The sequence below is a fragment of the Paenibacillus sp. FSL E2-0178 genome, assembly GCF_038593005.1.
Lineage (GTDB): Bacteria > Bacillota > Bacilli > Paenibacillales > Paenibacillaceae > Paenibacillus_AQ > Paenibacillus_AQ phytohabitans.
This window is the reverse complement of record NZ_CP151953.1, coordinates 4,321,251-4,378,921: the sequence shown is the minus strand read 5'-3', so window position 1 is coordinate 4,378,921 and position 57,671 is coordinate 4,321,251. Positions and strand designations below refer to the sequence as shown.

Below are 57,671 nucleotides of genomic sequence, written 5' to 3'. Positions count from 1 at the left end.
GCAGGATGATTACCGGAACTCTTCAACCGGGACCTCCGGGGAGCGGGGGGTTGGCCTGGGTTTAACCCTGTGCAGGGAGTTTGTACAGTTGAACGGAGGTGAGCTGTGGTTCGACAGTATCCCCTCGAAGGGAAGCACCTTCTATTTCTCGCTCCCGCTTCCTCCTGAAGCTCCAATAATTCCTGCCGGCAACAGTATAGGAAGGGAATGATTCTATGAAAGTTATCATCATCGATGATGAGAAGGCCATGCATCTCATATTAAAGCGGATGCTCGGCAAGCTGGAAGAGGTTGAAATAATGGGCAGCTTCACGGATACTGCTGCTGCTTTTACCTATTTGAGCAGTCATGAGGTGGACCTGATCTTCGTAGATATCAGCATGCCCAGAGAAAGCGGCCTGGAGTTTGCAGCGAGGCTTAGGGGGAGCGGCCAGGGAACCAAAATTGTGTTCATCACTTCCCATAAGGAATATGCGCTGTCCGCTTTTGAAGTGTATGCCTTCGATTATATTCTGAAACCGGTGGTACAGGAGAGGCTGCATGAGACGGTACACAGAGCCGCGATGCAAATTCATTTGGAGCGTGCGGCAGCAGAAGCCAACCGCGAGCCCGCTTTGAGCGCAGAAGCAAGGATCAGCCTCCTGGGCGGAATTGAAATCGGGGGTGCTCACGGAATCAAGACCAAATGGAAGTCGCGGAAAAGCGCCGAGCTCCTCGGCTACCTGCTCATACATAAAGGCAGGCTTGTATCCCGCGCACGGCTCATTGAGGATATCTTTGGCGATATGCCGCAGAAGAATGCAGAAATGTATTTGAATACAACGGTCTATCAGCTGCGCAAGCTGCTCCATACGCATGGGCTGAAGACGCATCTGCATTCGGAGAGCAACCATTATGCCTTTAACTGTAAAGGGCTTAGCGTGGATATTCTCAGCTTTGAGGATGGCTGCAGAAGCTTGGCTGTTATAAATGAGGCGAATCTGGAACAGGCTATAGAGCTTGAACAGCTATATATGGGTGATTTATTCGGAGACCACGTGTATCCTTGGGCCTGGAATGAGATTGAACGGCTGTCACTCATGTACTCCGCGTTCACCCGGCGACTGTGCGCTGCTCTGCTGGACAAGGGTGAGACGAATACGGCAAAGCGGCTGCTGATCAAGCTGCTGAATCGCAACGAGCTGGATGAAGAAGCCCATATGCTGCTTATGAAAACCTCGGCTCTCCAGAATAACAAAGATGCCCTGAACCGGCAGTACCTGCAGTTTGCCGACATTCTGAACCGGGAAATCGGAATTCCCCCTTCGCTTGAAGTTAAATCCTTTTATGCACAGCTGCTTTCCGGGCTTGGCTGATTTAATATATAGTTTACCGGAGGATAGTGGGGCATATATAATTTAAGGCAACTATGCCATTTGATAGGATTATCTCATAGAGTTGGGGGCTGACCGAAGTGACCAGACATTCAGAGCTTTTAACAGGAAAAAAGGTATATCTACGCCCGCTTAACGGGGAAGACGCCGAATTGTATTACCATATGTTCTACGGCACGGAAGTCCGCAGGCTTACAGGAACGAAGAAGCATATCACCAAAGAGCAGATAGAGAATTATATCGCGCGCAAATCAGGGGACGACAGTACGGTGCTGCTGCTGATTGCCTTGAGGGAGAACGATGAGGTCATCGGTGATATCGCCATTCAGGATATGGAGCCTGACAACCGCAGTGCAAATCTGCGGATTGCTATTGGGGATGAGCGGCATCAGGGACAAGGGTATGGACGGGAAGCGCTGCTGCTGATACTGGACTACGGCTTCGGCATTCTGAATCTGCACCGGATTGAGCTGGAGGTCTATAGCTATAATGCCCGCGCTGCGCATGTGTATGAATCAATCGGTTTTGTCCGTGAGGGTGTACGGCGCCAGACGCTCTATTATAACCATGAGTACCATGATGTGATTATGATGGGGATGCTGGATAGCGAATACCGTGAGCGGTATGTGAAAAAGGGAGGGTAGACCGGACCTGCAAAAGCTGATTCAACAATAACGCAGGTCCGGAAGAATTGTAGAGACTATGTACAAAAATGTTAATAAATAAACGTATTCTTGACTCTCTTTGACCGCAGGAAATAGGGGATCCAGATCACAGCATAAATGAAGGACCGGAAGATATCCGTATAAGAGTTATCATCCGGTATGAGACCGGAAAGAGTAGTCTGTACCTGGCTGAACATGAAGGTATCTATGGTATTAAGTAAGATGTTATATACGATGAAAGATATAGATATGTATTTGAATAACTTTTTATGTTTGAGACCCAGGTACAGAATGAACAGGATCATTACGACCTGAATACATACTAATACCGTTTCTATCACAAGACTAGGAAGCATTGAAGCGACGTAGTAGCTGCTGTCTGGGTCGGTAAGAAGCTTAAGGCCTTCAGAGCCGAATAATGAGAAATTACCATAAAGCATTCGCACACCCGCGAAGAGTGAGAGAACAATGCCTATTGCGAAAAGTCCTAACCAGCCTCCGGAGCCGGAAGGCTCTGATTCATCTGCGGGCTGGTCTGAGGATTCCAGGACCACTTCGGAAGCAGCGGCGGCCTCATCATCAGCTGGTCTAGCTTTCTTGACGTGCAATGGCCTAATTAATCCGCCGGTCGCCCACCCGATAATTCCTCCAAGCCCTCCAATCACAATAGAAATAATAACGTTAGGATCTGCTGCATAAGTTCTATGTAGAATAAAACCTATGACGAAGAAGATAATGCCCAGTCCTGCTTTTGCCACTTCATCACCTCATCATATCCGCATTGGCTGCGGGATTTTCACTATGACGTTTATATCGACAATTCCCACTAATTACTTTAATTTACTTGTTATATTTTAGGCGTTAGTTCTTTATATTTACTATGTCCGTGAGGGCGCGGATAGAAATCATGTGAAATAAAGTTTTAAGGTCAAATAAGGTCAAATTATTAATAATGTTAAAATTTATACTAAAAAATAAGCCGAAACGCCGGATTTTACCGGATTTTCGGCTTATATGAGTTTTGTCATCCGGGCGGCCGGCGACTATAATAAAGCCATAGATCAAATAAAGTCAAAGTCAAACCAACAACAAATTCAAAGTCAAATGAGAGGAGAATGGATAATGTTTGATTTGGTTCCTTTTGGTAAACGCAGAGATGATGCTTTTGGTGTGCTGGCTAAGTCGCTTAACGAAGTGTTTAATGATGATTTCTTTGCACCGCTGACAAGCTCCACGCTGTCCTTCCGGACAGACATCCGCGAGAGTGAAGGGGCGTATCTGATTGAGGCCGAGCTTCCGGGCTTCAAAAAAGAAGAAATCGACATCGATTATACCAGCCCTTATTTGACGATCAAGGCAGTACGCAAAGAAGAGAACAGCGAGGAGAACAAGGAACATCAGACCGTGCGCCGGGAACGGCGGTATGGTGAATATGTGCGCCGCTTCTATGTTCAGGATATTGCGGAGGAAGGTATCCGCGCTTCACTCAAAGACGGGATGCTGAGCCTGGAAGTGCCGAAACGGCAGAAGTCGCAGGGCAAACGGATTGAAATTCAGGATGGCGGAAATTCTTCAGATGAGCAGCTTCAGTAAGCGGCAGGCGCAGCTTCCAGCGTGAGCGGTTCTCCGGGGGAAGCGGAGAGCGGGAACACTGGGGATGATTGGGAGGAAGCCTGAGAATGAAGGACTTCCAAGTCTGGCTGAAGCAGCCGGGTTCAGCGGGGTTCCCGGGCTAAGCGGCTTCTGCCGCCGGCCTATCCGGTTCCCTGCGGCAGAGTGGTTTCGCCGGGCTTTTCATATAGCATGATCATACAGGGCGCATTGTAGTGGGGATACCGGCTATAATGCGTCTTTTCCCGGAGAAACGGACTTGGTGAATAATCATCGCCACCGGGAATAGGCTTGTTACAGGGCGGAATGCTATAACCTATAGAATAAGGTTCCCAATATACGAAAGGAGGAGGTACCAGTGGCGGCAAATTATTACGAGACTCTGGGCGTCGGCAGGCAGGCCTCGAAGCAGGAGATCAAAAAAGCTTATCAGAAGCTGGCTAAGAAGTGGCATCCCGATGTCAACAAAGCCCCGGAGGCAGAAGCCAGATTCAAGGAAGCGGCCGAAGCGTACGAGGTGCTGGGTGATGAAGAGAAGCGGAAAATCTATGATGAGGAGCTGCGCTACGGGGCCGGCTACGCTGGGGCAAGGGGTCCGCGGAGCGGCGGGGCAGCCTCCTCCACGTCTTGGGAATCGCCTTTTGGCGCAGGCTGGAGCAGCGGCACTGCTTCCGGCAGCAGTATTCCCGAAGAGGATCTGTTCGGAATGTTCTTCGGCAGCCGGGGGGCAGCAGACCGCGCCGGCTTCGATTTCTTCTCCGGCAGCGGCGGTGTCCGCCAAGGGGGAAGCCCTTGGCCGGATGAGTTCAGCACGATGCAGGCCCAGCTTGAGATTACGCTGGAGCAGGCCTACAAAGGCGGGAATATCAGCGTTCAGGCTGCAGGCAAAGACCTGAGTGTGCAGATTCCGGCACGCTCGTCCGAAGGGACGGTGATCCGGGTTCCCGGCGGCGGAAGCGGGGCGGGACAGGGAGGCGACCTGCTGGTCTCGCTGCATCTCCTGCCCCATGACATCTATGAACCGGACGGCGGCGGGGATTTACTCGGCACGGTAGAGATTGCCCCCTGGCAGGCTGTACTTGGCGGGGAAGCCAAGGTGGCCCTGCCGGATGGCAGCCAGGTGAAATTGAAAATTCCCGCAGGTATGGCGTCCGGCAGAACGCTGCGCCTCTCCGGCAAGGGGCTTAAGCGTCCTAACGGTACGAATGGTGATATCCTGTTCCGGATGGAGATCGTCATTCCGCCGGAAACCTCAGAAGCGGAGAAGAAGCTGTACCGCCAATTGGCCGATTCCGGCAGCTTCCAGGCCGGAGCCAAACGGCAGACTCCCGGCGGTGCACAGCGGCGCAGAGCGACAACGGGGTAATGATGAATATAACGCCGGTTATCCGGCTGACTGACATATGGAATGCTGCGGCTGGGGCTGCAGCGGCATAATTTTACGGAAAGGCGATGATCTTATGGATTTCAACAAGCTTACACAGAAGCTGCAGGAAGCCGTCGCAGAGGCCCAGTCCCTGGCTGCGGCCAGCGGACATCAGGAGATTGATAACCTTCATCTGCTGAAGGCACTGCTTCAGCAGCATGAGGGCCTGCTGCCGCGGCTGCTGCAGAAGATGAATATTCCTGCAGCCGAGCTGCTGCAGGGTACGGAGGTGCTGCTTCAGCGGAAGCCCAGCGTAAGCGGAAGCGGAGCGGGCACGATGCGGCGGTATGCCTCGCCTGCGCTGATCGCCATGCTGGAGCAGGCCGAGAAGGAAGCGGCCAAGATGCAGGACGAGTTCGTGGCCGTGGAGCATGCCGTGCTGGCGATGGTCTCGGATTCGGGCAGCGGGAACCGCGAGCTGCGCGGGCTGTTCACGGGCCGGGGCGTTACCCGGGAGAAGCTGCTTGGGGTGCTGGCCGAGATCCGCGGACACCAGCGGGTGACGAGCCGGGAGCCGGAGGCCACCTATGAGGTGCTGGAGAAATACGGCCGTGATCTGGTGGCCGAGGTGCGGGCGGGCAAGGTTGATCCCGTGATCGGACGGGATGCGGAGATCCGCCGGGTCATCCGTATCCTCTCCCGCAAAACCAAAAACAACCCCGTACTGATCGGGGAACCCGGTGTAGGGAAAACAGCGATTGTGGAAGGGCTGGCCCACCGGATTGTCCGCCGGGATGTGCCGGAGGGGCTGAAGGACAAGACGATTTTCTCATTGGATATGAGCGCACTGATTGCCGGAGCCAAATACCGCGGGGAATTCGAAGAGCGGCTGCAGGCCGTATTGAAGGAAATCCGCGAGAGTGACGGCCGGATCATTCTGTTCATTGATGAATTGCATACGATTGTCGGTGCCGGTAAGACTGAAGGGGCCATGGACGCGGGCAACATGCTGAAGCCGATGCTGGCCCGGGGTGAGCTGCATTGTATCGGGGCGACGACGCTGGATGAGTACCGCAAATATATCGAGAAGGACCCGGCGCTGGAACGCCGCTTCCAGCAGGTGCTGGTCAGCGAGCCGGATGTTGAGGATACCATCTCCATTCTGCGCGGTCTTAAGGAACGCTTCGAGGTGCATCACGGAGTCAAGATCCATGACAGCGCGCTCGTCGCGGCCGGTGTCCTGTCGAACCGCTATATTACGGACCGGTTCCTGCCGGATAAGGCGATTGACCTGGTGGATGAAGCCTGCGCGATGATCCGCACGGAGATTGATTCCATGCCCGGTGAGATGGATGAGGTGACCCGCCGCCTGATGCAGATGGAGATTGAAGAAGCTGCACTCAAAAAAGAAACCGACGATGCCAGTGGGCGCCGTCTGGAAATCCTGCAGCGGGAGCTGGCCGACCTCAAGGAGAAGCATCTGGGCATGACCGTCCGCTGGGAGAAGGAGAAGTCGGCGATCCGGGGCATCCGCGAGCTGAAGAAGCGGTTAGAGCAGGCGCGCAAGGATCTGGTCGATGCACAGGAGATCTATGATCTGAACAAGTCTGCCGAGCTGAGCTACGGCATAATTCCTGATCTGGAGCGGCAGCTGAAGGCCGCAGAGGAAGCCGCGCAGCAGGATCAGGAGACCCGGCTGCTGCGCGAAGCTGTGACGGAAGAGGAGATCGCCGACATTGTCTCGCGCTGGACCGGCGTTCCGGTCAGCCGTCTCGTGGAAGGCGAGCGGGATAAGCTGCTGCGGCTCGAAGATACGCTGCATGAACGGGTAGTCGGCCAGGATGAGGCCGTCCGGCTGGTGGCGGATGCTGTGCTCCGGGCAAGAGCAGGCATCAAGGACCCGAACCGCCCCATCGGTTCGTTCCTGTTCCTGGGGCCGACCGGGGTCGGCAAGACCGAGCTGGCCAAAGCGCTGGCCGTATCGCTGTTTGACCGCGAGGACGGCATGATCCGCATCGATATGTCGGAGTACATGGAGAAGCACAGTGTCTCCCGCCTCGTCGGTGCTCCCCCGGGATATGTCGGCTATGAAGAAGGCGGCCAGCTGACCGAAGCGGTGCGCCGCCAGCCGTACACTGTTGTGCTGCTGGACGAGGTGGAGAAGGCCCATCCCGATGTGTTCAACATTCTCCTGCAACTGCTGGATGACGGGCGGCTGACCGACTCACAGGGCCGGATGGTCGATTTCAAGAACACCATCATCATTATGACCTCCAATATCGGCTCGCCGCATCTGATTCAGGGCACCGATGACAACGGTGAGCTGACCGAAGCGGTTAAGGACCGGGTGATGAAGGAGCTGAGCGGCCATTTCCGCCCAGAGTTCCTTAACCGGGTGGACGATATCGTGATGTTCAAACCGCTGACACTGGGCGAAACCCAGCAGATCGTGGTTAAGCTGGTGGACGGTCTCCGTCTGCGCCTGGCAGAGCGGGGCATCGGCCTTACGCTGAGCGACAAGGCCGTTCGCTTCATTGCTGAGGAAGGCTTTGATTCCGTGTACGGCGCAAGACCGCTCAAGCGGTTCATCCAGCGCAGCCTGGAGACCCGGGTGGCGCGTGCGCTGATCGCCGGAGAAGCAGAGGAAGGCTCAGTGATGACGGTTGACGAAGCCGACGGTGAGCTGACTGTTACTATAGTGAAACCGGAATCTGCGAAGACGGTTGGCTCGCTCTAAAATGTGAACTGACCCGGCCGATGCCTCCGTAGGGCTGCAGCTGCAATCCGCAAAGAAAAAGCGTTCCGCCTTAAGGCTGGAGCGCTTTTCTTGTGACGTTCGACTTAAATCCTGCAGAAAATACAACATTTTCTTCAATAAATCGGCCCATATCGAGAATTGTTGCAGGAAATACAGCATTTCATCTTCTGCAAGCGGCTAACTCAAAGGATTATTGTATTTCATACAACAATCCTCCCGCATACCCGGTTATTTATGAATCTGAGTTGTAATATATACAACATTTATACCTGCCCCATACAGAATGAACTTCAAAGCCCAATTAGACGCTTGGCGGGAGCACTGCCTCAGCAGCGGTTAAGCGGTTATTGGTTACTTGTTTGGCCGAAATCCTAAGTGTGGTTTATATAGAAGCTCTACTCACTCCGCCGCTACTCGCTCCAGGGCATCAGATGGGGATGCTGGTCGAGGATAGACAGGTATTGTTCCTTCCAGCCATATTGGCCGTCCGGGTCCAGCAGCATATAGCGCAAATACTTCTCCAGCCGGTATTCCGGCCTCGACCAGCCGAGATGCTTCAGCCGGAGGTTGCTTAACTGGTGGGACAGCTCGAAGATATTCTCCGGCAGCCGCCCGCAGTGCTGCGGCAGATCGTTCCAGAGATACGTGAAGTCCTCCCGGTAGCGGAGCAGGAACGGCCTGTAGCTCTGATGGGACCGCCAGTACATATCCTCACGGTAATGAGTGTCGTCCCAGAAATCGTAGAGCCGGAAGCAGAATAAGTCGCAATTGTCCGCACGCAGCAAGGCATCCACTTCTTCCGGGAATCCGGCCTCAAAAATCTCATCCGCATCCAGACTGAGAATCCACTCCGGCTGAGTCTCAATTACTGCTTCCCACTGCTGCTTGCGCAGCTCCGATTCATTGCTGAACTTGGAGACACTGTTGTGTATCAGATGAAGCGGAATGCCCTGAAGCACCTCCCGGCAGATATCCGCCGTGTCATCCGTGCTGCCGTCATCGATAATGACGGCTTCATCGATATATTTGCGGTGCTCCTGCAGAACCTGCCGCAGAAACCGCGAGCCCTCATTCTTGACGACCATCGTGAGGGTCAGCTTGGGCCGCCGGACCGCTGCTGAATTAGCAGATGCTGCGGAAGAACCGGCTGCCGCTCCATGCGCGGCGCTCAGCCCTGCTGCATCTGCGCCCTCGGCCGCATCTGCAGCAGCGCCCGCCGCCGGCCCGGCGTGCGGCAACCGCACCTCGCCGCCGCCCTCGGGCGGCGGCTCCTTGGACAAGTGCCGCCGGGCCTCCGCCTCGGTCCACAGCGCATCCCATTCCGCGCTCGCGTCCAGCGCTCTTTTGTCCGCGGGCGATGCCTCTGCATCGCCCTGCACTGCCTCTTGGCGCGCAGCGGCTTCCTCGCCGCCAGCCGCGTCCGCGTCACTCCGCCTCGCATTCGTCTCTGCCTCCACCTCGCCCGGCGCATCTTGTGCATCTTGCGCCCCGCTCCGCCCCGCCTCCGGCGCAGTCCGCGCCGAGTCCGCCTCACTCCGCCCCGCATTCGTCTCTGCCTCCACCTCGCCCGGTGCATCTTGCGCCCCGCTCCGCCCCGCCTCCGGCGCAGTCCGCGCCGAGTCCGCGTCACTCCGCCTCGCATTCGTCTCTGCCTCCGCCTCGCCCGGCGCATCTTGCGCATCCTGCCACCCCGGCGCCGCTCCAGCCGCCGGCGATGTCTGCCGGATAAACTCCGGCACCTTCAGCAGGTCGCTGTCCCTGTAGAGATGCAGCGCCGGGTAGTGGGTGTCGACATACAGCGGAATGCCAAGCGCCGCTGCACGGATGCAGAAATGGCGGTCTTCTCCCCAGTAGGAGATGTTGTGAACCCGGTCGTAGCTGGCACCGGAAGCGATGGCCCGGCTGCTGATCAGGGTGCAGGCGCCGAGCCCGCCGACTTCATAGATTCCCGGCTGCTGCATCTTCATCAGGAAAGCGTGGAAGCGGAGGTTGATCTCTTCGTGTGAGAGCTGCTCTCCCGGGAGCACCTCCCACTGGTTGTATTCGTCATGCATCCAGACCTGCGGCTGCAGCAGAGTGCCCGGCTGCCACTGGGTCCAGAAAACCTCGGAGATAATGTCCTTGCCCGTACTAATCAAATGCAGCAGCGTATCCGGATGAAGAATCAGATCGGAGTCGATCAGGAACAGATAATCATAATCGAAGGCTTCGGCCCGCCGGATCATCAGGTTCTTGAACCCGGCCACCTTCCAGACCAGATTGGAATTCCAGAAATGGGTCGTATCATCGCGGATATAAGCATCATGAAACCCGGAGGATTGCAGGAAGACCGTTCTGCCGCTCTGGGTGAACTGCTGGAGCAGCTGACTCGAAGCTTCGTCCGGGTTGTCATCAATCAGATAGAAATGCAGCTCAATATTGGTTAGGTTCAGACGCAGCAGTGAGTTCAGAAACTGCTCGAGAATAGCCGGTTTTTGATGGATCGGGCTGCCCAGCAGAACCCGGGTTCGGGTCTCATTCATAGCAGGCCACTCCAGGATAAGGTCAACATTAATAGAACATCCCCTTGGATTCGCAAATAGATGATATGAATTATATGTATTCAATATATTTAGAGAAGTACGGGACTAATCCCGGTTTTTCAAAAAATAGAGACCCGAAAGGGAATATATGGATTGGTGTCTGCCTGAGAGCTGTTGTACAATACCGCATAGACAGGAATAGACATTCTGCAGACTGCAGGACAGGAGTGAGAGGATGGACAAGTCACCGTTAAAAGTACAGCAATTAATCAACCTGCTCCTGGCGATGAATCCGCGCGCCGAGGTTTTTGTGCATACTGCGGATGGAGAACTCCGGCCGTTGCTGGACGAGGATGTACAGGAGATCTATGCACCTGAGCAAGCGGCCAAGACCGTGGCTCATATCGGCGTTCCCGCAGGCACTGCAGCCGGAGAGGCGGAGGAGACCTTATGAAGCTGGCTCTAATAAGACTGGAACAAGGACAAGAGATCCGGCTCGAATTATTTGACCAGGAGGCCCCCGGAACCGTAGCCAATTTTGAAAAGCTCGCGAACAGCGGCTTTTACAATGGTCTGACTTTTCAGCGTGTCGTCCGCGGTTTTGTCGCCCAGGGTGGCTGTCCGGACGGCACTGGCAGAGGCGGCACGGACAAAATCCCCTGTGAAACGAAAGGCAATCCGCATAAGCATGTGCGCGGGGCGTTATCCATGGCCCATTTCGGGCCGGGCACCGGCTCCTGCCAGTTTTTTATCTGCTACGATACTTTTGATTACCTTGACGGCTGGCACACAGTGTTCGGCAGAGTAATAGAAGGAATGGAGCATGTGGATGCTTTGCGGCGCGGGGATGTCATGCAGGAGATCAGCGTATGGGATAACGGCAATCCTCAGGGGTAACAGCGGGCGGTTGTTCAAACTTTCACAGGTGGAAAATTAATACATTGTAATCCCGACTATTCCGATATATAATAACTTTCACAACGAGTGAGATTGCTCATAGACATGGAGGAGAGAGATAATGCGTAAAGGGATATCAGGGGTTGTCATTCTAGTTTTGTTAACACTAATGATTAGTGCATGCTCTAATGGAAATAACGCGGCATCGACAAATACGGGTGCCAGCCAGACACCGGCGGAAACGCAGCAGCCTGCTGCCAGTGAACCGAAGGATGGCGGAAGCTTGATTATAGGGGTCGCATCTGATCCGGTTGTACTTAATCCAAACTATGCAGGTGACCGTGTAAGCTTGACGATTGACCAGGCACTGTATGCTCCGCTGTTCCAGGTGAATAACGGGGAGAAGACCTTCTACCTGGCAGAGAGCCTGACACCTTCGGAGGATAATCTTACTTACACACTGAAGCTTAAGGATGGACTTACCTGGCATGATGGAGAGAAGCTGACGGCGGATGATATCGTGTTCACCATCGACAGCATTCTCGACGAGAAGCAGAACAGCTTCCTGAGAGCCAACTTCCTGATCGGCGACCAAGCCATCAAAGCGGTGAAAGTGGATGATCTGACCGTTGAATTCCAGCTTCCGCAGGTCAGCCCGGCTTTTGAAGCGACACTGGTACAGGTATTCCCGATTCCAAAGCATATTTTTGAGAATGAAACCGACATTGAGAAGAGCACCAAGAACGCTGCTCCGGTAGGTTCCGGTCCCTTCAAATTCAAAGAATACAAAGCCGGTGAGTATCTGACACTGGAACGCTTCGATAACTACTTCGGCGGCAAGCCGCATCTGGATTCGGTAACTTACCGGATTGCCAAGGATACCAATGCAGCGAACCTTGCCCTGCAGAACGGCGAGATCAACGTGCAGTATCTTGATCCTAAGGATGTAGCAACGATTCAGGCAACGAACAATTTCGAAATTCTGCCTTACAGTGAAGGCCGTCTGGCTTATCTGATGTTCAATGCGAACAGTGATACCGGCGCCCTCGCCAAAAAAGAAGTCCGTCAAGCCCTGTCCCTGGCCCTCAGCCGCGATGAGCTGATCCAGACAGCGTACACTTCCAGTGAATATGCTGACCCGGCCAAGTCATTCCTGACTCCGGACGCGCTGTATTTCACGAATGAAGTAACTACCTTTGACAATGATGCCGCTAAGGCTAAGGAATTGCTGGCGTCTGCCGGAGAGAGCAACCTGAAGCTTCGTTACATTGTACAGAGCGGTAACAAGGCACAGGAAGCGATCTCGCTGTATGTGCAGCAGAAGCTGAAGGCTGTCGGCGTGGAAGTGGAACTGCAGAACATGGACTCCTCGGCCTGGGTGCAGAAGTTCATTGATCTGAAATCTACCGACTACGAGCTGGCATTGACCGGTTATATCATGGGATATGATCCCGATGCTTACCGTATTCTGTTCACATCGGGCAGCTCTTCCAACTACTCGCATTATTCGAACAGCGAAGTTGATAAGCTGATGAATGACGGTGCAGGCGAAGCTGATCCGGCAAAACGCGCAGAGATCTACAAGAAAGCGCAGGAGCTTGTCGCTGAAGATGCACCGATCTACCCGATCGCTTATACTAAAACAGTTGTAGCTGTCTCGAAGAACTACGGCGGCATTGATGAAGCTGTATTGAAGCCGGTCGTTATCTTCGAAGACCTGTCCAAGATCTACCAGAAATAATCTGCCCCAAAAAATAAGCACGGCAAAAAAATAAGCTGGGTTCTCCAGCTTATTTTTTGCCTGTCAAGAGCTGGGAGAAGCTGCGTATGAGACAACTCATCGTCCGAAGGTTGCTGCAAACACTGCCGATGCTGTTTTTTGTATCCGTAGTGTGTTTCACAATGATTAAGCTGGCTCCGGGTGATCCGGTGCTATCTTTCGTTACGCCCAATATGCATGCCGATGATATTGAGCGTATCCGCCATAATCTGGGGCTGGATAAGCCCGCCTATATTCAATATTTCATCTGGATCAAGGAAATGGTGCAGGGCAACTTCGGATATTCCCTGATCAATCACCAGCCGGTGCTGGGACAGATTCTGGAACGTCTGCCGGCTACAGCCGGTCTGATGGGCAGCGCCATTGCGCTGGCGGTTATTCTGGCGATTCCGCTAGGCCTCGTGGCCGGTGCGAACCGCAACCGCTGGGTAGACAAGCTGATTAACTTTATTTCCTATGTCGGGATTTCCATTCCGTTATTCTGGCTGGCGATCCTGCTGATGTATCTGTTCGCGATCAAGCTGCATCTGCTGCCGAGTATGGGGATGCGCACGATTGGTGTGGAATCGCCGCTGGATGTGCTGAAGCACGGGATCTTGCCCTGCTCGGTGCTGGCCTTCGGCTTCCTGGCCGGATATGTGCGTTATATCCGCTCCAGCACGATTGGACAATTGAAAGAGGAATATGTGCAGATCCAGTACGCTTTTGGCTCGAAGAAATCGACAATCCTGTTCCGTCATGTCCTGAAGCATGTGCTGCTGCCGGTCATTACCCTGCTGGGCATGTCGATGGGGGATCTGGTGGCCGGGGCTATTGTCACCGAGACGGTATTCTCGTGGCCGGGCATCGGGTCGCTGGGGATGACGGCGGTTAAGGGGATGGATTATCCCGTCATTATGGGGATCACCTTATTTTCTTCCTTAATGCTGATCCTCGGTAATATGGTGGCAGATATTCTCTACAGCTTTGTCGATCCGCGAATTAAATTAAAGGGGTGACCTCATGAATCGCAGTAAATGGAAAAATCTACAGTCAGAGCTGTTTACGAACGGTCTGGGTGTCGCTGCTCTTGCTGTATTGGCTATCTTTACGCTGGGGGCCATCTTTGCCTTCCTGTCCGGATATGATCCGAATGCCATGGATGCCATGGCCCGCCTCACCAAGCCCGGCGCCGGACATCTGTTCGGAACCGATGACTATGGACGCGATTATCTGTCCAGAGCGCTATATGGCGGCCGTGTCTCGCTGCTCGTCGGTTTCGCCTCCATGGTCGTGGCTACCTTTGTGGGTGTAATGGTTGGAGTGATCAGCGGATATTTCGGAGGCTGGCTGGATAATCTGCTGATGCGGATGCTGGACATTATCATGTCCATTCCGTCCTTCCTGATCCTGCTGCTGCTCAGCGTCTATTTGAAGCCGAGCATCGGCAATCTGATCATTATTATTGCCTTGTTAATGTGGATGAACGTGGCCCGCGTTGTGCGCGCGGAGACCCTTACGATCAAGGAACGCGAATATGTGCTGTATGCCAAGGCTTCCGGCCAAAGCTCCTTCGGCATGATCTGGCGGCATATCCTTCCGGGACTGGTGCCGGTGATTATCGTCGGCGCGACGAATAATATTGCGTCGGCCATTATGATGGAATCGTCGCTGAGCTTCCTCGGCTTCGGGGTTCAGCCGCCGAACGCCACCTGGGGCAGCATGCTGAACAGCGCGCAGGGGTATATTGCAGAGGCGCCTTATCTGGCGCTGTTCCCGGGGCTGATGATCCTGCTGACCGTTCTGAGCTTCAATGTACTGGGTGATATTTTGCGGGTCGGCTTTGAACCAAAGCTGATCCGGAGATAGGAGAGTGGAACATCATGACTGAACGGCTGCTGACTGTTGAGAATTTGCAGGTTTCATTTGCTACCCGGGACGGCGAGAATCAGGCCGTCCGCGGCGTTAGCTTCCATATAGATGCCGGTGAAACGGTAGGGATTGTCGGAGAATCCGGCAGCGGCAAAAGCGTTACCGCCAAGGCGGTCATGTCCCTGATCACGCCGCCGGGCCGCATGACTGCCGGTAAGCTGGAGTTTCGCGGCGAGAGTCTGAAGGGACTCACGGACAAGCAGTGGCGGACCCTGCGCGGGAACCGGATCGCGATGGTCTTTCAGGACCCGATGACCTCGCTGAATCCGGTCAAAAGAATAGGCCAGCAATTAACCGAAGTTATCCGCAGACACCGCGGATTGAATAAAGCGGAGGCGTATGCCGAGGCGGCGGAAATCCTCCGCCAGGTTGGCATACGTGATCCGGAGCAGCGCCTGAAGCAGTATCCGCATGAATTCAGCGGAGGCATGCGCCAGCGGGTCATGATCGCGATGGCGCTCTCCTGCCAGCCGGAGCTGCTGATTGCCGATGAGCCGACCACGGCGCTGGATGCGACAATTCAGGCGCAGATTCTGGATCTGTTCAAGGAGCTGAAAGAACGGTCGGATACAGCGGTAGCGCTGATCACCCATGACCTTGGTGTCGTGGCTCAGGTCTGCACACGGGTTATTGTGATGTACGGCGGGCTTGTTATGGAGGAGGGCACGGTGGAGGACATCTTCTATCGTCCCCAGCACCCGTACACCCAGGGCCTGCTGCGTTCCATTCCGAAGCGCGGCGGGGGATCGAGGGAGCGGCTGATTCCGATTGAAGGCACACCGCCGGATCTGCTGAATCCGCCGCCCGGCTGTCCGTTTATGGACCGCTGCCCGCATGCTTTTGCCCGCTGCAGTGAACGTCCGCCGGTAGTAGAGCTTGCACCTGGCCACCGCTCGATGTGCTGGCTGGCTGAAGGTGCAGAGCAGCAGGCGGCAGTTACAGTGGGGAGGGATTCCGGTGAGTGAGAGCAAGGTGCTCGTAGATGTGAACAATCTGAAGAAGCATTTCTCCAAGGGGAAGGATATACGCGGGCGCGATACGGCTGTGCTTAAGGCCGTGGACGGCGTCAGCTTCCAGATCCGCCAGGGCGAGACCTTCGGACTGGTGGGTGAATCCGGGAGCGGCAAGTCAACGGTCGGCCGCTGTCTGCTCCGCCTGTACGATTATACGGACGGCGAGGTATTCTATGACGGGCAGCCGCTGGGCAAGCTGGGCGAGAAAGGGCTGAAGCCGTTCCGCAGACGGATTCAGTCGATTTTCCAGGACCCGTACTCTTCACTGAACCCCAGCCTGAATGTGCTGGAATTGATCAGTGAGCCGATGCGTATCCATGGACTCTACCCAGGTGAAGAACGCAAGGAAGCCGTGGCGGAGCTGCTGGAGAAGGTTGGTCTCAAAAGAGAGCATCTCTACCGCTTCCCGCATGAGTTCAGCGGCGGGCAACGCCAGCGGATCTCCATCGCCCGGGCGCTGTCGGTCCGGCCGGAGTTCGTCGTCTGCGACGAGCCGATCTCGGCGCTGGATGTCTCTGTGCAGGCCCAGGTCGTCAATATGCTGGAGGATCTGCAGTCCGAATTCGGACTGACCTATCTGTTCATCGCTCATGACCTGTCGATGGTCCGGCATATCTCTGACCGGATTGGTGTCATGTACGGCGGCCGCCTCGTTGAGGTTGCGGAGAGCGATGAGCTGTATGACAATCCGCAGCATCCGTATACCAAGGCGCTGCTGTCTTCCATTCTGGAGACAGACCCGCTGAAGGCCAGCCAGCGAATCCGGCTGGATGCCTACTCGGTAACGCGCGGGGATGAGGAAGCCGCTGTGCTGCGGGAAGTCAGCCCGGGGCATTACGTGGCTGGAGATTTTACGGACTGAATTCAGGTAAAGGTATGCATTTATATTTATATAAACAAGGGAGGATATACAATGACTGATACGCTGAGTAAGGTAAAGTTATCGCAATGGGACGCCCTGCTGGTGGAATCGCTGCGCTCTCTCGGCTGGTCCGATGAAGAACTGCTGCGGCGGGTTGCCGAAGGCGATCTGCCTGCCGACGAGAGTGAATATGAGTTCGATTACGGGCAGCTGTCTACGCTGGCTGGTGAACAGCCGGAGCTGTTTCGGTCAGCCGTAACCGAAGGCTACCAGATCAAATACAACACGATCCGCGGCATCCGCAGCTGGATTGCCGTTGCGCTCCGCATCGAGCCGAAGCTGGAGCTGGAGGAAGGCCGCGAAGCAGTCGAAGCGGTGTTAACGGAATCACAGAAGCAACGGCTGGAGGGCGTATTATCCTTCGGCTGGCAGATTACCAGCGGCGGATCAGCGGCAGATGGCGGAAACGCCACTTACCGGATTGAGCCGGTCCAGAGATAACAGCGGAGCTGAGCAGCAGAATGAAGCTGCATAATAATGTGTATGTTAAGAATTAGCCCTTCGGCTTTGTGCCGGAGGGCTTTTTGCATGAGGAATAGAGAAAAATTCTGGGTTGCTCCGTTTGTGATGGATGGTTGACGCAAACTGCTCATTAGCGATTTCCAGAAGAGCTCGTTTTGAAGGTTCTACTCTAATATAAAAACTAACAACTGACTTAAACTGAAAAGTAGAGTCATAGACTCTCCGATTCATCTTTTATTAAGATTTAATATTTTTTTCACATCATCTTCAGTGTAACCAGTCTTATTAGCAATCATTGATTCAGACATGCCTGATTTGTACATGTTAACGAGAACAGTATCCATGTCTTCTGCTACCTCAACGATATGCCTATCATAATCAAAGAAACGAAAAACCATCTGTCCCCAAGGTTGCTCTTGAATATCATGTAATAGCTCGAAACCATTAGCGATAATCTTGTCTCTTAACGAATTAATATCATCAAATTCAAAATAAACAGCTAAATTTTGTGCTTTGAATACAATATCATTACTATTAATTAATTCTGCAAAAAGGGATTTTTTATAAAGTGCAAAACCGCCTATAAATCCTAGATTGTATATACCAAAATCCGATTCCACTTTGCAGCCAAGTATATCTTCATACAACATTCTTGATCTCATTACATCTTCAACTACCAAAATTGTTGATTTGAATCCCATGAAAAGCGCCTCCCAATGTTACACGAACTTTTTTACCTTAAATTCGATGCCTTGGTGAAGTTTACCTTTATTTGTAACCAGCCTGCCCATTAGATGTTGCGCAGTTCGAAGATACTGAACTATTGATGCATATAAGGAGTGAAGAAAATGAAGAAAAAACACATCTTAGAATAGTGAAATAAATTTTAGTTATCTATCCTGAACTATAATTGTAGCTGAAGTCATTGCGAGTATTGATAAAGTCATATACCGTGTTGGAGTATTGATTGCTTAATAATACAAGGGGGAATGTAAATGAGGATTTTTTACAAAAAAATAATATTGTTATTATTTGTTTCCATGCTGCTTTCAATCCTAAATTGCTTCAATTATGCTTCTGCTTTGTCTGTAAACGTTGAAATTACTACCGTATTTCAAAAAGATGTAAATACCCGTTTATCGAGTCTTTATAAAAAAGATGCATATACATTAAGTAAGACAGATGCAAAAAATTTAAATTACCTGTTAAATTTAGATCGCAAACTGCTGTTACATGCAATAGCAGAATATGCTTCCAGCTCTAAAGCTTCCGAAAGTAGTGCGATAGATTTTTTTTCGAAATACTTAATGAAAAACTTTATTCTATTCTTAAACGAAACTGAACCTCAAATTCTGTCAACTTCCCCTAAGAGTGAAGCAGCGTATAGGATAATTGTGTCTGTTGCAAATGCTGATCAACTCCCTTTACTTGGTAAAGAAATTGCAGTGAATAAAAACTTTATAGTTAGAAATACGATAATAGATTTGTTTAGAGATAAATACGGAAAAGCTGCTATTGACTCAATCACGAAAATTATACCTACTGAACCAAACGCGGGAGTAAGATCCAAAGCTATCAGTTTAGCTTTTGACCTTGGGGACAAATATACGGACCTCATTCCTTTAATTTGTAAGCCATACATAAAAGTCGGTGGTACGACTGCTAAAAATGTATACATTAATTTATTGTCGATGTTTTCTAACGAACAAAGAAAAACCAACTGGGTCGAATATCTGATTTTTAATCAAGATGATCCATCTGCAGCTAAACTTTGGAATGACATGCAATTAAACTCATACGATTTTCAGTATTACCAGCTTTTTGACAGATTTGAAAATGATCCGACTGTATTTAAACGCTTAGAAGAAATGGATCCGAAAAACGCGGAAATTTGGAAAAAAGCGCATGACAGCTATAGTGTCTCAACCAATTTCTGAATCTTTGAGTGGGAAATTAAATATACATTGCCTATTATGTCGATGGTTCTAGGGAAACGCTCCTCAATCAGCAAAGTGTTATCGTGAGGCGGCCAAGCTACGAATCATCGAACTGTTTCTGGAGGATATTGAAATCATCAGTCAGCGTATTCGTATTCCGAGAGGATGGATTTTTCCATATTGTGACTGAGCTTTTAGACTACATTCAAGTAGAAGATATGGTATGAAGAAGCGGGCAAAGCACTTATTGGAATGGCGCAGCCCGCTTTGTGTGTGGAATTATTCAAAACTCCTTGCTCGAGCATTCTTCCTTCATAAAGAAACGCCCAACGAACTGCTAAGTAAGGCGGCTTGTCGGGCGGGAAGGATTTGGGGTTTTTTCTTTTTCAGAATGTAAAAAACAGGACGTTGAGTTTTCAGACCTCCCCAGCAAATTTATTAATCTATAGTTCTTAACCCCCATTCCCCTTGATCATCCTTCACAAAATAAAAGGAAAGATTGTGTTCTCGAATATCTGAACTATCCTTAACTTTAACTTCAAGGGATACAATTGTTCTTCCAGCTGAATCTTGTTCAATGGAATTTATCTTGTCGAAAGAGTAGTCTTTTCCAAGCATAAAGTTATGTGCATCAGCAGATTGATTAGTTGCAAAGGCGCTCTTAAACTCTTCCTCGTTTTTGTTAACTAAAGCGCCCATCAATATATTTAAGCTGTTTTTAATTTCTTCATTAAAATTCGCGTCCTTTATATCATTTAAGTCAATAAATATACCCGCCTTAAATGTGCTTTGGTCCGATGATGGTTGAGGCGCTGAAGCTTGTACCTCGTGATTTGTAATATCTTGTTTGAGATTAACATTGGAATTCTCTGAACAACCTGCTAAAATTCCTATAATCAAGGAACCAGCTATACTTTTTGCGATTTTCTTCATATTATACCTCCTCCATTATCTTAACATCCCCTAGTTTAGACGGATATTATTCCAAAAAGTTACATTTATTTAAAGATAAATTAGTTACGAAAATTATATCTAAATTATATAAATTCGACAAAAGAACATCCCCCTTCAGATTCTAAAGGGGAATGTTCTTTTGTCTTGTGAGAATGAAGAAAGCAGGGGATTATAGTCTAGCTTCGCAATGCTACCATCTGATAAACGGGCCGAGAGGAGGCTCCATCTGTCTTTTCGGCAGACTTTATTTGAGTAGAACTACCGCCGTCTAAGAAAATTCCGTTAACAAGTGTCCCGGATCCAACTTTTTCTTTAATGGCTGTTCTAAAAGCAGCTGCCGTACATTTGGTTAGAGTTACAACCAGCCAGATGTTATTGGTATTATTATAAACCAGTCCGGTTCTCTCGGTACTTCCAGTTCTGTTTTGCATATTCTCACTGTCAGCTTGAGCAGCCCAAGTACTATCGCTATTTAGAGACATGCTGATGCCTCCTTGCGCCCAATAAGCTGTTCTTTTCACTACAGCCAATTGATCCTTTGTTTGCTTGACCTGTACCGAAAACTGGCTTTCTGTAGTATCCCATACTAAAGTACCACGAGGAACTGAACCGAGATTTGCAGATCCTCCGCCGTATCCAGAACCATTAACAGCGACATCATTATTTACAGCAATTTGAAGCAAATTACCTGTGTCCGGGTCAAAGTACCCCCCATTTACTCCAGTGGTGCTCTGTCCTGTTACAGGAACAGCACCAATATATTTAATATAGATATTGTTAGGAGAAGTCTTGATTGTATTTAAAACGACCCCATTTGAAGCGGTATAACTTGCATAAGTGTATGCCATATTCTATCTCTCCCTTAAAGTTTTTTCATCTGATCAGATTAAGAAGCTGGCCAATTTATTGCTTCTCATCTATAAGGGGAAATTTAGAGGGTAGTCTACAACCTTTTCTTTTAGCATGGGGAGTCGAATAACGGCGGTACACGGCTTCCTGAAGTTGCAACCTGCTCTCCTGCATGATGCTGGGGAATCGGATCGCCCTTTGTTAGCGCACCGATGGGACGCATGCAGATCCCGGAATACATGTCCCGGTTCCGGCTTGTCGATCGGTAACAGCCAAAGGCTTCCTGATAGGGTAGCAGAATATTATCAGGATTGAATATGGAATTTGCAAGTCCACTATCTGTTGCTGATAGAAAACAAAACGTGTACTATCCGCTGGTAGTTTAGCTAGCGTTTATTTCACATGTTGTTTGATACTTGGAGAACCGGGTTTGTTCCCTGAACAGGCGGCCCCAGTATCTCAATTTACAGCAGGATATTGCGCCGCCAGCAAATCCAAACAGAAGCGTTTCGCTGGTTAACGATGAATGGCCGCACGTAAATCCGCGGAGTAGCACAAATGTGCGATTTGACCAAAAAACTATTAATTTCAAGAATCGTTTCCTTTTTTTGAGGATTTTGTGTTGTCTGGAAGGTTCTGAATCGCTTTAACAAGCTGGGCGAGCGACTGGTCTAAGTGATCTAGTCGCTCGCCTATCGTTTGTAGAACATAGCGAATCAAGATGAAACATAGCGTTACCGGGAATCCGACGTTTGTAACCAAGGAAATCAGATCAGTGGGAGACATCAGGATACCCCTCCTTTCTGTATGCAATATGCAAATAGGGAAAATTATGTTACGTAGATACACACTAAATGTGATAAAATAACAGAACATATGTTCGTTTTATGGTTGTTAACCATCACCTAAAATTTCCCTATGTGTAGAAGGACAATCGAAGAAGAGGAGGTACAACGGGGATGGAACAGCAAATAATACAGCGTTATCGTAGGGAAGTGTATCGGATTGGATGGCGCTTGCAATACCGATGCAAAAAAACCTATCGGAATGAGTGTGTCCTTTTTGATACCAGCCTGACTCAAGAGGATGAAACGGAGGATATGATTAACCGAATATCCATTGAGCAATTGTTGGACACGCTACCGACTAAAGGAAGGGTGATCTTGCAAAAACTGTATCTGCAAGAAATGACAGAAGCAGAGGTCGCGGCGCAACTACACATGAGTCAACAGGGGGTAAACAAATGGAAGCGAAAAATGATCCAGCAATTATCACAGACAGCGAATTTTTAGAACTGCTGCATGCGGCCAAGCATCAGCAGCCCGAGGCCATGCTACGAATCATCGAACTGTTTCAAGAAGATATTGAAACCATCAGTCAGCGTATTCGTATTCAGCGAGAGGATGCGGTTTCCCATATAGTGACGGAACTGTTAGCCTATACTCAAGTTAAAGACCTATCATAAAGAAGCGGGCAACGCCTAAGTAGAGTGGCGCTGCCCGCTTTGTGTGTGGATATGCTTTAAGGTTGTTTCTCTTCCTGAATTTCGAAAAACTGATTTAAATCCATTCTCTTTGTCCCCAAGGTGGTAACTTCCCCGTTAGGCTCAATAAACCCATAATTCGCTTGTCCGACATGTCCCATAAAATGAAAAAATGCGACTCGACTCGTTACTATCGGAAGTTCGCCGTCCTGATTGGTGAATTTTAGAGGTAAAAAGAACAGGCCGCTTGAGGCTTTGACCGAATTAAAGGTGGCTGTCCATTTTTGTTCGCTATGATTTCCCCCATCTTCGTTAGTGATTTTGAAGGCTTCCAACGAGCTAATCCGGGGGAATTTCAGAGCGGCAGTTCGGGCTTCGGCCAGATTGGACGATGCGAGTTGTTCCTTTAGTGCATCACTAGATTTGGCAACGAATACGACCCGTTGTTTGGGATTCCAGAGGACATACGCCCCAGTGGATTCCGCGATAAAGCGTAAGGGAACCATGACACGCCCCTGCTTTAGGGTCGAGGACGCTTCTAATTTCACTTCTTTATTCCCGATCTTTGCTGTTTTTTGGCCCGCCACTAAGGTGATGGTTTCACCGTTTCGAGTGAGGGTGACGGTCTTGGATGAGTTATTCCATTGTACCGAGCTTCCGGGTATTTTTTGGGTCACCTGCAATGGAACCATGGTGGTTCCATTGGTGATGTACGGGGCCACATCGGTATCCGCGTAAAGGTCATTGATACTAATTTTAATAGCGGAAGCTGCTGCTGAAGCCGTTCCTGTAGTTAGGGCGCCTCCCGCGAACAGCAAGGACGCAGTGAGCCATCCGATGAAGCCCTTTTTGTAATATTTGTTCACTATATCGAATTCTCCTTATTCCATTTTTTAGGTATTAAATCCCTATAGTTTAGATACGTATAAACCCAAAATGTTACTAAACTCAAAGAAGAAATTTCTCATTTGGAGGTTTCCGCAGCCAGCTTCTCGCAAACCCAAATAGGAGCAGGTTTCTTTAATCATTTGTAATGTTCCTGTATTCAATGTTCCTGCCTTCCGAAACACTAGATGTAGAATAGTCGTATGATAAGAATCGTAAACTATAAAGCGGGTGTAATGTCCCTTGGGAGGTATTTGATGTTTAAATGGAAGCGTGGCCCCGTCACTCTGTTCCAGAGTGATCTCTACCTGACGAATTCACTTGTTGTAGAGACGGCGGATTGTGTGCTGGTAGCGGATCCTTGCTGGCTGCCCCGTGAGGTGGAGGAAATTAGGCAGTACACGGAGGATATTCTCGGCGGGCGGAGACTGCTCCTGTTATTCACCCATTCCGATTTCGATCATATTATCGGGTATGGGGCCTTCAGGGATGCCGAAGTCATCGCAAGCAGGGCATTGGCGGACAAAAGCGCCGGGGAACGCGAAGATATTCTTGAACAGATCCGGGCATTTGACGATAGTTATTATCTCAGGAGAGACTATGAAATCACGTATCCGCAGGTGGATCATGTGATGGAGCAGGAAGGGCAGACGCTGGTATTCGGGGATTTGAAGCTGACAGGCTATGCTGCTCCCGGCCATACGGATGACGGGCTATTTACAATAGTGGAGTCTGCCGGGCTGTTTATTGCCGGAGACTACTTGTCTGACGTGGAGTTCCCCTATATTTACGACAGCAGTCCGGCTTACGAAGCAACGCTCGGCAAGCTGGAGCAGATATTGGCCCGGCACCCGTTCACGCTGCTGGTCCCCGGACACGGGGAGGCAGCGGACAGCCGCCCCGAACTGGAGCGGCGCAAGGAAGAGAGCCTGAAGTATATCCACAACATGCGTATGGCTGTAGCTTCAGGCATCCAGGAAACGGTTGATGCTCTGATCGAAGGCTGTGCTTTCCCGCGCAATATGTCCAACTTCCACCGCAGCAATCAGGAACTGATCACGAAGGAGCTGGCCGGGGAAGCGGAAGACTGACGACGCTGTAGTTACATATCCAGCTGGATTTTGCGAATATGAAGTACACCGTCAAGTCCGGTAGGGTCTGTACTGACCTTGCGGGAGACGAATTCTTCGGCCCGTTCGGAGGTGCGCAGGCGCAGCGGCTTGGTCTCCAGCTGAACCAGATCCCACATAACATCTGCTACAGACCCAGCAGTTTGCGGTTCTACATTCCGTTTCAGGAAGGTCCCTGTATAGGCATCGAGAATCGGCTTGTACTCATCTTCAAGGATGCCGCCGGTGTCCGCTACATGCCCAAGAACGGTCTTATTAAATTCTGTAGCGATAGCCCCCGGCTCAAGCAGGGTAATGTCGATATTGAATTGCGGCTTGTAATAGGTAGCCAGACTCTCCAGCAGCCCTTCCACCGCGAATTTGCTGGCGCAGTAGATCTCGTTCATCGGTTGTCCAATGAGCCCGCCGACACTGGAGGTAGCGACAATATGGCCGTAACCGGTCTTGCGCAGCAGGGGCAGTGCGGCCCGGATCGTATGCATAACCCCGTACACATTAGTGTCGAAGATGCGCTCGATATCAGTGAATGGAGCCTGTCCAAGTGCCCGGAGATAGCCGAACCCGGCGTTGCAGAACAGTACATCCAGTGTCCCGTGCTCCTGATCGATCTGGTCGATAACCCGCTGAATGCTGTCCGGCTGCGTGACCTCCAGCTCTACGAAGTGCAGATTGTCCACATTACGGTACAGCTCCTGATCGCGCTCCAGATGGCGGGTTCCGGCGTAGACGGTCCAGCCTTCATTTGCGAATTTCAGCGCTGATGCCAGGCCGATGCCGGATGATGCGCCGGTAATACAGATGATTTTGTCCATAAAGGATGCAGCCTCCATTGATTTGGAATTAAATTGCTTTAACTTTCACGATTTCGCACACATTATAGCATAAAGCAGCCGAAGTTCAGGCAAGATGACATAAAGTTTGTTTTTTCGCGTATTTTTGACTCTGCCGAAGTTGCTATAATTGTTTTCGTTACGGTACACTATAACTAAAGGTCCTAATCGCCTGCGAATGGAGAGGAACAAGGAAACAATGGAAGTATTCAAGCGTTACTTTGCAAATTTAACAGTCCGGCGCTTTTTAATTCTGGCACTGATTGGACTGCTGCTGTACAGTATTAGAGACATGCTGAATCTGGTGCTGCTGACGTTCCTGATTGCTTATGTAATGAACAGCTTTCAGGTGCTTTTGAGCAAAAGGATCGGCAAATATGTCAAGGTGAACAGCAAGGTAATCATTATTATTTTGTACTTAGCGCTCATCACTATGATCGTACTGGCCCTTGTCAAATATCTGCCCAAGGTCTTCTCGCAGATTAAGCAATTAACCGCGTTTCTCGGAACACTAACCTCTGATGACATTCCACAGAACGAGATTATGCAGTATCTTTTCAGCATGGTTAAGGAATTGAATTACCAGAGCTATTTGAATCAGGGCATTGAATACGTGTTCAAAATCAGCAACTGGGGAACTACGTTCGTCCTGTCAACGATTCTGAGCCTTGTCTTCATCCTGGAGAAGAACAGAATTGTCAACTTCACCTCCCGCCTGAGAGACAGCAAGATCTCCTGGTTCTATGTAGAGCTTGAGTATTTCGGCAGGAAATTCATAGCCTCCTTCGGTAAAGTCATTGAAGCCCAGATCCTGATTGCGCTGTTCAATACTTTGTTCACGGTTGTCGGGTTATGGATCATGGGTTTCTTTTTCGAACCCTTCCCGTATCTCTTTGCGCTCGCTATTATGATCTTCATGCTCAGCCTGATTCCAGTGGTCGGCTTTGTCATTTCGCTTATTCCGCTATGCATCATCGGCTACAATACCGGCGGACTGGTGATGACGATCTACATCCTGGCTATGATTGCCGTGCTGCATGTCATGGAAGGCTACTTCCTCAACCCTAAGCTGATGTCCTCCAAAATGAACCTTCCAATGTTCTACACCTTCATCGTGCTGCTGTTCTCCGAGCATTATATCGGCGTATGGGGACTGATCCTCGGCATTCCGATCTTCGTCTTTTTCCTGGATATCCTGGAGATCAGCCGTGATAAGCCGGGGACCTAAGTGGCAAAGATACAAGGTGGAACAACGATAAATACACGATCCATCACGGTAAATAGATAAATGACATACACAAACATATAGGTGATATTCAAAAAAAGGTGATATTCAAACTGCTTATGGTTTGGGTATCACTTTTTATTAGGATTAAGGAGGATACGCAAAAATGATCAGATATCCGTCATTAGAAGCAGAAGCAGTTATAGGTGTGACAGCTCCTTCATCGGGAGTAGGGGAGGAACTGCGTGAACTGCTTGAGCTTGCCTGCAGCCGGCTGCAGGAGCAGGGTTATGGCGTAGTTTGCGGTGCAACGGCGTGGACGCAGGATAAGGCCAAGTCTGCACCGGCAAGCGTGCGTGCGGCTGAATTCAATGCCATGATGGCCGACGACAGCATCGGGCTCGTGATTCCGCCGTGGGGCGGGGAGCTGCTGATCGAGATCCTGGAGCAGGTAGATTTCGATCACATGAAGGTCAAATGGATTCTCGGCTACTCTGATATCAGTGTGCTGCTGCTGGCTGTTACTCTCCGGACAGGCATCGCCACTGCTCACGGCACCAATTTTATTGATTTACGTGGAAAAGAGACAGACCCGGTGACAGCTATGTGGGAATCCGTGCTGTCTACAGCAAGCGGGGAACCGGTACTTCAGCATTCCTCGCAGCAGTACCAGCTGGAATGGGGAGGCGGGGAGCCTTCACCCCATGTGTTCAATCTTACCGAAATCACCAACTGGAAGACTGTAGGTAATCAGAACGTAACTATGCAGGGCCGGCTGCTCGGCGGCTGCATTGACGTAATCCGGCATCTCATCGGCACGCCGTATGGGGATGTGCGGTATTTCCGGCAGCATTACATCCAGAATGAGCCCATCCTGTGGTACTTGGAGAACTGCGAGCTGTCGGTGACGGATCTGCGCAGATCCCTGCTGCAGATGAAGCTGGCCGGCTGGTTCGACCATTGCAGCGGCCTGATGTTCGGCCGGAGCGCAGCTAACCGTCCTATGGAGAATTACACCGTGGAGGATGTCTATCAGGAGCTGGCCAGCGAGCTGGGTCTGCCGGTTGTGTATGATATCGACTGCGGCCATCTGCCGCCGCAGCTTACGCTGGTGAACGGGGCTTTTGCGGAGGTGGAGGTCCGAGTAGAGGCGGAAGAGGCTGGGGGAATGGAAGAGGGCCAAAAGGGCAGGGGGACGGTTAGGCAGTATTTTCGGCCGTGACAGGCGACTGGAGGGCCGAATGCTGCTGCTGTCGCCTCCCTTCTAAAAAGAATGGAGTATCTTTTTAGAGATGCAATATTTTTGTTCTGTTGAAGAGCCTAATACATAGAAATGGGGCTACTATATGCCGTTATTTAATGAAAAAGACGAGTGCAGCCTGGTTGAGGCTTTAAAAATGTATATACCGGATGTCGAGGAGCTGCTGAACCCGCCAGTGGTGGAAGCAGAAATAATCGCGGCAGAGAGCCTGATCGGCTTCCAATTTCCTTATGAGTTCAGGAAACTCTATATGAAGCATAACGGAGAGGGAGAGCAGGTCATGGGCGTCATGGCTGGGTTTCGCTGGATAACCCTACAGTCGGTAACGGGTACTTGGAAATGGCGACAGGATCTACCGTATGACATTATTTCCGGGAAGCCTGATGCAGTGAAGGAAGGAGGATATAAAAAGGGCTGGATTCCTTTTGCTGAAGATGGCGGAAACTCATTATTAATAATGGATTTGGAACCCGGAGCAAAAGGGAGCTATAGCCAGATTATTTCCTTAGACCGTAATACGAATATCTCCTATGTTATTGCCGAGAGTTTCGGGCAGTTCATAGAATCTATTGTATCAGAACTCAGAACGGGTGATTTAAACCCTACGGACATGGAGGAAGTGATCTATGTTCACCGGAAGCGGGGACATTTGTTTGACGATTTGCCGAAGCTGACCAACATGCAGAACAAACAAAACAGCCTCACTCCGGTTAGCGGATTCTGGGCAGAGTATTTTGAAGATAAGCTTGAAGAAGGTTGTATCTCTACAGAAATGTTAATCAAACAGAAAAGGGTCTTTATCGGACCTGAGCTTGCGGAAAAACACGGAGTAGTGCCGCTGGGTCTTTTAACCCGCATGCCTAATCTCAAAGAACTTATTATACATACCGGCAACATTGCCAATTACGATGTACTCAAACAGCTGCCTGGATTAACAGAACTTGTAATAGGAGGGGCCTCGTTCACGGAGTCTGATTTGGAGCACTTAGTTTACTTGGAGGATTTAAGGGAATTGACACTAGCAAGACTTTCATTAAAGGATGTACATAAACTAAAGGATCTAAAAAAATTAAAATCCCTCAGATTGTTTCGAATGGACTCCATCAATAGCAAAACAATAGGAGCGTTAGTAAACTTGACTGAATTAAGCTTAGAAGAATTAGAGGCTGGTGATTTGAGCTATATCTCGAACCTTAAACAGCTAAAAAAGCTGGAACTCAAAAAAGTGGAAATATCCGGATTTACCTTTATGAAGGACTTGAAGAATCTTACCATTTTTAGAACAGACCGTCGGGCGACAGATGAATCGGACATGGCTGCTCTGGGAGAATTGCGCAAGCTGGAGGAGTTTAACTATCCGGTTGGTGACTTATCCGTCTTTCAAAATTGTCTGAGTCTGCGTGAAATTGGCGTAAATGCACAGAAATTTAGCGGACTCGCGGATATTAGCAGGTGCAATCTAAGAGGTATTACTATATTTGAGGCAACCTCAGAAGAACATGCAAAGTCTATAGTTGCTGAGTTCAGTAAATATTTTAACCTTAACTCTTATGAATGGTCGGCGCTGTGAAAGGAATGAAGGGCGTTAAAGCATTAATATTAGGAGCGCTGCTGTGATGATGTGCTCTTTGCGGTGTCGGTAAGTTTGCTTGAAGCGGTCAAGTGCAGAAATGCTCATTCCGATTACGCACTTTAAGGAGGAATGGGAACGAAATGAAGCTCGACCTTCGAGAATTAGCGGAACGGGCTGTAACAAAAGCGAGTGACAGAATTTCTGAACTGCGCAGTCGGAAAAAATTGAAGTGAGTTACAAGGATTACGGTGAACTTGTAGAATGATAACTTCTTAGGAGCACTGCAGACTTGAATGTTGTACGTTTTGCAACTTTGATCCATGGATAGCCAGGTTTTCAGGTGGATTGTTGTAAGAATTACAACAATAATCCTGCTAAGTCGCTTGAGAAAGGTGAAATCCTGCCTTTTGTACAACAATTTTGGATTTGGGCCGATAGGATGAAGGAAATGTTGTATTATGTGCAGGCGTGTTGATTCCCCATATTATGGAATGGATATAATTCCCAAAACAACCTTGTTCCTGAGCAGACTCAATTGAACCTGCCACTCCAGCGGAAGACTAAATATACGCCAATGCTGCATAAATTCCCAAAGGGTCAGTTGAGCAAAGGCAGGCACGTTGGGGTGGATTTCATCATAAACGCGTCTCAGAAGTACATAGACAGCAAGGGCCACAAACAATTGGCTGTATACTGCATTTTCGGTGGTTCCAAATAGACATGGCACGTTCAGATGCTGTTTAATCCAGCGGAAAAAGACTTCAATTTCCCAGCGTGCCTTGTAGATTTCGGCGATTACATGAGCGGACTCTTTTCTCAAATCGGTCACGACCCGTACGACTTCCCCCCGGTCATTTTCAAATTCTACGACCCGGTGGCGCTGAGCGGATTGGCACTTCCCTTGACCGATATAGCAAGTCATATCACGAACAATTTTCGTTTCTCCCTCTGCGGGTCGCTGGAGGTTTCTCGGCTTCACCAAATGGAGATTGTCTTTGAGTCGAATCACAAACGACTGGCCCTGGAGCACATATTGATCCAATCTGCTAATTTTTCCATACGCCCGATCCTGTACCAAAATGTAGTCCGTATCTGCCAAAACTTCTCCAAACGGAGCGTCATTGCGCTTCGCAATCGATTCCTCCACGTTCACGGGTAAACGCTGACCTTGCGAAAGAGCGACATGCAGCTTAATGCCCCCTCTAAATTTTTTGTATGAGGCCCAAGGCATTCGGGAATTCGCCGCCGTGACCGTCGTCGAGTCAATCAGCAGAAGATCTTTAGGAAGATTCAGATGCCGCCGGGTTTGTCGGTTACATTTCTTGACGAGCAGTTGAAAGATACGTTTGAAGATTTCGTAAGGGACTTCACCGGCCTTGCCGGAAAGGGTGGAGTAATGAATCTCAGGCAAGTCAAAGTTTGGGCCTAAGCGGGCACTTTGCCGGAAGCCGTCCCATTTGTGGTAGCAGGCTTGGACAAAGTAATCGAGTAGCAACCCGACGGTCATTTTGGTTCCTCTATCCACGTAGTCCTTGGTTTGTCCAGTCACCATTTGGACTTCTTCCGGTGTTAATACTTGTTTGAAAACGGCTAAAAATGGGGTATATTTATTCATGAGGTCGCCTCATTTCGGTTTGGTTTGGTCGTACTTACCATTACCCGAAATGGCGGCCTTTTTCGTCCCTTTTTTTGGGAAATCAACACGCCTATATTATGTGCAGGATTATATAAAAAGCTGCCTGATCGCCGCCCCGGAAAGCGGATGAAATCGGGATTCACGCCCCAATCTTACGTAGAGCCTATATAGTACTCTATTTTCACCAGGCAGTAACAATAAGAGTGCGGCGAACGTACATTTACCAGGCCGTAGGGGTACTACACACAAAAAAGCTGCCCCACCGCAGTAATTCTGCAGGTGAGACAGCCTTTTTCAAATAAACGGTATTGAATTTACGTGATTCAGCCTGCCGGATTCACTCAGCCAAACGAAGTCAGCACACTCTGCGTCACGATCTCTCTCAGTTCAGCCTTCTGTGCGGTGTATTGCTGCTGATTGATGCTTCCGCCCGCCAGTCTTGCTTCCAGCTGCTGGGTCAGCTGTTTGACCTGCAGGTTGATCACATTATTGATATTCCCGCCGTTCTCTTCTGCAATGGTACGCAGGGATTTGCCGTCATATAGGGCGTCGTACAGCTCTTCATCGGAGGACTGGCTCAGGTTCAGGGCGTCCAGCAGCTCATCGGTATCGGCCACATCAGATGTAGACCATTTGGCAACGGGAAGGGTATGTAATGCTGGCTTGCCCCAGGCAGTTCCTCCGAAGGACATGGCTACAACCATCGTTCCGACAATCATTACCCGCTTAATATTCATTCGTTTTATGTTCATGTCTGTTATCCTCTTTTCATGATTGGTTATATCGTTCAGGGTTATTGGTTTGCGGCGGCTAGTGAACTTCAGCTAAGTACAGTTTACCCGTCAATACTGAAATGAAGCTTAAGTCTTCTTAAAGATAACCTAAATGTTTAGGAAGCCCTGGTTCGTACTAAAAGCATTTGCCTAACCTGTGTTTGCCAGCAGGCCCGAACGGTGATTCTAGTAGTAAATACCGGCGAAGCCTGCATTTCCTTGATCCGGCTTCTCCATTTGCGTTATTCTTGTAGGCACACAGCAATATATTTACCCTTACCCAAGCAAGTGCAAACGGAAGGATGAACCTCCTATGAAAAAAATACTGGTCGTCGATGATGAACCGGCCATTGTGAGTGCGATTGCCTATGCGCTGCGGCGTGAAGGCTATGAGGTCGATACCGCCGGTGACGGGGAGGAAGCGCTGAGCAAGACGAACACCTTCCACCCGAACGTGCTGGTGCTGGATGTAATGATGCCGAAGCTGAGCGGGTATGATGTGTGCCGCAAGCTTGAGAACCGTGATGATATCGGAATTATTCTGCTGACCGTCAAAAATGATATTGTCGATAAAATTGTCGGCCTGGAGCTTGGTGCAGACGATTATATGACCAAGCCGTTCGAGATCCGCGAGCTGCTGGCCCGGGTCAAGGCACTGCTGCGCAGGCTGGAGAAGAATACGGCCGAGGTGAAGAGCGAGCTGATCGAATACGGCATTCTGCGGGTGCATCCCGACCGGCGCAGCGCCGAGCTTGGGGAGGAGAGCCTTGAGCTGACTCCGAAGGAATTCGATCTGCTGCTGCTGCTGCTCTCCCACCCGCAGCGGGTGTATATGCGCGAGGAGCTGCTGGAGCAGGTGTGGGATATGGACTACGCCGGGGGAACGCGTACGGTGGATATCCATATTCAGCGGCTGCGCAAAAAGCTGGGCGAGCCCTACCAGAACATCCTGCAGACCGTCTATGGCGTCGGCTATAAGGCTGTGCCTGCGGGTAGCTACCTATGAGAGTCAGCATCAAGCTGAAGTTCAGCCTGTTCCTGGCTCTGCTGCTTATTCTTGCGCTCAGCGTGCTGAGTTATTTCGTGCTGCGCGGGGTGGAGCGGAATCAGCAGGGTCAGACGGAGATCTATCTGGCCCAGCATGTCACAACCGTTAATCTGCGCGTGAAGCAGACTTACTATACCGGCGTGCGACTCACGCCGCAGGCCTTCATGCAGCAGCGGGGCCGGGCGCTGGCCGCCGAGCTGGCCGGGTACACCGGCCTGGAGGTGACCCTGTACGACAGCCAGGGCCAGCAGGTGGGAACCTCGGCTCAGGGTGAGCCGGGGCCGGGCAGGCCGGATGTCAGCGCGGCGCTGGACTACGCGCTGAATAATAAAGTCGCCTATCAGAGTGAAGGCGACAAGCTGCTGTATCTGGCTCCTCTGCAGGGGCCGGAGGAGCAGATGGGTGTGGTGCAGCTGCAGTACTCGCTGCAGGACGCCCGGAGCTTCCAGCAGACGCTGCTTAATCTGTTCCTGACGACAGGGGGCGCGGTGCTGGTGCTCAGCTTCATCATCGGGTACCTGTACTTCAACCGCGCTGCGGCAGCGATCGGCCGCTTGAAGAAATCAGCGGAGGATATCCGCCGTGCCGATTACATCTCGGCTCCGCCTGTGAAGCGCAAGGATGAACTCGGTGAGCTGGCCGAAGGCATCTACTTCATGAGCCGGGAGATCGAGAGCAGCATTGCCGCGAAGGATGAGGAGCGGCGCAAGCTGCAGCTCGCGGTGGAGAAGCTGCAGGCGCTGGAGCAGCAGCAGAAGCAGTACATCGGGAATATCAGCCATGAGTTCAAGACACCGCTGACTTCAATCAAGGCGTATGTTGATCTGCTGAACATGTATGACGATGACCCCGAGCTGCTGCATGATGCCAAGCTCAGCATTGCCAAGGAGACAGACCGGCTGTATGAGATGGTGGAGAAGGTGCTGCAGCTGACCGCGCTGGAGAAATATGATTTCGAATCCCAGGCAGAGCTGCTGGAGGTCGAGGGCATGCTGCGGGATATATGCGGCCGGATGAAAGGCAAGGCCGAGCGTTATGGCCTTACGGTATCGCTTGACGTCAAGCCGGCGCATATCTGGATCGATAAAGAGAGCTTCATGCATATCTTCATCAATCTGCTCGACAATGCGATCAAATATAATGTTCCGCAGGGAAGCATTCATCTGCGGAGCGAGGTCAGGGACGGGCGGGTATGGATTACAATCCGCGATTCCGGTATCGGTATTCCTGAAGAGTCGCGGGACAAGATCTTCGAGCCCTTCTACACCGTTAACCGTGACCGTTCAAGAGCCTCGGGAGGCACAGGGCTTGGACTCTCGCTGGTCCGTAACCTGGTGGAGAAGCAGAACGGAACCATAGCACTGCTGGAAAGCTCAGGCGAGGGGGCGGCGTTTGAGCTGTCTTTTCCCTTAGTGTCCTGAGGGGACTTAGTTTACAACTTGGAAACATTCTATATGCGGTTTGGAAATAAGCATCCGGTATGCTGGGAGTAACACAAGCTGGAGGGAAGCCTAATGAATGCTGAGAACAATAGAAGACAGGGCAAGGTGCGGGCAATTCTGCTATGTGGTGCGCTTCTGCTGTCCGTGACAGGCTGCGCTGCGGAGAATACTGAAACAAGGCAGGTGGTGGAGAAATCCGGCCACAAAATTACGGTTCTCGATAACATTAGCGAATCCGTCTATACGCAGTTGAAGCTAGAAGGGATCGATAAGGTGGAGGGTGTGCGGGGCACGGATTTTGTCAGCGAGGACGTCATGGTTGTGACCAAAGAAAACCGTAATCTCCCTGCGCAGGTGATCGAAGGCCAGGAAAGATATCCGCTGAATCTCTATCTGCATACACTCTCCACGGGTGATGAGACTCCGCTGCAGGAGGGGGAGCTGAATTATGGTTCACCGCAAATGTCTCCGGACAAGACGCATGTATTCTACAAAGAGCTGTATGAAGCTACTGGACTTGGCTATATTATGGATCTGGCCACAGGCGTTTCGGTGAAAATGAGCGATGCGGAGTTCAGAAGCGAAGAAGGAAGATGGGCGGATAATGATCATGTGATTTATCCAGATATGGAAGGCAATATCATGAGCGCGGATGTGAACGGCAAGCAGGAGACAGTGCTGAAGACCGGCATCCTTTATGTACATGAGGTCCTGCAGAGCGGCAGCCGTATTCTGTATATTACGGGTGAAGACAGCCAGCTGAGCGCTTACGATACCGACACGAAGCAGACCAAGGTGTTGAGCAAGAATGTGATGTGGGTTGTTCCGTCACCGGACGGGAGCACGCTCGCAATTGTCGAACGGAAGGGACCGGGTGAGATGGTGCTGAAGCTCTGTGACAGTGAAGGCAATGAACAGTCCCAGCTTGCTGCAGGCCAGCAGATCTTCGGTACCAGCTGGTCGCCGGACGGCAGCAAGCTGGCCTATGCGGTCACTGCAGCAGGTTCTGCTGATGACCAGGAAGACCTGTTCATTACCGAGGTGGAGACCGGAGAACAGACGCCTGTGCTGAATGATATCCGCGTGTCTGACCAGCTGCACTGGAGCCCCTCGGGCAAGAAGCTTCTGGCCACAGCAACTGTGCTGAAAGACAACGTGTATCAGTTCCTCACCTATGTGGTGAGTTTGTCTTAATACTCCGGATCAGCAGCTTGGCGCCAGCACTTGGAATCTTCGCACAAGAAGGTCAGCCGGAGGTTTTCCGGCTGACAACACCGATCATTTTCGCTTTTTGCCGGGTAAGCTAAGTGACTTAAAATCCTGCATCAAATACAACATTCCCCTCCTAAAATCGGCCAAAATCCAAAATTGTTGCAGGAAATGCAACATCTCCTTCGCTTCCAAGCAGATGATCAAGATAATTCTTGTATTCCATACAACAATCCTCCCGAACAGGCAGCTATCCAAGAACCAAAGTTGCAAATAATGCAACAATAATACGCCTACAGTACTATGAGCTCTCCACTGCCGTAAGAGCACCCCGCAGTCCTTTTAACATTTATCGAATATATTCATACTTGACAGGTGGGTTTAAGGGGTATATGATAACAGCAATCCTTCACTTCTAATTAAATGAACAGTGAAATAATAAATACGACCATCATATTTGAGCTGATTGGACCACCAAAGGCTCCCGCAAATATTCCCGTACAGGGGATTTTCCGGGGGCCTTTTTGGGTTCCTTTGGATGGACAGCAGAGGAGAGATCGCATGGAAGATAACCCGTGGGAGCGGCTGGAGGAGGCAGACCACCTGTTCCGCAAAATGGTGCGCAGATTCGTCAAGGAACGTGACCGCGTAAGCGTGGAGGGGATCTCCTTGCCCGGCATGCTGATTCTGCAAAAGATTATCCGCGATGGTGAGCAGCGGCTGGGTGATCTGGCAGAGCAGCTCGATTTCACTTCGGGCGCTATAACGGCGCTGAGTGACAAGCTGGAGGCCGGCGGATATACGGTGCGCAGACGCAAGGAAGATGACCGCAGAACCGTCCTGCTTGATATTACGGCCAAGGGCCGGGAGATGGTGGAGCGCAACGGCAACATCGGTGCCCGATGTATTACGCTTCTGTTCGAGGGCTTTACGGATGAGGAGCTTGAGCAGCAGAGCCGCTTCTATGAACGGGTCATCGGCAATCTGGAAGGGTTCTCGGATACGCTGCTGAAGCTGGCACAGCAAAATGCTGAAATTCCCGTACCTCAAGAGCCTGAACAGAAGCCGCGTGCAGAGGTGAAGAAGAACTATCTCAGCTATTGAAAATGAAGCTTCCGCTAACACAACTTAAGCGTGTGCTTCCGAAGTGAGTTTTGCGAAGTGCATCAACGAAGTCTACGCTAACAAAACTTTAAGGAGAGATGATCATGGGACATTCAACAATTTATCCGACAGGGGCGACGGTATATAACCCGTCCAAGGCATGGAGCGGCTACACTGTATTTCAGGCTGGCGACGAGGGAGTCGTGCTGATCGATATGAGCGGCAAGGAAGTGCATCTGTGGCAAGGGCTGATCGGCTTTCCTGCCAAAATCCTCCCCGGCGGCTACGTCCTGGGCAGCACGGGCAGAAGAGATCCCAAATTCGGCATTCAGGATAATGTCGATCTGGTTCAGGTCGACTGGGACGGTAATGTGGTCTGGAGATACAACAGCTACGAGCATATCGAGGACCCGGGGTATGAGCCGCTGTGGTACGCCCGCCAGCATCACGACTATCAGCGGGAGGGCAATCCGGTCGGATACTACGCTCCCGGGCTGGAACCTTCAGCTAACAGCGGGACAACGCTGATCTTAGCGCATAAGAATCTGCACAATCCTGAGATTTCCGATAAGCAGCTGCTGGATGACACGATCATCGAAGTGGACTGGGAAGGCAATGTGATCTGGGAGTGGGCGGCCAGCGATCATTTCGCGGAGCTTGGATTTGATCAGGCGGCACGAAATGTTCTCTTCCGCGATCCCAACACCCGCTCCTTCGGAGATCTGGGCGGCGGTGTAGGCGACTGGCTGCATATTAACTCCGCTTCCTACGTAGGGCCGAACAAATTCTATGATAACGGAGACGAGCGTTTCCACCCGGACAATATTATCTGGGATGCGCGCGAGGCGAATATCATTGCCATCACCGACAAGCGCAGCGGGGCTATCGTCTGGCGGCTGGGACCGGACTACTCTCTGCCTGAAGTGAAGCATATCGACTGGATTATCGGCCAGCATCATGCCCACATCATTCCGAAGGGACTGCCGGGCGAAGGCAATCTGCTCGTATTCGATAACGGCGGCTGGGGCGGATACGGGCTGCCGAATCCCTCTTCACCTTTTGGACAGAAGAATGCGCTGCGTGACCACTCGCGGGTGCTGGAGATTAATCCGGTGACACTGGATATCGAGTGGCAGTATACCTCGGCGGAGGCCGGATTCTCCGTTCCGACTGATTCCTATAAATTCTATAGCCCGTATATCAGCTCGGCGCAGCGGCTCCCGAACGGCAACACGCTGATTACCGAGGGTTCGAACGGGCGCTTGTTCGAGGTGACGGCGGAGCATGAGCTGGTCTGGGAGTATATCTCCCCGTACACCGACCGCCGCAATACGAATATGGTCTACCGTTCCTACCGTGTACCCTATGCCTGGGTGCCGCAGCTGGCGAAGCCGCAGGAGATTGCCATCGAGGCCATCGATGTGACCAGCTTCAGAGTGCCGGGAGCTGCGCCGAAGGGATCGGATTCGGTAGTGAGTGTAGCGACCACACTTCCGTTTACAGAGGGGGCCGCTTGTGTGGCTACTGCGGAAGAAGGCAGCGTCCGGAGAACCAGTTAGATAATTAGATAAGCTATAGAAATTTATAGACGAAGAGGTGCGTAGTTTTGAAAAAATCATGGTACGGCCCAGCCTTCCTGCTCTTATCCTTATCTCTGGTACTGGTTCTGTCCGGCTGCAGCTCCAAGGGAGACGCGGCGGCTTCCACAGGAACGGCCGGCGGCCAGCAGAAGACTCTGAAGATTAGAATTGCCGACATCAATACGAATCCTACCTTCCGGGTAGCAGTGGATAAAGGCATCTTCGCCAACCACGGCATCGATGCAGAAATCATCAACTTCGGCACTCCGGCTGAGGGAGTAAATGCGCTCTTCATCAAGCAGGTAGACGTGGCCTTCGGTGCTGATTTCCCGGTGCTCAATGCCGTCTCCAAAGGCGAGTATTCGATCATTGCTTCCGCCGGCCAGGCTACGGATCAGGCAGCGGCGGTATGGAAGCTGTACGTAAGGGACGAGATCAAGTCAGCTGCGGATCTGAAAGGCAAGAACCTAAGCTTCATGCGCGGTACGTTTCTGCCGTATCTGTGGGATGAATACCTGAAGGAGCAGAGCATTGCGCTAAGCGACGTGAAGCTGACAGGACAGGGTGCGTTCGACGAAGCCTTCATTGCACTGAAGCAGGGCGATGTGGATGCTGCCTGGTTCAGCGGTTCAGCGCTGACGGATAAGCTGGCTGCGCTTGAGGGTGTACATGAGCTGACGGATATGTCGAAGACCCCAGTACGCCTGGGGATGGGGATTGTCGCCGGGAATGCCTTTGTGCAGGCGAATCCTGAGGGAATTGGCGAATTCCTGGCGGCGGTGGACGAGGCTGCGGCTTATGCCCAGGAGCATCCGGAGGAAGTGGCCGATCTGATGTTCAAGGAACTGAAGCAGCCGAAGGAAGCAACGCTGAAGGACTTGCCGACGAATCCGTGGAAGGTGGGCTTTACCCAGGCTGCCTATGACAGTCTTGCCGGACAGAAAAAGTATATGGTCGATACAGGAATCATTGAACAGGATTTTGATCTGGACAGCAAGCTCAGTCTGGACCCGCTGAAGCAGGCTTTGCCGGATAAAGTGACTTTTGCCAAGTAGCTTAGCTTACACGAAATAACTTAACTTTCTGGAGGTGCCTCATGTCTTTACCTGCCAAACAGCATGCCATCCATATCGAGCAGCTGCGCAAGAGCTACAGCGAGCCTGCGGCCGGGGACGTTCATTATATTATCAAAGATGTGAGCCTGGTGATCAAAGGCGGCGAATTCTTCGTCCTGCTAGGCCCGAGCGGCTGCGGCAAATCAACGCTGCTCAACATGATCGCAGGCTTTGTCTCCAAATCTGGCGGCAATCTGCGGGTGGACAATGTCGAGGTGGATAAGCCGGGCCGGGACCGGGCGGTTGTGTTCCAGCAGGCAGACTCTTCCCTGTTCCCCTGGCTCACGGTGCGGGAGAATGTAGAGTTCGGACTGCGGATGAAGAAGACGGCCAAGGCAGAGCGCCGAACGATATCAGACCGGTATATCACGCTAGTCGGGCTGAACGGGCATGAGGATAAATTCCCGAAGGAATTGTCGGGAGGGATGAAGCAGCGGGTACAGCTGGCCCGGGTACTGGCGAATGATCCGGCGATTCTGCTGATGGATGAGCCCTTTGGCGCGCTGGATGCCATGACCCGGCGGACGATGCAGAAGGAACTGGTGCAAATATGGCGTGAAACGCATAAGACCGTTATTTTCGTAACGCACGATATTCAGGAAGCACTGCTGCTGGGTGAGCGCATCGGCATCATGTCCGTGGGGCCTTCCTCCAATATCACCAATATATACGACAATGCGCTGCCGTTTCCGCGGGATGTAGCCTCGCCGGAGTTCTACTCGCTGTATAACCAAATTCAGAGCCATTTTGAAGAATAGGATCGGAGGGCAGTACATGTTGAAATGGGTGGAGAAAAAATGGGTCTCGGTCTCCCTGCTATGGATTGCCGCACTCTGCATCTGGCAGCTGGGCGCATGGGTGTATGGTCCGGATGTCATCCCCGGGCCATGGGCCACGCTTAAGGGAGGGAGGGAACTGGTCCAAGACGGGACCTTGATGCAGTATATCGGCATCAGCTTTTACCGCGTGCTTGTCGGCTGGGTACTCGGCAGTCTGCTGGCTATTCCGGCAGGGCTGATCATCGGAAAAGTAAACGTCATCCGTATATTTGCCGAGCCGTTCCTGAATTTCATCCGCTTTATCCCGCCGATTGCCTTCATCACACTTTTTCTGGTCTGGTTCGGCATCGGGGAGCAGTCGAAGATTGCCCTGATTATATACGCTACCTTCTTCATCGTTGTGCTGAACACCTTGACCGGTGTAATGTCGGTGGAGGAGGATAAGGTCCGCTCGGCCCGCAGTATGGGGGCAAATGAATGGCAGATTCTGCTGCACGTGATTGTGCCGGCTACGATTCCATATATCTTCACCGGTGTACGGCTGGCAATGGGAACCTCCTACATGGCTATTATCGGGGCAGAAATGATCGCTTCCAACGAAGGTGTCGGTTATCTGATCTGGAATTCGCGGCTGTTCTTCCGTACGGACTGGATATTCGTCGGGCTGTTCTGCCTCGGCTTCATGGGCTTCTTCACCGACAGGCTGTTCGGCTGGTTCGGGAAGAAGGTGCTCTACCGCTATGGTGTGGTCAATGTGGCTGCGCGGAGAAGGTAGAGGCTGGACTTACCCGGCTTGGCAATAACACTAAGGCGACTTACTGTACACAAACCACTGCCCATCAATCATGGACAGTGGTTTGGTCTGGTTCTACTCAGCTATTCAGGGATAGGCTGGATAATTTCTCCGTAATTCCGTGTGTAGTAAGGAAAGGACTGATAGGAGCCATCCGCTGCTGTCTGGTAGGAAGCCCGGTAGCCTCCGCCAAAATAGCGGAAATGATCATGAGACATCTCAGCCATATATCCGGGCTGCTGTCCTCCCATTGTAGTGTACAGATCATAGCCGGGGATTCCATTCGTGCCGTATTGCCAGACGGCATGGGCAGCTCCGTCCTTAATCTCAACGACGGTTGAGACAAGCGCGTTCTCATAGACATAGCGAGTAGCATCATTTGCGGCAAATCTGTACGTATAATTCCGTGATTGCCCACTCTCCGCTACGGAAACAGGCGTGAAGTTGTATTGAATGGGCAGGGAGATGGCTGCGAGACGGGCTGCTGCCAAGTCACTGGAGAGCAGAGCAGCGGTATCCGGAACATAATCCTTGCTGGTAATGAAGAGGATGCTGCGCGTTCGCTCATAGTACACACTATATCCGAAGGCTTCACTGACGAAGCGGGCCGGAACCATCATCCGGCCGTTATAATTACCTGCCTCACTATCCAACTGGACAGGCTGGCCGTTTTTGTAGGCTGTCAGCTGTCCCTGGATCAAACGGAATGTATGCTTGGCCGGATTAGTGATTGTAGCGGTGCGGGTTGCTGTATCCCAGGAATAAGTCAGTCCGAGTGAGGCGAGCGTCCGGACCGATATTTTGATTCTGCCAGACTCAATAAAGGGGCTGCTGTCTGTGGTGATAAAGCTTCCGTTGATATTGACGGTAATCGGACGGGCTGGCGCAGCTGCCGGGACAGGGGAAGCGGCTGAGGCGGCTGAGGTGAAGCTTTGCAGCAGGAGAAGGAGCAGCAGACAAGCGGGCAGTATTCTTTTATACAGATTCATCATTAATCTCCTTTCTGTTTTGTTGGAATTAAATAGAATAAGTTTCCATATATAGACGCTGCTCTATCTATTATGTTTCTAATAAACTCCGGATTGTTTCAGGAACTGATTCATTGGAAGCCGTTGTATTCATGCTATAATGGGGAAATCTACAAGCAGGATAAGCAGGAAGGAGCACTACCCCATGGAAGTAACCGCACAGGAAGTGGCGGAATGGATGGTCAAGGAAATCAAATTTACAGGAACCCTGCACCAGACCGCAGCGATTGAATATGTGAAGGCGAATTTCGGTGAACAATTTGTCTTTGTGAATGAGAATGGAAATGCATCGCTGTCCAAAGAAGTGAAGAAGGCGTTCCGCAAGCTGCACGGCGGCCGGATTGCCTGGGACCGCGACGGGTTCCTGTGGGCCTGGACCTGAGGACTGACTCAGCATAGGAGAACCATAAGAACACAAGCAGAAACGGCTACGCCGTCCTTGATAGGACGGCATTCGTTTCAGCGAGAAATAGAAGGATAAATTATCATGTGAAACATAGAAATTCTTATATTTTAACAAAGGGAGCATTGCTGTAATAGCAGTGCTCCCTTTGTTATTACATAATCGTCATAGCCTATACATATTCCAGCATGCCTTTCTCCTTGAGCAGATCGACAATGTCTTTGACTGACTGGGCTTTATCCTTGGGGCAGATCATGACCGCATCCCCGGTGTCAGCGATGATGAAGCCGTCTACGCCGATGGTGGTAATCAGCCGCCCGTTGCCATAGATAATGGAGTTGCGGGTATCGATGCCGACATGATTGGCCTTGATAATGTTGCCTTCATCATCAGGCGGGAAGATGGCACCAAGCGCATCCCAGCTGCCGATGTCATTCCAGCCGAACTGGCCGGACAGTACCACTACCTCATCAGAACGTTCGAGGATGCCGTAGTCAATCGAGATATTCTGCAGCAGCGGATAGATCCGGTTAATCGTCTCCTGCTCCTGATCTGTACCGAGCGCTTCACTGATCGGCAGCATCGTATTATATAGCCGCGGCAGATACCGCTTGAAGTTATCGATAATGACCGAGGTCTTCCAGATGAAAATCCCGCTGTTCCAGAGATAATTGCCTGAGGCCAGATATCCCTGTGCCTTTTTGAAATCCGGCTTCTCCACGAATTCAGCTACATCGTATACGGCAACCGGATTGACTGCGATCGGCTCTTTGTCATAAGCGATGTAGCCGTAGCCGGTGGAAGGGAAGGTAGGTTTGATCCCGATCGTGACAATGGCATCACTCTCCATCGCCACGGTGCAGGCTTCGTCCAGCGTAAGCCGGAACTGCGGCTCATCGGTAATATAGTGATCGGAAGGCAGGACAACCATTAAGGAATCCCCTTCACTCATCTGCTGGATGGAGAAGGCGGCGAACAGGATGCTTGCTGAGGTATTCCGGGCCACAGGCTCGATCAGAATATTGCTCTTCTGCACACTGCTGTGCATAATACTCTCCAGCAGTACCGCCTGGGTACGGTTCGTTACAATGACGGTATTCTCCTGCGGGATGATGCCCTTGAAGCGTTCAATCGTATCGTTCAGCATAATATCGTTGCCGCTGATGTTCAGCAGCTGCTTAGGGATTTCCTGTCTGGACAGCGGCCAGAAGCGGGTGCCGCCTCCGCCTGCGAGTATGGTTGCGAATTTATCCATGATGAGTCACCAGATGGGCAATCGAGAAGGAGATGATGCTCTCCGATCCCTGATTGAGGTTCAGCCCCGAGCTGTGAATCCCGTCGTAGCAAGCCCCGGTCTGGGGATCGATCAGGGAGAGCTGCAGGGAGTTGTTCCCTGTATACCAGGCATAGCATAGTTCAGCCTGCTGCAGATAAGACGGGTCCTGCAGCACTACGGCAGCCTCCCGGCAGGCGAGCAGCATTTCACAGGCTTCAATCGGCTGTTCGTCATAGAGTGCAGGCGTACCGCCGCGCAGCAGCCAGCTGTGGCTGCCGACAGGTCTGTAATAGCCTTCCGGTGCGAAGGTCCGGGAGATCAGGAAATCCAGACTTTCTTTGGCTGTTATACGAAGCGCTGGATTGCCGGAGATCTTGAAAGCCTTAAGCAGTGCCCAAGGCAGCATAGAGTTCCCGTACGTCAGGCTGTCTTCATACCAGTTCCAGTCTTCCCCTTTGGTAAGGTTATACTGGTCATGCAGCCGGATAGTGACGGATTCGATAAGCTCTTTAATGAAGGCTTCCGGCAGGAAGGCCAGCTCCTCTTCTGTACTTGGTATATGCGGATAAGGGAAGGAGTAGGTGAGCGCTCCGGGAGTCTCAAGTAAATAGCTGAGGCCGATAACGGCATAGCCCAAGGCCCGGGGAGAGCGCAGGCCTCCGATATGCGGCAGCGCCTGGTTGATCAGATACCGGCAGGTATTCAGCAGATTATCCGGCAGAATGGAAGAGTAGGAGAGCACGAAGCCCAGCGCCCAGAGTGTGCGTCCCTGGCAATCCTCGGAGCCGCGCTCCTCCAGGAAGGAACGGTTGTAGTCCATGAAATTCCGGAAGTTCCCCTCTTCATTCTGTGCATGGTGGACGAACGAGAGGTACGTATGGATCAGATCGAGTGCAGCTGTATCCCTGCTGTTGTTATACATTAACACGGCTGCGATCAAAGCCCGCGCATTGTCATCAGTGGTGTAGCCCTTGGCACGATCGGGCACGCCGAACTTCGTATGCTGGAAAATCCCCGTATCATCAGTGATCTGGCGCATATAACCGGTTTTGAACTGCAATACCGCAGATGTCTGCATCAAATCACACTCCGGCCAGCCGGTTTGGAGAGGGCTATTTTGTCCTGAAAGATGGCGGCATAGGTTTTTGCAACCTCACTCCACATCATCGTACTGCCAAGCGCCTGTGTCCGCTGCTCCATGTCCTCAACTTTGGCCGGATCATCCAGCAGCTCCAGGATGCAGGCTTCCAGCGAAGCCGAGTCACGGAATTCCGCCAGCAGGCCACGGCCATCGGCCAGCATCTCTTGAGCGTAGCGGTAAGGGGTGGAGATAATTACTCTGCCATAGCCTACTCCATAAGCGAGTGTGCCGCTGACTGCCTGATCCTTGCCCAGATAAGGGGTCATATAGATATCCGACATCACCAGGGACTCAATGACCTCTTCCTGGGTCAGCAGCTTGTCGACGAACAGCACATTATTGACCAGGCCTAATTCATGCACAAGACTGGTCAGCTTTTCACGGTATACTTCACCTGTCTCCTGTTTGACGACCGGATGGGTCTTACCCCAGATGATGTAGAGCGCATCCGGATGCTGCTTCACTACTCCGCTCATAGCTTCAATAGCATATTCAATGCCTTTGCCGGGACTGAGGAAACCGAAGGTAGAGAGGATTTTGCGTTCCCCGAACTTATACTGGGTCTTTAGCTCCGCGCGGGTAGAAGTTCTAACAAAAGGCACACCGTGGTGAATAAAAGCAATTTTGGCGGCGTTAATATGATAGACAGAGATGAGATCATCTACTGTGGATTGGGCCATCGTGACAACCTTTACGCTTCCTGCAGCTATGCGGGTGATAATCTCATGCTGTTTCGGCGAGGGGTTGGTTAATACAGTGTGGAAAATCGCCACATAAGGTACATGAAGCCGCTCAGTGAACTGCAGCAGATATTCGCCGCTTTCTCCGCCGTAGATACCGAATTCATGCTGAATGACGAGCAGATCGGTGTTTGACTGGTTGATTTCTTCGGCGGCATCTATATAATCAGATAGCTGATGTTGGTTAATTTCCCGCATGACCTGGTCTGTGTACCTGTAATTTCCGTTGTTGTTCATAGCGATGATCCGCGGTTTGTTGAAGCCCTGGAGCTTGGTGAACTCATCCAGCAGATCCTGGGTGAAGGTAGCAATTCCGCATTCTCTAGGCAGGCTGGTGGACAGGAAAACAATGTTTTTATTGCGGTTGCTGTGGTTCATAATGAAAGCCTCCCTATTGATTATCGTACTTTTGGGGACAAAAAAAGAAAATAAAGAGGACTTTATTTTCCGGGGATGAGTGGTATAAAATTTGTGATCTGCAAATTATTTCCTGTTGCAACTATAACATGACCATTTAATCTTGTCAATTTATTGACTCCCCTGTAATCTCCAGATATAGTGATGTAGGAGGTGTATGGATGCCAGTCATACGCAGCAAATTGAGTGAGGTTATGGAGAAGCATGACCCGAAATTATCGATCCGCAAGCTAGCGAAAGACATTAATTACCATTTCGATTCCGTCCGGCGGATGTACAAAGACGAGATGGTGCAGTACCCCCGGGATCTGCTGCTGAAGCTGTGTACTTACTTCAATATTCAGCCCGGAGAATTGATCCGGATGGAATCAGATGAGAACGATTGGGCAATAGATAAGGCAAATGAATATGAGGAGGAAGGCAATGACAAGGAGCCCGGCAAAGACAGCAACCTGTAACGAACTGCTGGATACCTTTTATGCCAATCTCCGTCCCGTGCACGTGGAGAAGCTGGTCTTCTCCGGTGTGGGCGGACGTGATGTATACAATATAACGGCTCCATTTCTGCATGACGGGGAGGAAGTCATCTTGGGAAGAGTTGAGGAACGGGATAGTGAGTTCTCTCAAGTCTTCTTTTTTACATTCCGGGAGGATGGCGTCTGGATTCCCCGGGAGCATACCCATACCTATAATCTGCAGGACCCTTGCGTGACCCGCATTAAGGGTGAGCTGATTGTCGGCGGAGTTGAAGTGATCACGGCCGGGGATAACCCGCAGAGAATCGTTTCGTGGGTCACTCAGTTCTACCGGGGCTACCGGATTGATTCCATGCGCCACTTCTCCTCGGGTCCGGGCACGATGAAGGATATCCGGCTGATCGAGCTTCAGGATGGCAGAATCGGCGTATTGACCAGACCGCAGGGAGACCGGGGCGGCAGAGGACAGATTGGCTTCACCATTATTGATTCACTGGATGAGCTGAATGAACAGACCTTCCTGGAAGCGGAGATTCTGCATAACCAGTTCGTGCAGGAGGAGTGGGGCGGAGCCAATGAGGCCACTCTGCTGAGCAACGGCCATGTCGGTGTGCTAGGGCATATCGCCTGCTTCGACCGTATGGGGCAGAAGCATTATTACGCTATGGTCTTCTCGCTCAATCCGGACACCTTCGAAACTACCCCGATCAAAATCATTGCCGCCAGAAGCGATTTCCCCATCGGTCCGGGCAAACGCCCCGAGCTGCAGGATGTCATCTTCAGCGGCGGGCTGGTGCGCGGTAAGGACGGCCGGGCGGTACTGTCTGTAGGCGTCAGCGATGCGGAAGCCTACAGAATTGAGATCCCCGACCCTTTTATTGAATATGAAGTCTGATATCTGCAGGTTTGACTAGATTCTATGGTCATGTTAAACTTAAGATGACAAGAATTTATGGTCGAAGAGAGCGGGAATTAAGCAATGAGTAAATTTATTCAACTAAGCAATCGTACGTCTGACACAAAGTCCAACCTGAATGTGGCAAGAAAGCAAGGCCGCATCCCGGCAGTACTGTACGGAATTGGTAAAGATACTCTTAGTCTTGAAGTGAGTGAGAAGGAACTGCTGGAAATGCTGAGAACCAATCCGCGTGCAATCCTGCAAGCGAAATTGTCTGATGGTACAACCGTTCCGGTGGTAGTTCAGAGCATTCAGAAGCAGTCCATGTCCGGTAAAGTGCTGCACATTGATTTTCAGCATGTGAACATGAGCATCAGCATGGACAGTAAAGTTACGATTCATTTTGCAGGCGAAGCTGCAGGAGTCAAAGAAGGCGGCGTTCTGCAGGTAGAAATCTATGAAGTAGAAGTCCGTTGTATGCCGGGCGATCTGCCGACTTCCATGGAAGTGGATATCAGCGGCCTTGCTATCGGTGACCAATTACTTGTATCTGATCTGATTTTCCAGGATGGTATTGAAGTGCTGACTGATCCAAGTACAGTAATGATTCAGATCAAGACTGTGCATGAAGAAGCTGAAGAACCGGCAGTAGCAGCTACTCCGGCTTAAATAGAGGATTGACGAATATAGCCCCTTCGGGCAGAGCGTACCTGGAAACTCATGATAATGTCATGATTCCGGCTACGTCTGCTGGAAGGGGCTATTTGTTGTTCTAACAGGCATATTGCCGGGAAGCAGCTACTTCAGTGCTCCCTCTGTCAGGCCGGCAACGATATAGCGGTGGAAGAAGAGGTATACGACAATCATCGGGAGCGTAATAATCGCCAGTGCGGAGAAAAGCAGCTTATAGTCGGTCATATATCGGCTGGAGAAGGCCAGCAGGCCGACCGGGATGGTCTTCAGTGCATCATTCTGGATGTACAGCATGGCCAGCAGCAGCTCATTCCATGCATTCAGCGCCGAGAAGATCCCCACGGTAGCCATGTTTGGAACAAGCAGCGGAAGGATAATTCTGCTGTACATCACCCAGTCATTACAGCCGTCCATGCGGGCAGCTTCCAGCAGTTCTTTTGGTACAGAGTCCAAGTACGCCTTGAGCAGAAAGATAGCCAGCGGAAGTCCTGTACCTATATAAGGAAGAATTAACCCCATATAGGAATCCTTCAAATTCAGCTGCTCGAAAATATAGCTCTGGGCAATGAAAAAGGATTGCAGCGGCATGAACAGTCCGAATACGAACATCAGCATCAGGAAGCCGCTGCCGCGGAAGAGCAGCTTACTGAAGGCAAAGGCTGCGAGGCTGGCAAATAGCAGAATGCCTGCAACGGTAGCCGAGGTGACGATTACGCTGTTGCTGGCATAAGTACTCATATTGCCGACAGTCCAAGCTTTGGACCAGTTCTGCAGATTAACCTGTTCCGGCAGCGCGAACGGGGCGGAGAAGATCTCACGGTTCTCACGGAAAGAGGAGAGAATAAGCCAGAGGATCGGATAGAAATAGAAGCAGGAAATGAAGATCATGAACAGATAATACAGAATATGTGAGAACGGTCTGCGGTTTGCCGCCTCCCCTCCGCTGTAAGCGTCTTTCTTGATATCTAGGACTGTGGTCGTCAAGGAGAACACCTCGCTTTCTCATACTATCAGAGTTTACATGTTTCGGGTCCCCGCAAAGTACCTGAGTCATCTATCTACGTCAAAGCCCCGCTTTGTGGGGTTATTCTAATACTCCAGCACACCGGAGTCTTTCTTATTCAGACTGCCGGCAATAAGCCCGATGACGGCGATTACGATTGTCATTATGACGGCAAGCGCAGACCCGTAGCCGATGCTCATGTGGGTAAAGACTACTTTTACAAGATAGGTCGTAACGATTTCGGTCGAATTATACGGCCCGCCGTTGGTCATTACATAGAACAGATCGAAGGACTGGAAGCCGGTAAGCACACACAGCATGACACCGGTCTCTACCAGATTGCGGATCATCGGCACTTTGATCTTGAAGAATATCTGTCCTTCCCCGGCGCCATCCAGATAGGCGGATTCATAGATTTCTTTGGAAATGCGCTGGATTCCGGAATAAAAGATGGTCATATAGAACCCTGCGTAGACCCAGCCGGATACGATACAGATGGCGTAAAGTGCGGTATCAGGGTTGCCTAGCCAGACGCGGGTCCAGCTCTCCAGGCCGATCTTCTCCAGCAGGATATTGATGAGACCGAAATCAGAATTGTAAACAAATTTCCATAAGTAGGAGACGACAATCATCGGCAGCATGACGGGCACGAAGAATGCCAGCCGGAATATTCCGCTGCCCTTGCGGCCCATCGTGATTAAGCCTGCGAGTCCCAGTCCGACAAGGACTTCAACAACGACCGTAGCTACAATATAAACCAGTGTGTGTCCATAGGAATTAATGTAGATGCGGTCTTGAAAAGCCCGGATGTAATTGTCAAAGCCGGTGAATTTCATCTGGCCGATCCCGTTCCAGTCGTAGAAGCTGAATACGAATGTCATGAGGACCGGAATAAGTACAACAAAGGCAAACAGCAGGAGGGCTGGCGAGATGAACAGGTAGGGAGAGAGCTTATTGCTTTTGCCGGACAATGGGTCCACCTCCACTTCAGAATTTGAATATTAGCACAGGGTGCACATTAGAGCTTCTATTTCTGGAGGAAGCCGTCTTGCGGATGTGCTCATCGTTACTTCAGAGGGGCGATGGTTGTCTCCAGTTCGGCGAGGGCGTCTTCAGGTGATTTGGCGCCTCCAATGACCTCGGAGGTGGCCATGTTAAGCGCATTGGCTACCTCGATGGAATAGCCGGTATCAGGCGGGGACACCAGCACTGGTGCATTCTCCATCAGATCATTCAAATCAAGTGAGAGCGGAAGCATGGTCTCCTTGTCAATTCCGTCCTTGGTAATCGGCACGGCGCCGGCGTCAGTGAGCTTCTTGGAGGATTCGGCAGAGCTGTAGAGCTTCATGAAATCAATGGCCTCATCGATCAGCCTGGAATTTTTATTGACGACCATTCCATTCAGCACGCCGATCACACTGTCCTGATTGCCCTTCCCGTCCGGTATGGCAGGAGTATTGAAGTAGCCAAGCTCAAGATCCGGTGTTTCTTCCACTGCGGTCGGGGCCAGCCAGCTGCCGATCGGATGCATGGCACCGCTGCCGTTCAGGAACAGCATATCCGCTTCACTGTCACTGGAGGCAGTTACATTCTCGTTAATATATCCTTTGTCCCATAGCTCCTGTACATAACCGTAGGCTTTGACAAAATCCGGGGTGTTGAACGGCTGCTTCAGCTGCATAGCCTCGCTGTAGGCGTCCTCCCCCACGACACGGGAAATGATATGGGCCACCCAGTTGCCTGCCGTCCACAGATCGGAGTTGCCGATCACGAGTGGAGTGATGCCCGCCTGCTTGATCGTATCGCATACCTGAAGGAACTCCTCCCAGGTGGTTGGAGGCTGCAGCCCCAGATCATTGAACACCGCTTTATTGTAAAAGATAACGTTCGTCACATCGCCCGCAGTGGGAATCATATAGGTCTTGCCGTCAATTACCATGCCATTGAAGGTGCCTTCGGCGAACATATCCTTCAGCCCCGAGCTTTGAAGCTGCTCTGTAATATCCGCGGCATAACCGTCTGTTACTCTGGTCTGCAGGCGCTGCCCGGCCCATTCGAAGTAAAGATCGGGAGCGTTTTTACCGTTAAGCAGATTCGGCAGTCCGATCGTTTGATAGGTGTCATCGTCCTGATAGCTGAATTCAACTTTGATGCCCTGATGCTGTTCCTCGAACTCTTTGCCGATGGTTTCCCAGACCTTAATCAGCCCTTCTCCCGGTGAACCCATGGCAATTCGGAGTGTTTCCGGTTTGGCATCAGAGCTGCCGTTATTTGCTGAGCTGTTATTTGGATCTGCAGAAGAGCAGCCCGTTATGGCGGTAACCAGCATCGTTGAGATCAGTGCAATCATCCACTTTTTCATTAGTTAATCGCTCCCTTAATATGGAATGGGGTTATATTGGTTGACCGTAGGGATTGCCCGCAGGCAGAGTGGTTAGCGGCAGTTCCTCCCTTTCAAGTTGGGATGGTAAATAATGTGACGTTAAAAGAAGCTGGTTAACCTTGGTTTCTGCCTTTTCCTCGAACTTTCGTCTCGATATGTAACTTTACATAACGTGTTTGAGTGAGGTAATGCTGGGCGGCAAATGAAATTGATACGTTAAAGGGAATTTGTAGTAACAATATAGTTTTCATTATTAATTATACCAAGGCCCCTGTCAATTGTTTTTCATGCAAAAAAACTTATAAAATTCATTTTGTTCCGGAAAGGACGAATAAGTATTTTCAGTCACCAATTTTATGTAAGCGCAAACAACGTTGAATTTATATGGAATTTTACGATGTTATGGGAGTATGTGGAAAAGGAAGGAGAAATATATGCCTGTTGAAGAAATGTGTTGACAATTTGTTATGATTAAAAATAGAATGTGGATAAATGTTACTACAATAACATTAATGATATGACATGGAGGTGACATAACAGAAACGGATTAATCAATAAGATAACCTAAAAAGGATGTAACCCCTGAAGATTTGTTTCGGGTAAGAGGGTTCGAAAGTCAGGAGCGCCATTAGAAGTAAGATCCAAACCGGGGTGTGTAAGAGGGTTTTCGGGTGAAGCAGACGCAATCTAAACTTTAGGAGGAACGCATATGAAGTTCAAATGGAAGCAGACGCTTGGAGTATTCGCCGTGGTGTCATCCGTGGCGTTTACCGGCGTGTCCGCAGCATCTGCAGAAACAACAGAGAAGATTCCTGTATGGGCCGCAGAGGAAATTGCCTCGTGGAAGGAAATGGGGTTGCTCAAAGGCAACGAGGATGGCCTTGTTCTGCCGAATGACGGAATCAGAAAAACAGAATTCGCAGCCCTGATTAACCGGATCTTTAATTTCAGTGAAGAAAGTGCCCAGAGCTTTACCGATGTCCCCCGGACGGCATGGTATGCCACTGAAATCAGCAAAGCAGTTGCAGCTGGTGCCCTTATTGGCAGCGGAGAAGGCAAGATCGACCCGCTTGAGGTTCTGACCCGTGAGCAGGCGGCCCTTATTCTCAGCAGAGTATTCAATGTTGCAGCTTCCGGGAATGCCATCTCCCCATTTACAGATGATGCTGTGATTGCCGGCTGGTCCAAGGAAGCCGTATATGCTATGAAGGAAGCCGGTTATGTGGAGGGCACACCGCAAGGCTTGTTCCAGCCCAAAAAAGCACTGACGCGGGCCGAGGCTGTGAAGATGATTAATAACGCCATGGGCCTCCTGATTGCCGACGGCGGGGATCATTCAGGAATATCCGGCAGCAATCTGATTGTTAATACGGCTGGAGGCACCCTGTCCGATCTGAACTTCTCGGGGAATTTATATATTACGCCTGGTGTTGGCGAAGGTAATCTGAGTCTGGTCAACACGACTTTTGGAGGCGTCGTTTACATAAACGGCGGCGGTATACACAGCATCACCCTAACGGACAGTAAGGTGAACCGGATTGTAGTCAGCAAGCCCTCCACTCCTGTAAGAGTCCTGCTGAAGGGAAAGACAACAGCTACGGAGATTGATGTGACCTCCGGTGCCCAGATTGTTAATGAATCGGGGCAGGCAGTAAATATCGTTAATGTGTTTACGGGAGCTTCAGATGCTGTTTCCCTGGCAGGGGATGTAAATGAGCTGAATGTGGTTGCAAAGACAGGGTTCACGCTGGAAAGCGGCCAGGTTGGCAGCTTTAATGTCTCATCCAAAGCAGGCGGCTCAGCTATTAAATTGAACCAGGGCGCAACCGTCAGGAAAATGACTTTAGGCAGTGCAGCTGCCGTAACTGGCGAAGGGGCAATCATAGAAGCGGTAGTCAATGTAGAAGGCGTGTCGTTCTCTGTCAAGCCGGACAAGCTGACGGTTAATGCTTCAAAGGTAAGCATAGGCGGACAAGATTATGATGCTTCAGGCAATCTGATCGCTTCGACAGCCGGCAACTTGGGAGGAACGGGTTCAAGCGGCGGCACGGGAAGCTCAACATCCACTCCTGCTCCAAGCCCTAGCCCGGATACGGGAAGTCCGACACCAACACCGACTTCAACACCGACACCGACACCGACACCGACACCGACACCAACACCAACACCAACACCGACACCAACACCAACACCGAAGCCGACACCGACACCAACACCGACGCCAACGCCGACACCAACGCCAACGCCGACACCAACACCAACACCGACGCCAACACCAACACCAACGCCAACGCCCAAAACTCCCGAGCGGTATTCCTATGCCGAAGCCTTAAGCTCGTTCAGCTCGACGGGAGCAGAAGGCTTGGCCAAGCAATACCTGACCTTCCTCCAGGACCCTTCATACACTCCTTCGATAGCCAATCCGGATGTGACCATGCCGAACCTTGTGAATGCAATAACCTTTGTTAACTATGAATTTAATGTCAAACCATCTCTATTCGCTTCCCTGCGGGGGGTTAACACATCCATTCTGGACAAAACCCGTACTTATTTGTGGATCGGAACAAACAGCGGAGTAACAAAAATCAATCTCAAAACGAATGAAATGACCAGTTATTCTGCACAAGGCAAGGAATTGTACGATGATAAAGTACTTCTGCTGCTATCGGATGGAAGTACGGGCGTACTGGTTATAACACAAACCGGCGTATCGCATATCTACCAATAAGGAAAGGGGAGTTTACCATGTACATGATGAAGAAGAATGGCCTGAAGATTACGGGTGCCCTGCTTGCCTTGACGTTGTCTGTCCTGCCGGCGGCACCTGTATTCGCAGACAAGCTGCCTGGTGCGAGCTACTCTCCTGTTCAGCTGGAAGCCGTGCAGACCAAAGAAATGACCTATTACAAAACCGGATCGGTGTCCATCCCGGGTACGATCGAATGGGTTACCGATACTGCTGCACTCAAATTTCTGCCGCTGTCGGTGATCGGCGATGTAACCAGTGTTGTTCTGGACGGGGGCGTCTACTGGATTGGAACGGAGACCGGCCTGCAGCGGGTTGATTTCGGCGCAAGCGATACCAAGGACATCGTTCAGTATATGGCTGGACCAAGGTATCTGTATGGCGGGGATGATCATGTGACGGGTCTTGCCAGCGACGGGGAGAACGGCATTTGGGTCCGGACGGCTAGCGGTGTCACTCACATCGCGATGCCGGAAAAGACGCTACATGACAAATCTTTTATCTATGAGGATCTCGTGGAGTCAATTCTTGACCGGCGCGGCATGGTTCATGGCGCAGGATTTAACTTTACGGAGACAGACGGCACGCTGGACGCCGTCAATTACAACTCTGCGACCGGACTGTTCACATCAACGCCTACCACCAGCGATAATGATGGCTTATGGACTGCGATGTATGCAATGGGTGAGGTATTCCGCTATAAAGCGCTGCAGGAGCAGTACGGGACCAGTCCGGCCTCTGGAGAGCAGGCAGAAATCGCCGATGCCAGAGCGGCAGCGCTTAGAGCAACCAAGGCTGTGCTGCTGCTTGATTATGTATCCGGACGCGGAAACGGGTTCCCGGCACGTTCCTATATGCTGACCAGCGAAGCCACTGCGGCTACAGTGGGCAATTCAGTGTATGGCTACCAGTCTACGAACGGGTTCTGGTTCCAGAACTTCGTCGGGCCGGACATGATTAACCCTAATGGGATTATTCCAAGCATGCAGCGTGATGACGGGACAGAGCCGATTGGCTATTCCATGGTTAGGGTAACCAAGGACGCAGAGAACAAAAAAGGCTCCACGCTGTTCCCAAGCGGAGGCACGGATGTGCTCAACTACAACGGACTTGGGCTTAGTCAAGCTGCGATTGATGAGCTCAACCTGACACGTCCAGAAGGACAGAAGCTGGGAATTGATATTAAGACACGGGTAGGAACTACCGCAACAGATGCGGTATATCAGGTGCTGCCTGTCATTACGGCCGCCACTAACAACAATGATGCGAAGGAAGACAAAACAACGGGTGAGAATAATAAGCCGCTGTTTCAGCTGACGGCTCCCGTCTATGAGCAGATTCCGGAATTCTTCAATGATTTGTTCCCGGATAGCGCCATTGTGGACGGCCATATTGACATGAATCAGATTGTGTATAAGGCAGATACCTCCGCAGATGAAGTGGATGGGCACTACGCCATGTTCTACACAGCTTATAAATATCTGGTCGGTGACAGCACCGATCCTGAACTTCTTGAGCTGAAATCCCTCATTGAAGAAACAACGCACCGCATGACAGAGCTGATCTTGAAGGATGACCATTATTACATTGAGGATGCTACCGGCAAATCAACACAGTGGTCCAGATGGTTCGCCAAATATTTCAACGACAGCCTTGGCGTTATGGAGCAGCAGGTACAGTGGCAGTCCAAAATTGGGGTTGACGAGAACGGAGACGATGCGCTGTCCTACGGCTACGAAGACGGTCCGCTCAACGCACTGCAGGTCATGGCTGCGCTGAAGTCGGCGAGCTATATTGTCGCAGAGAGCTATCCGGCCGATTCGGCGAAATATGAGCTGGCCTATGAGCAGGCTTTTGCCGGCAGCTACAGCAAGGAAGAACCGTATATCAACGGTCAGGGCTATATGGATATGGCACTTGATTATATTGAGCGGAGACTTGTGCGTCAGGCTACCAACGCTTACAGCGAGAACGATAACCAGGCCGTAACCATGGAGAATGCAGGGGATGGCACGAATACCAATGCGACGATTCATAATGACTGGACCCAGTATATCAATTACTCGGATGAAGAGCTGGGCTGGTTCCCGGTATTCGTGCTTGTCACCCTTGAGCAGGATGCAGGCAGACATGCACAGATTGTAGCAGCCTATGATCAGTGGTATTCCAATGAGGTTCGGGAGGAGAATCCGTTCTACACCTTCCTCTACCAGCTTGCGCATCCGGATAAAACCGATGTCGATCTGCAATCTGCTGTCCGGTTCCTGTACCGTTTCCCTGAATTCCAGATTGAATTCCCGGTGCAATGGGACCGTCAGGATGTGCTCTATATTGAACCGGGTGACCGCGACGATTACAAGCAGACGAACTACGCGCTTGCACCGGATGAGCGGCGCATCATTAAGCATAACTCGAATCCGTTTGAGAATGACAGCCAGACAACAGGCGCCAATCCCGGGTATAACTACCGTTCAGGCAGCATTGAAGCGGGGTCGGTTTTCACATTGCCATACTGGCTGGGGCGTTATTTTGAAATCATCAAAGAGTAGCAGGGCTTAATGAATTGAAGGCAACGGAGCCGGAGCGCCCCATGAGGGGTGCTCCGCATGCTCTCTGCTCTAATTTTGTTCTAACCTTCTGTTATCCAAATTGCCTCTCGATAGTGTAGCTGGGGAAATCACCCCGGAATACGCCGAAGCTGTATTCCAGCGGGGAGCCGTCGGCCAGATACGTAAAAGTTCTTACTTGCAGACAAGGGGAGCCTTCTTTGACGCCAAGCAATCTGCTGGCCAGCTTGTCCGCCAGTACAGGCTTCAGCTGCTCGACAGAGCGGTAAGCCTTCAGGCTGTATTCTGATTCCAGGAAGGAGAAGAGGGAGCCGTCCTTATATTCATTGATGAGCCCCGGGGCAAGATCCCAGGCAATATAAGTAGTTTCATATAGAAGGGGTTCATTATCCGCGTAGCGGATCCGCAAAAGCTGGTTCACGGGAGCTTTCACCGAGATATTAAGGAATTCATTAAGCGGTATTTCCGCAGGCATCACTTTGGCTTCGATGATTTTACTGGTCGGCTCTTTGCCGCTCATCAGCACATCTTCTGTGAAGCTGCGTTTCTGGTTAAGCTGGAGCTCCTTGCGTTTGACGAAGGTGCCCTTACCCTGATGCCGCTCAAGAATATCCTGAACCTCAAGCTCGCTGAGCGCGAGGCGGATTGTAGTCCGGCTGGCGGAGAACATCTCGCATAATGCGGCTTCGGTAGGAAGTTTCTCTCCGACGGCATAGAACCCGGATTGAATCTGTTTGAGCAGTTGTTCTTTAATATTGAAATATAAAGTGTTATTTGTTCTCTTTGTCATTACAAGTTTCCTCCGATGCCAATTTGTTATATTATATCACGGAAAAAGAGCAGGAGAAACCTAATAGAAAAGAGAAGAATCCGGGGTTCCGGGATTATGTAATTCCTAAAATTGGAATCGCAAATTTGTTCACTCTATGCCTGGTAAAGGGATTTATCTATTGTATTTTTCTGTAAGGGAGTTTTCTGACTATAAGGACGCATGAAAAAGGAAATATATTTGTA

53 protein-coding genes (1 of these 53 only partly in view) are annotated in these 57,671 nt (G+C 50.9%); 36 read left to right on the top strand and 17 right to left on the bottom strand.

Features of this window, described 5'->3' with window-relative positions; translation table 11 throughout:
• The 3 genes from MHI42_RS18955 to MHI42_RS18945 form a co-directional block, all read left to right on the top strand.
• On the top strand, positions 1-211 hold the 3' portion of the coding sequence (locus tag MHI42_RS18955) for a histidine kinase N-terminal 7TM domain-containing protein (RefSeq protein WP_342420350.1). It extends 1,589 nt beyond the left edge of the window; 211 of the gene's 1,800 nt are visible here — the last part of the coding sequence; its start codon lies off the left edge, out of view; it ends in the stop codon at positions 209-211.
• Between the two features lie 4 nt (positions 212-215).
• Complete coding sequence (locus MHI42_RS18950; protein ID WP_342420349.1) at positions 216-1,355, top strand: response regulator; 1,140 nt, start codon at positions 216-218, stop codon at positions 1,353-1,355.
• A gap of 98 nt (positions 1,356-1,453) precedes the next feature.
• Positions 1,454-2,017, top strand: coding sequence for a GNAT family protein (locus MHI42_RS18945; RefSeq protein WP_342420348.1), 564 nt, complete (start codon positions 1,454-1,456; stop codon positions 2,015-2,017).
• 71 nt (positions 2,018-2,088) lie between these two features.
• Here the strand turns inward: MHI42_RS18945 and MHI42_RS18940 are convergent, their stop codons facing one another.
• Entirely contained in the window at positions 2,089-2,796 is a 708-nt protein-coding gene (locus MHI42_RS18940) for a DUF2569 domain-containing protein (RefSeq protein WP_342420347.1), read from the bottom strand.
• Between the two features lie 364 nt (positions 2,797-3,160).
• On the opposite strand from MHI42_RS18940, the gene MHI42_RS18935 reads away from it, so the two are divergent.
• The 4 genes from MHI42_RS18935 (at position 3,161) to clpB (ending at position 7,752) form a co-directional block, all read left to right on the top strand.
• Entirely contained in the window at positions 3,161-3,631 is a 471-nt protein-coding gene (locus MHI42_RS18935; protein WP_171720388.1) for an Hsp20/alpha crystallin family protein, read from the top strand.
• A 64-nt stretch (positions 3,632-3,695) separates the two neighbouring features.
• Positions 3,696-3,845 (top strand): hypothetical protein, encoded by a 150-nt coding sequence (locus MHI42_RS18930; protein WP_171720387.1) that lies wholly within the window; start codon positions 3,696-3,698, stop codon positions 3,843-3,845.
• A gap of 162 nt (positions 3,846-4,007) precedes the next feature.
• Complete coding sequence (locus MHI42_RS18925) at positions 4,008-5,015, top strand: DnaJ C-terminal domain-containing protein (protein ID WP_342420346.1); 1,008 nt, start codon at positions 4,008-4,010, stop codon at positions 5,013-5,015.
• 94 nt (positions 5,016-5,109) lie between these two features.
• On the top strand, positions 5,110-7,752 hold the full coding sequence (gene clpB, locus MHI42_RS18920; protein ID WP_342420345.1) for an ATP-dependent chaperone ClpB: 2,643 nt from the start codon (positions 5,110-5,112) through the stop codon (positions 7,750-7,752).
• A gap of 431 nt (positions 7,753-8,183) precedes the next feature.
• On the opposite strand, the gene MHI42_RS18915 is transcribed toward clpB, so the two are convergent.
• A complete protein-coding gene (locus MHI42_RS18915) occupies positions 8,184-10,295 on the bottom strand; it encodes a glycosyltransferase (protein WP_342420344.1) in 2,112 nt (703 codons plus the stop codon).
• A gap of 235 nt (positions 10,296-10,530) precedes the next feature.
• On the opposite strand from MHI42_RS18915, the gene MHI42_RS18910 reads away from it, so the two are divergent.
• The 8 genes from MHI42_RS18910 to MHI42_RS18875 all read left to right on the top strand — a co-directional run bounded on the left by MHI42_RS18910 (position 10,531) and on the right by MHI42_RS18875 (position 17,259).
• Positions 10,531-10,749 carry a hypothetical protein gene (locus MHI42_RS18910; protein ID WP_171720384.1) on the top strand — a complete coding sequence of 73 codons (219 nt, stop codon included), beginning with the start codon at positions 10,531-10,533 and terminating at the stop codon, positions 10,747-10,749.
• The gene (locus tag MHI42_RS18905; protein ID WP_342420343.1) at positions 10,746-11,192 is read left to right on the top strand and encodes a peptidylprolyl isomerase; all 447 of its coding nucleotides are present in this window, start codon (positions 10,746-10,748) and stop codon (positions 11,190-11,192) included. Before MHI42_RS18910 ends, MHI42_RS18905 begins: the two co-directional genes overlap by 4 nt.
• Positions 11,193-11,313: 121 nt before the next feature.
• Positions 11,314-12,933, top strand: a complete 1,620-nt coding sequence (locus MHI42_RS18900; protein ID WP_342420342.1) for an ABC transporter substrate-binding protein — start codon at positions 11,314-11,316, stop codon at positions 12,931-12,933.
• Positions 12,934-13,019: 86 nt separating this feature from the next.
• Positions 13,020-13,970, top strand: coding sequence for an ABC transporter permease (locus MHI42_RS18895; RefSeq protein ID WP_039300002.1), 951 nt, complete (start codon positions 13,020-13,022; stop codon positions 13,968-13,970).
• Positions 13,971-13,974: 4 nt separating this feature from the next.
• A complete protein-coding gene (locus tag MHI42_RS18890) occupies positions 13,975-14,820 on the top strand; it encodes an ABC transporter permease (protein WP_042210124.1) in 846 nt (281 codons plus the stop codon).
• 14 nt (positions 14,821-14,834) lie between these two features.
• Positions 14,835-15,848, top strand: coding sequence for an ABC transporter ATP-binding protein (locus MHI42_RS18885; RefSeq protein ID WP_342420341.1), 1,014 nt, complete (start codon positions 14,835-14,837; stop codon positions 15,846-15,848).
• On the top strand, positions 15,841-16,758 hold the full coding sequence (locus MHI42_RS18880; RefSeq protein ID WP_042210125.1) for an ATP-binding cassette domain-containing protein: 918 nt from the start codon (positions 15,841-15,843) through the stop codon (positions 16,756-16,758). The genes MHI42_RS18885 and MHI42_RS18880 overlap by 8 nt, the downstream gene beginning before the upstream one ends.
• Before the next feature lie 51 nt (positions 16,759-16,809).
• Positions 16,810-17,259, top strand: a complete 450-nt coding sequence (locus MHI42_RS18875; protein WP_342420340.1) for a hypothetical protein — start codon at positions 16,810-16,812, stop codon at positions 17,257-17,259.
• Positions 17,260-17,507: 248 nt separating this feature from the next.
• Here the strand turns inward: MHI42_RS18875 and MHI42_RS18870 are convergent, their stop codons facing one another.
• Positions 17,508-17,981 carry a VOC family protein gene (locus MHI42_RS18870; protein WP_342420339.1) on the bottom strand — a complete coding sequence of 158 codons (474 nt, stop codon included), beginning with the start codon at positions 17,979-17,981 and terminating at the stop codon, positions 17,508-17,510.
• A gap of 294 nt (positions 17,982-18,275) precedes the next feature.
• Between MHI42_RS18870 and MHI42_RS18865 the strand changes: the two genes are divergently transcribed.
• Complete coding sequence (locus MHI42_RS18865) at positions 18,276-19,217, top strand: hypothetical protein (protein WP_342420338.1); 942 nt, start codon at positions 18,276-18,278, stop codon at positions 19,215-19,217.
• A gap of 438 nt (positions 19,218-19,655) precedes the next feature.
• Here the strand turns inward: MHI42_RS18865 and MHI42_RS18860 are convergent, their stop codons facing one another.
• Positions 19,656-20,150, bottom strand: a complete 495-nt coding sequence (locus MHI42_RS18860; protein ID WP_342420337.1) for a hypothetical protein — start codon at positions 20,148-20,150, stop codon at positions 19,656-19,658.
• 197 nt (positions 20,151-20,347) lie between these two features.
• A complete protein-coding gene (locus MHI42_RS18855; RefSeq protein ID WP_342420336.1) occupies positions 20,348-21,019 on the bottom strand; it encodes a phosphodiester glycosidase family protein in 672 nt (223 codons plus the stop codon).
• Between the two features lie 960 nt (positions 21,020-21,979).
• On the opposite strand from MHI42_RS18855, the gene MHI42_RS18850 reads away from it, so the two are divergent.
• Together MHI42_RS18850 and MHI42_RS18845 are read left to right on the top strand one after the other, a co-directional pair.
• Positions 21,980-22,312, top strand: coding sequence for a sigma-70 family RNA polymerase sigma factor (locus MHI42_RS18850; RefSeq protein WP_342420335.1), 333 nt, complete (start codon positions 21,980-21,982; stop codon positions 22,310-22,312).
• Positions 22,264-22,485 carry a hypothetical protein gene (locus MHI42_RS18845; protein WP_342420334.1) on the top strand — a complete coding sequence of 74 codons (222 nt, stop codon included), beginning with the start codon at positions 22,264-22,266 and terminating at the stop codon, positions 22,483-22,485. Before MHI42_RS18850 ends, MHI42_RS18845 begins: the two co-directional genes overlap by 49 nt.
• A gap of 56 nt (positions 22,486-22,541) precedes the next feature.
• Here the strand turns inward: MHI42_RS18845 and MHI42_RS18840 are convergent, their stop codons facing one another.
• Positions 22,542-23,369: a copper amine oxidase N-terminal domain-containing protein gene (locus MHI42_RS18840; RefSeq protein WP_342420333.1), complete on the bottom strand. Its 828-nt coding sequence runs from the start codon at positions 23,367-23,369 to the stop codon at positions 22,542-22,544.
• Positions 23,370-23,645: 276 nt separating this feature from the next.
• On the opposite strand from MHI42_RS18840, the gene MHI42_RS18835 reads away from it, so the two are divergent.
• Complete coding sequence (locus tag MHI42_RS18835; protein ID WP_342420332.1) at positions 23,646-24,479, top strand: MBL fold metallo-hydrolase; 834 nt, start codon at positions 23,646-23,648, stop codon at positions 24,477-24,479.
• Between the two features lie 11 nt (positions 24,480-24,490).
• Here the strand turns inward: MHI42_RS18835 and MHI42_RS18830 are convergent, their stop codons facing one another.
• On the bottom strand, positions 24,491-25,330 hold the full coding sequence (locus MHI42_RS18830; RefSeq protein WP_342420331.1) for an SDR family oxidoreductase: 840 nt from the start codon (positions 25,328-25,330) through the stop codon (positions 24,491-24,493).
• Positions 25,331-25,547: 217 nt separating this feature from the next.
• Between MHI42_RS18830 and MHI42_RS18825 the strand changes: the two genes are divergently transcribed.
• The 3 genes from MHI42_RS18825 (at position 25,548) to MHI42_RS18815 (ending at position 29,404) form a co-directional block, all read left to right on the top strand.
• On the top strand, positions 25,548-26,576 hold the full coding sequence (locus tag MHI42_RS18825) for an AI-2E family transporter (protein WP_042210130.1): 1,029 nt from the start codon (positions 25,548-25,550) through the stop codon (positions 26,574-26,576).
• A 163-nt stretch (positions 26,577-26,739) separates the two neighbouring features.
• Entirely contained in the window at positions 26,740-27,795 is a 1,056-nt protein-coding gene (locus MHI42_RS18820) for a S66 peptidase family protein (protein ID WP_342420330.1), read from the top strand.
• Positions 27,796-27,919: 124 nt separating this feature from the next.
• Entirely contained in the window at positions 27,920-29,404 is a 1,485-nt protein-coding gene (locus MHI42_RS18815; RefSeq protein ID WP_342420329.1) for an SMI1/KNR4 family protein, read from the top strand.
• 487 nt (positions 29,405-29,891) lie between these two features.
• Here the strand turns inward: MHI42_RS18815 and MHI42_RS18810 are convergent, their stop codons facing one another.
• Together MHI42_RS18810 and MHI42_RS18805 are read right to left on the bottom strand one after the other, a co-directional pair.
• The gene (locus tag MHI42_RS18810; protein WP_342420328.1) at positions 29,892-31,022 is read right to left on the bottom strand and encodes an IS4 family transposase; all 1,131 of its coding nucleotides are present in this window, start codon (positions 31,020-31,022) and stop codon (positions 29,892-29,894) included.
• A 362-nt stretch (positions 31,023-31,384) separates the two neighbouring features.
• Positions 31,385-31,795 (bottom strand): hypothetical protein, encoded by a 411-nt coding sequence (locus tag MHI42_RS18805; RefSeq protein WP_246354581.1) that lies wholly within the window; start codon positions 31,793-31,795, stop codon positions 31,385-31,387.
• A gap of 334 nt (positions 31,796-32,129) precedes the next feature.
• Here MHI42_RS18805 and MHI42_RS18800 point away from each other — a divergent pair, with 334 nt between their 5' ends.
• The 8 genes from MHI42_RS18800 (at position 32,130) to MHI42_RS18765 (ending at position 40,868) form a co-directional block, all read left to right on the top strand.
• Entirely contained in the window at positions 32,130-32,822 is a 693-nt protein-coding gene (locus tag MHI42_RS18800) for a response regulator transcription factor (RefSeq protein ID WP_342420327.1), read from the top strand.
• Positions 32,819-34,285 carry a HAMP domain-containing sensor histidine kinase gene (locus MHI42_RS18795; RefSeq protein WP_340990191.1) on the top strand — a complete coding sequence of 489 codons (1,467 nt, stop codon included), beginning with the start codon at positions 32,819-32,821 and terminating at the stop codon, positions 34,283-34,285. Before MHI42_RS18800 ends, MHI42_RS18795 begins: the two co-directional genes overlap by 4 nt.
• Positions 34,286-34,378: 93 nt before the next feature.
• A complete protein-coding gene (locus MHI42_RS18790) occupies positions 34,379-35,500 on the top strand; it encodes a hypothetical protein (protein WP_342420326.1) in 1,122 nt (373 codons plus the stop codon).
• Positions 35,501-36,076: 576 nt separating this feature from the next.
• Positions 36,077-36,619, top strand: coding sequence for a MarR family transcriptional regulator (locus MHI42_RS18785; RefSeq protein ID WP_342420325.1), 543 nt, complete (start codon positions 36,077-36,079; stop codon positions 36,617-36,619).
• 104 nt (positions 36,620-36,723) lie between these two features.
• Entirely contained in the window at positions 36,724-38,178 is a 1,455-nt protein-coding gene (locus MHI42_RS18780) for an aryl-sulfate sulfotransferase (RefSeq protein WP_342420324.1), read from the top strand.
• Between the two features lie 47 nt (positions 38,179-38,225).
• Positions 38,226-39,254 (top strand): ABC transporter substrate-binding protein, encoded by a 1,029-nt coding sequence (locus MHI42_RS18775; protein WP_342420323.1) that lies wholly within the window; start codon positions 38,226-38,228, stop codon positions 39,252-39,254.
• A gap of 41 nt (positions 39,255-39,295) precedes the next feature.
• Positions 39,296-40,072: an ABC transporter ATP-binding protein gene (locus tag MHI42_RS18770; protein ID WP_171720367.1), complete on the top strand. Its 777-nt coding sequence runs from the start codon at positions 39,296-39,298 to the stop codon at positions 40,070-40,072.
• A gap of 16 nt (positions 40,073-40,088) precedes the next feature.
• Positions 40,089-40,868, top strand: a complete 780-nt coding sequence (locus MHI42_RS18765; RefSeq protein WP_342420322.1) for an ABC transporter permease — start codon at positions 40,089-40,091, stop codon at positions 40,866-40,868.
• Positions 40,869-40,969: 101 nt separating this feature from the next.
• Here MHI42_RS18765 and MHI42_RS18760 read toward each other — a convergent pair whose 3' ends face one another.
• The gene (locus tag MHI42_RS18760) at positions 40,970-41,878 is read right to left on the bottom strand and encodes a copper amine oxidase N-terminal domain-containing protein (RefSeq protein ID WP_342420321.1); all 909 of its coding nucleotides are present in this window, start codon (positions 41,876-41,878) and stop codon (positions 40,970-40,972) included.
• Between the two features lie 181 nt (positions 41,879-42,059).
• On the opposite strand from MHI42_RS18760, the gene MHI42_RS18755 reads away from it, so the two are divergent.
• Positions 42,060-42,296: a hypothetical protein gene (locus tag MHI42_RS18755; RefSeq protein WP_039300082.1), complete on the top strand. Its 237-nt coding sequence runs from the start codon at positions 42,060-42,062 to the stop codon at positions 42,294-42,296.
• Positions 42,297-42,489: 193 nt separating this feature from the next.
• Here the strand turns inward: MHI42_RS18755 and MHI42_RS18750 are convergent, their stop codons facing one another.
• Genes MHI42_RS18750 through MHI42_RS18740 form a run of 3 tightly spaced genes read right to left on the bottom strand, consistent with a single transcriptional unit; the run spans position 42,490 to position 45,852 of the window.
• The gene (locus MHI42_RS18750; RefSeq protein WP_042132931.1) at positions 42,490-43,572 is read right to left on the bottom strand and encodes a mannose-1-phosphate guanylyltransferase; all 1,083 of its coding nucleotides are present in this window, start codon (positions 43,570-43,572) and stop codon (positions 42,490-42,492) included.
• A complete protein-coding gene (locus tag MHI42_RS18745; RefSeq protein WP_342420320.1) occupies positions 43,565-44,671 on the bottom strand; it encodes a glycosyltransferase in 1,107 nt (368 codons plus the stop codon). Before MHI42_RS18745 ends, MHI42_RS18750 begins: the two co-directional genes overlap by 8 nt.
• Positions 44,671-45,852: a glycosyltransferase family 4 protein gene (locus MHI42_RS18740; protein ID WP_342420319.1), complete on the bottom strand. Its 1,182-nt coding sequence runs from the start codon at positions 45,850-45,852 to the stop codon at positions 44,671-44,673. Before MHI42_RS18740 ends, MHI42_RS18745 begins: the two co-directional genes overlap by 1 nt.
• Positions 45,853-46,052: 200 nt before the next feature.
• On the opposite strand from MHI42_RS18740, the gene MHI42_RS18735 reads away from it, so the two are divergent.
• The 3 genes from MHI42_RS18735 (at position 46,053) to MHI42_RS18725 (ending at position 47,934) form a co-directional block, all read left to right on the top strand.
• Positions 46,053-46,349, top strand: a complete 297-nt coding sequence (locus MHI42_RS18735; RefSeq protein ID WP_047013798.1) for a helix-turn-helix transcriptional regulator — start codon at positions 46,053-46,055, stop codon at positions 46,347-46,349.
• Positions 46,315-47,262, top strand: coding sequence for a DUF1861 family protein (locus MHI42_RS18730; RefSeq protein WP_342420318.1), 948 nt, complete (start codon positions 46,315-46,317; stop codon positions 47,260-47,262). Before MHI42_RS18735 ends, MHI42_RS18730 begins: the two co-directional genes overlap by 35 nt.
• Positions 47,263-47,346: 84 nt before the next feature.
• Positions 47,347-47,934 carry a 50S ribosomal protein L25 gene (locus tag MHI42_RS18725; protein ID WP_042132942.1) on the top strand — a complete coding sequence of 196 codons (588 nt, stop codon included), beginning with the start codon at positions 47,347-47,349 and terminating at the stop codon, positions 47,932-47,934.
• 129 nt (positions 47,935-48,063) lie between these two features.
• Here MHI42_RS18725 and MHI42_RS18720 read toward each other — a convergent pair whose 3' ends face one another.
• The 3 genes from MHI42_RS18720 to MHI42_RS18710 all read right to left on the bottom strand — a co-directional run bounded on the left by MHI42_RS18720 (position 48,064) and on the right by MHI42_RS18710 (position 51,323).
• Positions 48,064-48,942: a carbohydrate ABC transporter permease gene (locus MHI42_RS18720; protein ID WP_342420317.1), complete on the bottom strand. Its 879-nt coding sequence runs from the start codon at positions 48,940-48,942 to the stop codon at positions 48,064-48,066.
• A 105-nt stretch (positions 48,943-49,047) separates the two neighbouring features.
• Complete coding sequence (locus tag MHI42_RS18715; protein WP_342420316.1) at positions 49,048-49,932, bottom strand: sugar ABC transporter permease; 885 nt, start codon at positions 49,930-49,932, stop codon at positions 49,048-49,050.
• A gap of 95 nt (positions 49,933-50,027) precedes the next feature.
• A complete protein-coding gene (locus MHI42_RS18710) occupies positions 50,028-51,323 on the bottom strand; it encodes an extracellular solute-binding protein (RefSeq protein ID WP_340948253.1) in 1,296 nt (431 codons plus the stop codon).
• A 730-nt stretch (positions 51,324-52,053) separates the two neighbouring features.
• Here MHI42_RS18710 and MHI42_RS18705 point away from each other — a divergent pair.
• Both MHI42_RS18705 and MHI42_RS18700 read left to right on the top strand, forming a co-directional pair.
• Positions 52,054-54,072 carry an S-layer homology domain-containing protein gene (locus MHI42_RS18705; RefSeq protein WP_342420315.1) on the top strand — a complete coding sequence of 673 codons (2,019 nt, stop codon included), beginning with the start codon at positions 52,054-52,056 and terminating at the stop codon, positions 54,070-54,072.
• A 23-nt stretch (positions 54,073-54,095) separates the two neighbouring features.
• Entirely contained in the window at positions 54,096-56,639 is a 2,544-nt protein-coding gene (locus MHI42_RS18700; protein WP_342420314.1) for a hypothetical protein, read from the top strand.
• Positions 56,640-56,730: 91 nt separating this feature from the next.
• Here MHI42_RS18700 and MHI42_RS18695 read toward each other — a convergent pair whose 3' ends face one another.
• Complete coding sequence (locus MHI42_RS18695; protein ID WP_042132950.1) at positions 56,731-57,447, bottom strand: GntR family transcriptional regulator; 717 nt, start codon at positions 57,445-57,447, stop codon at positions 56,731-56,733.
• Positions 57,448-57,671 lie beyond the last annotated feature (224 nt).

Excerpts from the sequence above, each read along its gene's own strand:
- MHI42_RS18950 (WP_342420349.1), top strand. The coding sequence starts at position 216 with ATGAAAGTTATCATCATCGATGATGAGAAGGCCATGCATCTCATATTA.
- MHI42_RS18935 (WP_171720388.1), top strand. The coding sequence starts at position 3,161 with ATGTTTGATTTGGTTCCTTTTGGTAAACGCAGAGATGATGCTTTTGGT.
- MHI42_RS18930 (WP_171720387.1), top strand. The coding sequence starts at position 3,696 with ATGATTGGGAGGAAGCCTGAGAATGAAGGACTTCCAAGTCTGGCTGAA.
- clpB (WP_342420345.1), top strand. The coding sequence starts at position 5,110 with ATGGATTTCAACAAGCTTACACAGAAGCTGCAGGAAGCCGTCGCAGAG.
- MHI42_RS18915 (WP_342420344.1), bottom strand. The coding sequence starts at position 10,295 with ATGAATGAGACCCGAACCCGGGTTCTGCTGGGCAGCCCGATCCATCAA.
- MHI42_RS18910 (WP_171720384.1), top strand. The coding sequence starts at position 10,531 with ATGGACAAGTCACCGTTAAAAGTACAGCAATTAATCAACCTGCTCCTG.
- MHI42_RS18905 (WP_342420343.1), top strand. The coding sequence starts at position 10,746 with ATGAAGCTGGCTCTAATAAGACTGGAACAAGGACAAGAGATCCGGCTC.
- MHI42_RS18900 (WP_342420342.1), top strand. The coding sequence starts at position 11,314 with ATGCGTAAAGGGATATCAGGGGTTGTCATTCTAGTTTTGTTAACACTA.
- MHI42_RS18895 (WP_039300002.1), top strand. The coding sequence starts at position 13,020 with ATGAGACAACTCATCGTCCGAAGGTTGCTGCAAACACTGCCGATGCTG.
- MHI42_RS18890 (WP_042210124.1), top strand. The coding sequence starts at position 13,975 with ATGAATCGCAGTAAATGGAAAAATCTACAGTCAGAGCTGTTTACGAAC.
- MHI42_RS18885 (WP_342420341.1), top strand. The coding sequence starts at position 14,835 with ATGACTGAACGGCTGCTGACTGTTGAGAATTTGCAGGTTTCATTTGCT.
- MHI42_RS18875 (WP_342420340.1), top strand. The coding sequence starts at position 16,810 with ATGACTGATACGCTGAGTAAGGTAAAGTTATCGCAATGGGACGCCCTG.
- MHI42_RS18870 (WP_342420339.1), bottom strand. The coding sequence starts at position 17,981 with ATGGGATTCAAATCAACAATTTTGGTAGTTGAAGATGTAATGAGATCA.
- MHI42_RS18865 (WP_342420338.1), top strand. The coding sequence starts at position 18,276 with ATGAGGATTTTTTACAAAAAAATAATATTGTTATTATTTGTTTCCATG.
- MHI42_RS18860 (WP_342420337.1), bottom strand. The coding sequence starts at position 20,150 with ATGAAGAAAATCGCAAAAAGTATAGCTGGTTCCTTGATTATAGGAATT.
- MHI42_RS18855 (WP_342420336.1), bottom strand. The coding sequence starts at position 21,019 with ATGGCATACACTTATGCAAGTTATACCGCTTCAAATGGGGTCGTTTTA.
- MHI42_RS18850 (WP_342420335.1), top strand. The coding sequence starts at position 21,980 with ATGGAACAGCAAATAATACAGCGTTATCGTAGGGAAGTGTATCGGATT.
- MHI42_RS18845 (WP_342420334.1), top strand. The coding sequence starts at position 22,264 with ATGGAAGCGAAAAATGATCCAGCAATTATCACAGACAGCGAATTTTTA.
- MHI42_RS18835 (WP_342420332.1), top strand. The coding sequence starts at position 23,646 with ATGTTTAAATGGAAGCGTGGCCCCGTCACTCTGTTCCAGAGTGATCTC.
- MHI42_RS18830 (WP_342420331.1), bottom strand. The coding sequence starts at position 25,330 with ATGGACAAAATCATCTGTATTACCGGCGCATCATCCGGCATCGGCCTG.
- MHI42_RS18825 (WP_042210130.1), top strand. The coding sequence starts at position 25,548 with ATGGAAGTATTCAAGCGTTACTTTGCAAATTTAACAGTCCGGCGCTTT.
- MHI42_RS18820 (WP_342420330.1), top strand. The coding sequence starts at position 26,740 with ATGATCAGATATCCGTCATTAGAAGCAGAAGCAGTTATAGGTGTGACA.
- MHI42_RS18815 (WP_342420329.1), top strand. The coding sequence starts at position 27,920 with ATGCCGTTATTTAATGAAAAAGACGAGTGCAGCCTGGTTGAGGCTTTA.
- MHI42_RS18810 (WP_342420328.1), bottom strand. The coding sequence starts at position 31,022 with ATGAATAAATATACCCCATTTTTAGCCGTTTTCAAACAAGTATTAACA.
- MHI42_RS18805 (WP_246354581.1), bottom strand. The coding sequence starts at position 31,795 with ATGAACATAAAACGAATGAATATTAAGCGGGTAATGATTGTCGGAACG.
- MHI42_RS18800 (WP_342420327.1), top strand. The coding sequence starts at position 32,130 with ATGAAAAAAATACTGGTCGTCGATGATGAACCGGCCATTGTGAGTGCG.
- MHI42_RS18795 (WP_340990191.1), top strand. The coding sequence starts at position 32,819 with ATGAGAGTCAGCATCAAGCTGAAGTTCAGCCTGTTCCTGGCTCTGCTG.
- MHI42_RS18790 (WP_342420326.1), top strand. The coding sequence starts at position 34,379 with ATGAATGCTGAGAACAATAGAAGACAGGGCAAGGTGCGGGCAATTCTG.
- MHI42_RS18785 (WP_342420325.1), top strand. The coding sequence starts at position 36,077 with ATGGAAGATAACCCGTGGGAGCGGCTGGAGGAGGCAGACCACCTGTTC.
- MHI42_RS18780 (WP_342420324.1), top strand. The coding sequence starts at position 36,724 with ATGGGACATTCAACAATTTATCCGACAGGGGCGACGGTATATAACCCG.
- MHI42_RS18770 (WP_171720367.1), top strand. The coding sequence starts at position 39,296 with ATGTCTTTACCTGCCAAACAGCATGCCATCCATATCGAGCAGCTGCGC.
- MHI42_RS18765 (WP_342420322.1), top strand. The coding sequence starts at position 40,089 with ATGTTGAAATGGGTGGAGAAAAAATGGGTCTCGGTCTCCCTGCTATGG.
- MHI42_RS18760 (WP_342420321.1), bottom strand. The coding sequence starts at position 41,878 with ATGATGAATCTGTATAAAAGAATACTGCCCGCTTGTCTGCTGCTCCTT.
- MHI42_RS18755 (WP_039300082.1), top strand. The coding sequence starts at position 42,060 with ATGGAAGTAACCGCACAGGAAGTGGCGGAATGGATGGTCAAGGAAATC.
- MHI42_RS18750 (WP_042132931.1), bottom strand. The coding sequence starts at position 43,572 with ATGGATAAATTCGCAACCATACTCGCAGGCGGAGGCGGCACCCGCTTC.
- MHI42_RS18745 (WP_342420320.1), bottom strand. The coding sequence starts at position 44,671 with ATGCAGACATCTGCGGTATTGCAGTTCAAAACCGGTTATATGCGCCAG.
- MHI42_RS18740 (WP_342420319.1), bottom strand. The coding sequence starts at position 45,852 with ATGAACCACAGCAACCGCAATAAAAACATTGTTTTCCTGTCCACCAGC.
- MHI42_RS18735 (WP_047013798.1), top strand. The coding sequence starts at position 46,053 with ATGCCAGTCATACGCAGCAAATTGAGTGAGGTTATGGAGAAGCATGAC.
- MHI42_RS18730 (WP_342420318.1), top strand. The coding sequence starts at position 46,315 with ATGACAAGGAGCCCGGCAAAGACAGCAACCTGTAACGAACTGCTGGAT.
- MHI42_RS18725 (WP_042132942.1), top strand. The coding sequence starts at position 47,347 with ATGAGTAAATTTATTCAACTAAGCAATCGTACGTCTGACACAAAGTCC.
- MHI42_RS18710 (WP_340948253.1), bottom strand. The coding sequence starts at position 51,323 with ATGAAAAAGTGGATGATTGCACTGATCTCAACGATGCTGGTTACCGCC.
- MHI42_RS18705 (WP_342420315.1), top strand. The coding sequence starts at position 52,054 with ATGAAGTTCAAATGGAAGCAGACGCTTGGAGTATTCGCCGTGGTGTCA.
- MHI42_RS18700 (WP_342420314.1), top strand. The coding sequence starts at position 54,096 with ATGATGAAGAAGAATGGCCTGAAGATTACGGGTGCCCTGCTTGCCTTG.
- MHI42_RS18695 (WP_042132950.1), bottom strand. The coding sequence starts at position 57,447 with ATGACAAAGAGAACAAATAACACTTTATATTTCAATATTAAAGAACAA.